Consider the following 57,538-nt stretch of genomic DNA (forward strand, 5'->3'; position numbering starts at 1 on the left):
CCTATCGAACACCTGAGCGAGAATCGAGAGTGGACTGACGGCAGGGTCACACGCCCGCGCGGGCGCCGGTGCCGTGGGGCAGACTCGGCACCGGCACTCAGCAGTCCTGCTCCGAGGAGGAGTTTTCATGGCAACAACCCGCACCGCGAACGCCCACTGGGAGGGCGCGTTGCTCGACGGGTCCGGCACCGTGTCGCTGGACTCGTCCGGCATCGGCACCTACGAGGTGTCGTGGCCGTCCAGGGCGAACGAGGCGAACGGCAAGACCAGCCCGGAGGAGCTCATCGCGGCGGCGCACTCGACGTGCTACTCGATGGCTCTTTCGCACGGGCTGGCCGGCGCGGGCACCCCGCCGCAGTCCGTCGACACCAAGGCGGAGGTGACGTTCCAGCCGGGTGAGGGCATCACGGGCATCCACCTGACCGTCCGGGCCAGCATCCCCGGCCTCTCGGCGGAGGACTTCGCCAAGGCCGCGGAGGACGCCAAGAAGAACTGCCCCGTGTCCGCGGCGCTGACCGGCACGACGATCACACTCGACGCCGAGCTGGTGTGACCGCTCCCCTCGGTCATGCCCGCGTACCGTTCGGGCATGACCGAGGGGACGCGCCTGCGTCCGGTGACCGAACCGGACCTCGACAGGCTCGACGAGATGTTCGCCGACCCGGCCCTGATCGGGGAGTTCAACTGGGGTGGCTTCTCCGACCCCGGCCTGTGGCGGCGCCGGTTCGCGGAGAACGGCCTGCTCACCGACGACAAGAGCGTGCTCATGGTCGAGGCCGAAGGGGCCACGGCCGGGTTCGTGTCGTGGGAGCGGGTGCGGACCGGGCACACCGCGTACGTGCACCAGATCGGGATCAGCCTCCTGCCCGCCGCGCGGGGGCGTGGGCTCGGGGCGGCCGCGCAACTTCTCCTCGCCCGCTACCTGTTCGCGCACTCGCCGGGCAACCGGATCCAGGCGGCCACCGAGGCGGGGAACATCGCCGAGCAGCGGTCCCTGGAGAAGGCCGGGTTCGTGCGGGAGGCGGTGCTGAAGGAGCACACGTTCCGGGACGGCGCATGGCGGGACGAGGTGCTCTACCGGATGCTGCGCAGCGAACTGCCCGCCTGATCACGCAAGGCGGCGCCGCCAGTTCAACGGGGTGATGACTCCTCCGCTCGGTCACGGTCTCCTCGAACACGAGCGGGAACATCCTGGGCGACTACGTCGCGTCGAAACCGAACATCCGAGTCGCCGGGGGATATCGTTGACTCAACTAACGCGCGCTTTCGGGAACCCGATCAGCTTCACCATCGCCCTCTTGCTCGCAGTGGCATTGCTCGGGGCCTGGGTGATCACATCGAGAACCGAACACAACAGGCTGACTCGAACACTGCAAGCCTGCGCGCTGAGCTTGTCCATCATCGCGATCATTTACATCACGCTGGGCACCCGGCTCGGATACAGTTCACGGGAGGCGAAGGTCTCCCTCGTTCCAGCGATCGACACTTTCCATGCGCTTACAGGTCAGACGACTGCGACCGTGACCATAGCCGGCATCATCGGCAACATCGTACTGTTTATCCCCCTTGGTTTCAGCCTATCGCTGATCGCAGCGCGAAAGAATCGAAAAACGACTACGAATCTCATCGGCGCCACCATGTTGTCGATCAGCGTGGAATTCGCCCAGTTCGTACTGGACCAGGGTGTCATGGCCGTCGATGACGTACTACTGAACGTCGCCGGTGCCGCCATGGGCTGGGTTGCCCATGGTTGGGCCGATCGTCTCCGGAACACCGGCCCAACCGTGCCGAAGCGCAACTACGGGTAGTCCCGCGACCGAGGACGGCTGGGCGATGCCGGTCCAGTTCCTGGTCATGGGCGGGATCCTCGTCGTGGTCGGGTTCTGTGTCGACGCGACCGTCGGGATCGCGTCGGGCACCCTGTCGGCGTTGCTGGTACGCGGGCCCGCCGCGCAGCGCTGGCTGAACCGGGTGTCCGCGGCCATCTTCGGTGCGCTGGCGGTGCGGCTGGTCGCCGACCGATAGGCTGCCCGGCCGGGGGTGAGCCGTGGCGCGTCGATCCGGAGTTCTGGCGGTCGCCGGTGCCTGCCTGGTCACGGCGGCCGTGCTGGCCCTGCTCGTCGACTTCCAGAACTTCATGGACCTGCGGGTCTACCGCGCCGGCGGGCAGGCGTGGCTGGACGGGTTCGGCCTGTACACCGACGAGTTCGGCAGCCGGTACGGCACCGGCCTGCCGTTCACCTACCCGCCGGTCGCGGCGATGCTGTTCACCACGCTCGCGGTGGTGCCGGTCGCGGTGGCGGTCGCGGCGCTCACCGCGGTGTCGCTGGCCGCGCTCGCCGCGGTGGCGGTCGTCGTGGTGCGGCGGCCGGTCACGCTCGTGGCCGCCGCGTTCGCGTTCGGGGTCGCGCTCGAACCGGTGCGGCTCACGCTCAGCTTCGGGCAGGTCAACCTGGTGCTGATGGTGCTCGTGGTCGCCGACTGCCTGCTGCCCCGCACCTGGTGGCCGCGCGGCACGCTGATCGGGCTCGCGGCCGCGGTGAAGCTGACCCCGTTCGCGTTCCTGCTGTTCTTCGCCGCGCACCGCCAGTGGCGGCCGGTGTTCACCTCGGTCGCCGCGTTCGCCGCCGTGTCGCTGCTGGTGTGGGCGCTGGCCCCCGCCGACACCGTGGCCTACCTGGGCACCGTGCTCGGCGACCCGACGCGGATCGGCGGGCTGACCTACACCGGCAACCAGTCCCTCAACGGGTTCTGGCACCGTCTCGGGCTCGGCGGCCCGCTCACCACCGCCCTGTGGTTGACCTCCGCGCTGGTGGTGGCCGCGCTGGGCTGGGTCGCCGTGCGCCGCGCCCGGGTGGCCGGGGACGACCTGGCCGCACTGCTCGCCGCCGCCACCGCCGGGCTGCTGGCCTCGCCGGTGTCCTGGTCGCACCACTGGGTGTGGGCGATGCTCGCCGGTGTCTGGCTCGTGCCCCGGCTGCGGGAGTGGCGCTGGCCTGCGCGGGTCGCGGCGGTGGCGGGACTGCTGGTGTTCGTCGCGCCGCCGCACTGGGTGCTGCCCAACCGGTACGACCGCGAGCTGGACTGGTCGTGGTGGCAGCACGTGATCGGCAACGAGTTCACCTGGTGCGGCCTCGCGTTGCTGGTCGTGCTCGCTACGCTGCCAGCAGCCCGGTGGTCTCCGCGTCGTACACCAGCAGCCGGCCCGGCGCCGGAGCCACGGTCATAGCCGTGCCCACCGCCGGCTCCTCGTGTTCGGGCACCGTCAGGCCGACGAGGACCTCGCCAGGGCACTCCAGTGTCACCAGCGAGGTCACGCCCAGGGTCTCGACGATCGACACCGTGCCGGTGATGCCCTCGGCCGCCGGCTGGAGGTACTCGGGCCGGATGCCGACCACCACCTTCGCACCGTCCGCCAGTGCCGGGCCAGGCGGCGGGGGGAGCCGGGCGCCCGCGACCTCCAGGAAGCCGTCGTGCACGGCACCGGTCAGCAGGTTCATCGGCGTGGACCCGATGAAGTTCGCGACGAAGGTGTCCGCGGGCCGCCCGAACACGTCCTTCGGCGTGCCGAGCTGACGGATGCGGCCCTCGGCCATGACCGCGATCCGGTCCGCGAGCGCCAGGGCCTCCGCCTGGTCGTGCGTCACGAACACCGTGGTCAGCCCCAGATCGCGTTGCAGCCGCTTGAGGAAGGTGCGTGCCTCCAGCCGCAGCCGCGCGTCCAGGTTCGACAGCGGTTCGTCCAGCAGCAGCACCTCGGCCGACATGGCCATGGCCCGCGCCAGCGCCACCCGCTGCTGCTGCCCACCGGACAGCTGCCCCGGCCGCCGCTCCAGCAGCCCGGCGAGCCCGAGGCCCGCCGACGTGGACTCCGCCGCGTCCCGCTGTGCCTGCTTGGACGCCCTGCGCACCCGCAGCGGGTACGCGATGTTCTGCGCCACCGTCATGTGCGGGAACAACGCGTAGTCCTGGAACACCATCGCGACGCCGCGCTTGCCGGCCTCGGTGCGGGTCACGTCCCGCTCGCCGAGCGCGACCGTGCCCGACGCCGCCTGCTCCAGCCCGGCGACGGTCCGCAGCAGCGTGGTCTTGCCGCACCCGGACGGGCCGAGCAGCGCGAAGAACTCGCCGTCGTGGATCGACAGGTCCAGCTCGTCCACCGCGCGCACCCCGTTCGGGTACACGGTGGACAGACCGGTCAGCTCGATTGCCGCCATCAGGCCTTGATCCCTCCGTGGAAGCGGAACCCGTACCGCTTGTTGACGAACAAGTACAGCGCCACCACCGGGACGGCGTAGAGCAGCGAGAACACCGGGATGACCGTCAGGTTCGCGCTGCCGCCCTCGTCCTTGAGCGTGCGCAGCAGCACGGCCGCCGGCTGCCCGGAGACGTCGCGCAGCAGCAGGAACGGCAGGAGGAAGTTGCCCCACGCCTGCACGAACGCCCACACCATGATCGTCGCGATGCCCGGCCGCGCCACCGGAAGCACGATGTGGCGCAGCACCTGCCACGGCGACGCGCCGAAGACCCGCGCGGACTCCTCGTAGCTGCGGGGCACCGAGTCGACGAAGTCCTTGAGGATGAAGATCGCCGCGGGCAGCATGCCGCCCGCGAGCACCAGGCCCGTCGCGTACTGCGAGTTGATCAGGCCCAGCTGGAACATCATCACGAAGATCGGCACCATCGCCGCGGTGCCGGTGACCACGCTGGACAGCAGCAACAGCAGGTACAGCAGCGCGTCGCGGCCCGGGATGCGCACCCGCGACAGCGCGTAGGCCGCGAGCGTGCCGAGCGCCGTGGTCACGACCGTCGCCACCGCGCACAGCACGATCGAGTTCAGCAGCGACCCCAGGGCGTAGGGGTGGTCGAAGGTGATGCGCCAGTTGTCGAGCGTCCAGTCCGGCCAGCGCAGGCCGACGCCGGGGTCGCTGTCGAACGGCGCGGACGCCAGCCACAGCATGGGGACCGCGAAGAACGCCAGTAGCGCCGCGATCAGCATCGTGTACAGCGAGCGGCGCAGGATCTGACGGAAGGTCACGCGCGCCTCCTGAGCAGGAGCAGGTACAGCAGCGCCACCACCAGGTTCACGATCAGCAGCAGGAACGAGATCGCCGCCGAGTAGCCGAGTTCGCCGTTCGCGATGGCCTGCTGGTAGATGAACACCGGCAGCGTCTCCGACTCGTGGTTCGGTCCGCCCGCGGTGAGCAGGAACGGTGTGAAGTCGTTGGCCGTCCACAGGGAGATCAGAAGCGTGTTGGTGAGCACGTGGCCGCGGATGTGCGGGAACACGACGTCCCGCACGGTCTGCCAGCCGCTCGCGCCGACCGTCTTCGCGGTCTCCAGCTGCGACGGCGGCACCGCGGCCAGCGCCGAGCTGTACAGCATCATCGAGAACGCGGTGCCGCGCCACGTGTTGAACACGATCAGCGACGCCATCGGGTACTCGACGAGCCACGCCGTCGACTCGTTGCCGAGCAGGGTGTTCAGCGTGCCGCCGTCCCGGTCGAGCACGGCCGTCCACAGATAGGCGACGACCACGCTCGGCAGGATCCACGCGAGCAGCACGCACGCCTCGACCACCCGCCGGACCACGGGTTTCGCCGACCGCAGTACCCACGCGAGCCCGAACCCGAGCAGGTTCTGGCCGAGCACCGCCGACCCGAGGACGAACACCAGCGTCAGCCACAGCGCGTTGCCGAACAGGGCGTCGTCGAGCGCGGCCGTGAAGTTCGACAGCCCCACGAACGACGGCGCGACCGACGCGGGCCCGGTCAGCGTGTAGTTCGTCAGTCCGATGTAGATGGTCCACAGCGCGGGGAAGACGAGGAACAGCCCGATGAGCAGCAGCGCGGGCGACACGAAGCCGATCGCCCGCGCCACGCCCAGACCGGAGGAATCCCGGCTACCCGCGGGCAACCTTGTCCTCCCCCACTGCCTCGACCAGTGCGTCCTCGTACGCCGACGCGGCCTCGTCCGCCGACCTGCCCGCGATGATGTCGGCCGTCGCCTGCTGCAGTGCGCTGGACACCTTCGGGTAGTCCGCGAGGCCGGGACGGAACCGGGTGATCGGCAGGACCTCCTCGGCGACGAAGCTCAGCATCGGGTCGTTCCCCAGCACCTCGTCGTTCACGTCCTCGCGCTGCGTGATCTGGGCCGTGTCGCCCAGCCGCGCCTTGGTGGCCGCCGCCGAGTTCATGAACCGCAGCAGCTCCCACGCCTGCTGCGGGTACTTCGTGTTCGGGTTGAGCACCCGGACCGACCCGCCGGACATGCTGACGAAGTCCTGCCCGTCGACGCCGGAACCGGGGTTCATCGCGGGGATCTTCGCCCAGCCGACGGCGCTGTCCCGGTCGGCCATCTTCGCCACCCCGACGGCCGGGTCGACGACCGAACGCCAGAAGTAGTCGCTCTCGAACAGCATGCCGACCTTGTTCCGCGCGAACAGCTCGAACGACTTGTCGCGGCCCTTGGCCTCCTGAGCGAGCAGCGGGTCACCGAGGTTGCCGCCGTAGACCTGCTGGTAGAAGTCCAGGACCGACTTGACCTCGCTGGTGGCGCCCTGCCACCTGCCGTCCTGGTTGATCTCCGCGCCGGTGCCCGCGAGCAGCGGCAGCACCCCCTGCATGGTGGTCGCCTCTGTCATCGCGGTACCCGCGTTGAGCTGCATCGGGATGACGCCGGGAAGCTGCTTGAGCGAGACGGCCGCTGCGGTGATCTCGTCCCAGCTGGTCGGCTGCCAGTCCGCGGGCAGCCCGACCTGCGCGAACAGCTTCTTGTTGAAGAAGATCACCCGCCCGTCGGTGCCGACGGGGATGCCGTAGCGCTTGTCCTCGAACGCACCGACCGCCTGGACCGCGTCGGGGATCTGCCCCCAGCCGTCCCATGCGTCGACCTCGTCCTTGCCGACCACGTCGTCCAGCGGCCGGACCTGCCCGCCCTGCGCGAACTCACCGAGCCAGATGCCGTCGATCTCGACGACGTCCCCACCGATGTCGGTGTTGAAGTCCAGCGCGATCTTCGCCTTGTAGTCCGCGTCGTCCACCCCGATCCCGTCGTACTCGACGGTCACGTTGACGCCCTTGTCCTTCTGCTGCTTGGTGAACTCGGGAATCACCCATTCGGTGACCCACTTCGCGGTGAGTTCGTTCTTGCCGCCCGCGACCGCGTTGGCGGTGACGGTGAGGGTCACGTCCTTGGCGTCCGCGTTGCGGCCGGTGTCCGACTCCTGCTGCTGCCCGAGACAACCGGTCAGAGCCATGGTGGTGACGGCGGCCGCGGCCAACGCCAGCGTGCGGCGAACTCGCATCTCGGCACCTCTCGTCATCGAGTCCCGTTGGTCTTTCACCAACAGTGGTCCGAACGGGACGGAGATTAGTGCCGAAGACGGGCAGAGCGCGAGCACAGCTTGGTGGCGGTACCTCCCCGGCCAGGCGCCATCAGGCGCGTGCACGGCATGCGGCGTGCCCTGAAAGGCGCTTTCGGGACACTCGACGTCCCGAAAGCGCCTTTCAGGGCATGGCCAGTGGCGCGAAGCGGTCCTGCCCTCTGGACAACCCTCAGAGCGGGGTCCCGGCCAACGCCAGCACCGACCCGTCGTGACCGCACAACACGTGGCCGTGCGGCCCAGGCGGATCGAACGTGTCGCGATCGAACCGCACCTTGTGCGTGACGTCGCGGCCGACCACCAGCGTGCCGGGGGCGTCCAGCGCGAGCACCTTGCCGTCGACCGGCAACAGAACCGGCCCGGTGCGGTCGGCCGACACCGCCGTGCGGCCGGCCCGCATGCCGTCGAGCACCGCGGTCACCAGTTCGTCGGCGTTGCGGGCGTGCGAGTCGACCGCCACCCACGTCGTGGGTGCGCCGAGCCGGACACCGCTGTCACGCACGTGGAAGTCGCTGCCGCCGATCGGGGTTGCCTCGCTGCCCCACGCCTGCCACCACGCGACCGGTCCGCCCCAGTTCGAGGCGTGCCAGCTCGAGTGCCACACCTCCGCGAGCGGTGGGTGTTCCGGCAGCGGGTGGCGCCACGCGCAGTCGCCGCCGAGGGGGTGGTTGACCGACAGGAGGCCGCCGCGTTCGCGGACCGTCTTCACCCAGTTCGCGGCCGGTTCGCGGAAGTCGACCCAGCCGATGTCGCCGTAGGCGTTGGCGTGCCCGAACTCGGTGGTGATCTCCTGCCCCGGGATCAGCGCGATGCCGTAGCGGCGGCCGATCTCGGACAGTTCCGCGTGGTGGCTGACCGTGTTGTGGTCGGTGACGGCCAGCGCGTCGAGCCCGGCCGCGACCGCCTCCGCCGCCAGTTCGGCGATCGTCAGGGAACCGTCAGAATGCAGTGTGTGCGCGTGCAGGTCGACCGCGACCCAGCGCAGGCCTGCCGCCGCCGGCAGGCCGCGTGGCCGCGGTTTCGCCGGTACCGGCGGGTTCGGGCGCGCTGGCGCGGGTTTCGCGTCGGTGTCCGTCTCGATCGTGACCGCCACCTCGACGCCCTTCGCGGGGATGCGGTGCAGGCCGAGCACGACGTGCCACTCCCCCGGTTCCAGCTCGCCGGGGACGTAGCCGGGCGTGGCGGCGTCGGGGGTGATCACGTAGCTCGTGCGTGCGCCGCCCGACCAGCCGCGCCAGCCGTTCGCGCCATCGCAGCCCAGGTCGATCACCGCGCCGGACGCCGGGTCGAACTCCAGCGTGACGGCGATGGACCGGCAGTCGGCGGGCACGTCGAACGGCAGCAGGGGCCAGTGTTTGTCAGCTCGTAGGTCGCGGGTCCAGAAGCCTCTGTGAGTCGTGGGGGCGCCCATGGCTAGATCCTGCCAGTAACGATCCGGACAGCGGAGAGGAGAATGGCCCGGCGTGGGCGCGGCTTCCGCCGCGATGATCGAGTGGACGGGGTAGCGTGCGAGCCGTGACGGATCCGGTTGACGCCCGGCTCCTCGGTGTGGTTGCCGAGATGGGCAGAGCAGCGGTGCACGAGGTCGCCGCCCGTGTGGGAATGGACCCCCGGGAGGTGGCCTCGCGGCTCGTCGCGCTCTCGGCGACCGGGTTGCCCCTGCTCGTGGGCGTCGAGTGCGACCAGGCGCGGCTGGCCCAAGCGGCCGCCGCCGCCGCGATGGCCGCCGCCTCACCCCCCTACGGCGTGCAGAACCCGTACTCGCAGCCGCAACCGCAGCAGCAGTACCCGCCGTCCGGGCCGATGCAGACGCCCTACCCGCAGCAACAACCACAGCAACAGCCCGGTCTGCTCGGGCCGCCGTCCGGGCCGCACTCGGTGCCGCAGCCGATGATGCCGCGCACCGGCCCGCCCAGCGCGCCGTTCCCCGCGCAGCCCCAGACCGGGCCGCCGAGCCAGCCGTTCCCCGCGCCGATGCAACAGCAGGTGCCGCAACTCCAGCCGCAGCAGCAGGCCCAGCCGATGCCGCAGGTCGAGGCGCCGATCAGCATGTGGGGTCCGCCGCAGACCTCGACGTGGGCACGTGGCGACGCGCCACCTCAGGACATGACGCAGCCCACGATCCGGCAGGAGCGGGCGGAACCCGACGTGCGGCAGGGCAAGGTCGGTTCCGCGTTGCAGACCGAAGGGCTCGAGGGCGAGCGGCTGTCGATCACGCTCGTCGAGGTGGTCGACCCGGCGGACTACCTGTTCACGGCGGCCGGTTACCGGCTGCAGGAGGGTGAGCGGTCCGTGGTCGTGCACACCGAGCTGACCAACCGGGGCAGCGTGGCGTTCCAGTCGCTGCCGGACCTGTACCTGGTGCTGGTGACGCCGGAAGGCAAGACGATCTCGAAGGCGCCGGTGTCGCTGTCGTCGCGGCCGCCGCACCGGATCGGCGTCCCGCCGGGCGAGACGCAGGGCGGGCACACGGTGTACGTCGTGCCGGAGCACACGGAGATCACGTCGGTCCGCTGGAGCCCCCGCCCCGACGAGGAGACCCGCACACTCACCTGGACAGTCGAGAACTGATCTACTTGCCGGGTAATCGGAGCATCCTCGCGACCCACGACCTGCGCTTCGGCTCCTCCTGCTCGCGCGGCACGTTGCGCACGACCGGGATCGGTGACGTCGGTGGTTCCTGCCGCTGCGCCCGGTAGCCCGGTTCGTGCTGCTGCCCGTGGCGGCCTTGCGGCTCGGGGTCCGGTTCGATGTCGAACGGCGACTCCGGGGGGCCGCCGCCGATCACCGGTGGCGCGACGCCGTCCTCGAGGAAGTGCTCCACCGGATCGCCATCGGCTCTGTCGCGCACTCGCACCACCCCACCCTCGCTGGTTGCCGACCAAAGTACGCGAAAACGGGCGCGACGTGGAGAACTTCAGCTCTCGGCCGCCAGCCGGTCCAACGCCTTCTGCAGGTCTTCCGGGTACTGGCTGGTGAACTCGACCCACTGCCCGTCCGCCGGGTGGTGGAACCCGAGCCGCCGCGCGTGCAGCCACTGGCGTGCCATGCCCAGCCGCTTGGCCAGCGTCGGATCCGCGCCGTAGGCGATGTCGCCGACGCACGGGTGGCGCAGCGCGGAGAAGTGCACGCGGATCTGGTGTGTGCGCCCGGTCTCCAGCTTGATGTCCACGAGCGACGCGGCGCGGAACGCCTCGATCGTCTCGTAGTGCGTGACGCTCGGCCTGCCACCGGCGACGACGGCGAACTTGTAGTCGTGCTTGGGGTGCCGGTCGATCGGCGCGTCGATGGTGCCCGACGACGGGTCCGGGTGCCCCTGCACGAGCGCGTGGTACCCCTTGTCGACCGTCCGTTCCTTGAACGCCCGCTTGAGCACCGTGTACGCGTGCTCGCTCTTGGCCACCACCATGATGCCGGTGGTGCCGACGTCGAGCCGGTGCACGACACCCTGCCGCTCGGCGGCGCCGGACGTCGACACCCGCACGCCCGCGGCGGCGAGCCCGCCGATCACGGTCGTCCCGGTCCAGCCGGGGCTCGGGTGCGCGGCGACGCCGACCGGCTTGTCCACGACCACGATCTCGTCGTCCTCGTGGATGACCGACATGCCGGGCACCTCGATCGCCGGTGCCGGGCCGCCGTCCTCGCGTTCCGGCTCCGGGATCGTGACCTCCAGCCACGCACCGGCGGTCAGCTTGTCCGACTTGCCGGCGGCGCGGCCGTCGAGCAGCACGTCACCCGACTCGGCGATGGCGGCGACCGCGGTGCGGGACAGGCCGAGGAGCTTCGCGAGCCCGGCGTCCACGCGCATGCCGTCGAGCCCGTCCGGGACGGGCAGAGTACGGGCGGTCATTTGTCGTCCTTGCTCTTGTCGGCGCTCTTGTCGGCGCTCTTCTTGTCGGCCGTGCTGCGGCCGTCGTAGTCGCGGCCCAGCAGCGCCATCAGCACGATCAGTGCGCCGCCGACGCAGATCGCCGCGTCGGCGATGTTGAACACGGGGAACGCCTCCCCGTTCGGCGCGAACGGCGACAGGAAGTCCACGACGTGGCCGTGCATCGCGCCCGGCGCGCGGAAGAACCGGTCGAGGAGGTTGCCGAGCGCACCGGCCAGCACCAGCGCGAGCCCGATGGCCCAGCCCGTGGACCGCAGCTTCGGCAGCACCCAGACGATGCCGATGACCACGGCGAGCGCGATGAGCGTCAGCACCCACGTCATGCCGGTGGCCATGCCCCACGCGGCACCCGGGTTGCGCACGATCTGCAGGTGGAACAGGCCGCCGAGGACCCGGACCGGTGGCTCGTGCTCGAGCCCGGCCAGCGCGAGCTGCTTGGTGACCTGGTCGATGACCAGCACGACCGGCGCGACGGCCGCGACGAGCCACACCTTCCTCGGTGGCAGCGGCGCCGTGGGCGGTTCCGCGGTGTCCGGCTCGGCGCCGGTCTCGTCGGGTTTCACGACTGGTCCTCGAAGGTTCCGACCAGCCGCGGGGTTGAATCGTTCACTCCGCTCACCGGGCCATTGTCCATGGCCTGTTCACAGGCCGGTCAGGAAGGCCGGTAGCGGACGGGTGTCCTCGACCGGCGCGTACCGGCCGTCGACCAGCTCGTACCGGCCGGCCGGGCCGTCGGTGACCAGCCGCCGCAGCGCGGTGAGCAGGCGATCGACGTGCTCGGCGGTGCTGCCCAGACCGAGGCTCGCCCGCAGCGCGCGGTCGCCGGTGAGCCTGCGCACCGCGATGTGCGCGCAGAACGCGCCATCGCGCACACCGATGCCGTACTCGGCCGACAGGTACGCGGCGACCAGGCCGGGGTCGTGGCCCTCGACGGTGAAGCTGACGACGCCGACCCGGGGCGCGTCGGCGCCGAGGATCGACAGCTGCCGCACGCCGGGGATGCTCGCGAGCCCGGTGCGCAGGCGGTCGAGCAGCTCCTCCTCGTGCGCGGTCACCGCGTCCCACGAGCGGCCGATCGTCTGGCAGGCGACCGCCAGCGCGTACGCGCCGACCACGTTCGGCGAACCGGCCTCGTGCCGCTCCGGGCCGTGGTGCCACGAGACGGCGCGCTCGGACACCAGCCTGCTCGCGCCGCCGCCCGCGAGGTACGGGTGGGCAGCACGCAGCCAGTCCGCGCGCCCGACCAGCGCACCGGCGCCGAACGGGGCGTACAGCTTGTGCCCGGACAGCACCACGTAGTCGACGTCGAGGGCCCGCACATCGACCGGGCGGTGCGGCGCGAGCTGGGCGGCGTCGAGCGCGACGCGGGCGCCGTGGCGGCGGGCGACGGCGGCGAGACGAGCGACCGGCCACAGCTCGCCGGTGACGTTCGCGGCGCCGGTGACCACGACGAGGCGGGGCCCGGCCGGGGTCGCGGCAAGGGCCTCGTCGAGGTCGCGCTCGACGTTGGCGGTCGGCGTCACGCGGTACACGTGCGGGCCGCGCCACGGCAGCAGCGCGGCGTGGTGGTCGGTGTCGAACACGACCACCGACGTGTTCGCGGGCAGCGCCCTCGCGAGCAGGTTCAGCGCGTCGGTGGTGTTGCGGGTGAACACGACCTCGTCGGTGCGGCAGGCGCCGACGAACCCGCGGACCACGTGCCGGGCTTTCTCGTAGACCTTCGTGGACACCTGCGAGGCGAACCCGGCGCCGCGGTGGACGCTGGCGTACCAGGGAAGCAGCTCGTTCACCGCGTCCCGCACGGCGTCGAGACACGGCGCGCTGGCGGCGTGGTCGAGGTTGGCGTACTGGACCCACGTGCCGTTCGCGAGGGGCACGGTGAGCCCGCTGCCCGCGACGGACGGCAGGTCCGTGCTCGGCGCTTCGACGGCGGCTCGGGCGTGGGGAATGGCAAGCGTCATGACGGGGTGCCTCCTGGGTCGGGGACCCCGCTCCCAGGGCCCGCGCTTGCCCGTCCGCACCTCGCGGAGGGCCTGGTCCTCACCCGGGGCACCCCACCGCGGTTGGAGGGTTGCCGGCCAGCAAGCCGGGGCTTCGCAGTGTCACCTGCAGCTGGCACTCATGACCTTCGTGAAGAAAAGGTAGCCGATCGACCGTTCGGCTGTCCAACGGATGTGACCCTGCCAGACTGGCCCGCATGGCTGACTACGACGTGCTCGTGCTGGGGTCCGGTCCTGGCGGGCAGAAGGCGGCGATCGCCGCGGCGAAGCTCGGCGCGTCGGTCGCGCTGATCGAACGACGCAACATGATCGGCGGCGTCTGCATCCAGACGGGCACGATCCCGTCGAAGACGTTGCGCGAGGCGGTGCTGTACCTGACGGGCATGTCGCAGCGGGAGCTGTACGGACAGAGCTACCGGGTCAAGGAGGACATCACGATCGGCGACCTGACCGCGCGGACGTCGCACGTGGTCGATCGCGAGGTGGACGTGATCCGCAGCCAGCTGGCCCGCAACGGCGTCGACGTGCTGCCCGGCCTCGGCCGGTTCCTCGACCGGCACACCGTGCAGGTGTCCGACGGCAGCGGGCACGAGCGCAAGGTCACCGCAGAGAAGATCGTGATCGCCACCGGCACCCGCCCGGCCCGGCCATCCACTGTGGACTTCGACGATCACACGATCGTGGACTCGGACGGCATCCTGGGCCTGGAGCGGATCCCCCGGTCCATGGTCGTGGTCGGCGCCGGGGTGATCGGCGTCGAGTACGCGTCGATGTTCGCCGCGCTCGGCACGAAGGTGACGGTGATCGAGCAGCGGACGCGGATGCTCGAGTTCTGCGACACCGAGGTCATCGAGGCGCTCAAGTACCAGCTGCGCGACCTCGCGGTGACGTTCCGGTTCGGCGAGACGGTCACCGCGGTCGAGCGGTACGAGAAGGGCACGGTCGCCGTCCTGGAGAGCGGCAAGAAGATCCCCGCCGACACGGTGATGTACTCGGCGGGACGGCAGGGCATGACCGAGGGGCTGGACCTGGCCGCCGCCGGGCTGACCGCGGACAAACGCGGCCGCATCACCGTCGACTCGGCCTTCCGCACCGAGGTGGACAACATCTACGCGGTCGGCGACGTGATCGGCTTCCCCGCGCTGGCCGCGACGTCGATGGAACAGGGCAGGCTCGCCGCGCACCACGCGTGCGGCGAACCGGCGCACGAGATGCACGCACTGCAGCCGATCGGCATCTACACCATCCCGGAGATCAGCTTCATCGGCCGCACCGAGGACGAGCTGACCGAACAGCGGGTGCCGTTCGAGGTCGGCGTGTCCCGGTACCGGGAGCTGGCCCGCGGCCAGATCATCGGCGACTCGTACGGGGTGCTGAAACTGCTGGTGTCGCCAGAGGACCGCTCCCTGCTCGGCGTGCACGTCTTCGGCACCAACGCGACCGAGCTGGTCCACATCGGACAGGCCGTGATGGGCTGCGGCGGCACCGTCGACTACCTCGTCGACACGGTGTTCAACTACCCGACCCTGGCCGAGTCGTACAAGGTCGCCGCCCTCGACGCGACGAACAAGATGCGCCAGATCAGCATGCTGACCGACTGACCGTAGAAGATTGACGGCATCGGCAATGCCCTGAAGGCCCATTGACGGCGCTGAGCGCCGTGAAGCAAGCCCCCCGAGGCGCGCCTTACGCCACCGTCGGGGTGCGTAGGCGCGGGATTGGTGCCGTGAAAGGCGCGTTCACGGCCTCCGCGATGCCGTCAATGGGCCGTTCACGGCGCTCAGCGCCGTGAACGGCGCGTTCACGGCACCGGTTGTGCCGTGAACGCGCCTTTCACGGCATCGGGGCGCCCACGCGGGCGCCCGCAGGGGTGTGGGGGTCGTGCCTGATGACGGGTTCGTACGCCAAAGCCACTTCACATGATCTTCACGGAAACAAACGGCTAGTCCTCGCCGGTTTCGCCGCGCCAGCGGGCGAAGCGGCCGGCGCGGTCGACGGCGCGGATGCGGCGTTCGGTCGCCGTGCGGACCCCTTCGGTGGCCACGACCAGGAGCTGGTCGAGTTCCTGCACACGCGTCGACAGGCCAGGGGTGTGCCCGACGCCGTCGCGGACGAGCAGGCTCACGGTCGCGCCCACCGGCAGGCGCAGCTCCGACAGGTACACGCCGTGCATCTTCGACCCGGCCGGCACGGTGAACGTGAGCAGGACCGCGCCCAGCTCGTCGAGTGGCGCGGCGTCCACGTCGACCTGTTTGGGCTCCCCCGTCTTCGCGAGCCCGAGCAGCCGCGCCACCAGCGGCAGGGTGCTGCCCTGCACGATCGTCAGCACGATGACCAGCACGAACACCGCGTCCACCAGCTTGTCCGCGCCCGGCCGGCCCTCGGTGATCGGGATCATCGCCAGCACGATCGGCACCGCGCCGCGCAGGCCGGCCCACGAAAGGAACGCCTGTTCGCGCCACGGCACCCGGAACGGGGTCAGCGACACCGCGACCGAGATCGGCCTCGCGAGGAACGTGAGCACGAGGCCGGCGACGAGGCCGGGCACGACCGCGTCCAGCAGCCTGCTCGGCGACATGAACAGCCCGAGCAGGACGAACAGGCCGATCTGCGACAGCCAGCCGAGCCCTTCGGCGAACGACAGTGTGTCGTTGCGGTGCGGCAGCTTCGAGTTGCCCAGCACGAGCGCCGCGAAGTACGCGGCCAGCAGACCGGACGCGTGCACGAACGACCCGGCCGAGAACGCCAGCACCGGCACCGCGACCGTCGCGAGTGGATAGAGACCGGTCGCGGGCAGTGCGGAGCGGCGCAGCGCCTGCCCACCGAGCCAGCCAAGCCCGACGCCGATCAGCCCGCCGACCACCAGCTGGTACCCGGCGATCAGCGGGTCGACCCAGGTCGCGGTGCTGCCGGAGGCCAGCAGCACCACCACGAGATAGGCGGCGGCGTCGTTCATGCCGGACTCGATCTCCAGCGCGCCGACGAGCCGCTTGCCGACGGAGATGTTGCGCAGCACGCTGAACACGGCGGCCGCGTCGGTGGACGCGAGTACCGCGCCCCACAGCAACGCGACCCGCCACTCGAAACCGAAGATCAGGTGCAGCGCGGTGCCGGTGACCGCGATGCTCACCACGACGGCCACGGTGGACAGCACGGCGCCCGGCCAGAACGACGCCCTGACCTCCGGCCACCGGGTGGTCAGGCCACCCTCGGTGAGGATGAGGACCAGTGCGGCCAGCCCGAGCGCCTCGGTGAGCGACGCGCTCTCGAACTCGACGCCGATGCCCGCCTCGCCGAGCAGCACGCCGATCGCGAGGTACAGCACGAGCGAAGGGAAGCCCAGCCGCACCGACACCCGCACCGCGAGCACGGCGAGCAACAGGACCGCGGCGACGGCCCCGAGCACCACCGCGAGCTCCTGGGCCACACCTTCCTCCTGACCGCCGCACCGGAAAGATCCCGACGAACGAACCTACCGGCTCGACCGGTCGGCTGACACGCTGAACAGGGCCTTCGACCCCTGGGAGTAGCCGTGATCACTCGCCGAGTCACCGCCGTCGTGGCACTGCTGTGCGCGACCGCCACCGCGTGTGCCACCGCGGGCGCCGCACCGGAGCGCCGCGCGCCGCTGGACGTCGTCGCGCAGCAGGCGGGTCCGGACATCCCGGTGGCGGACGTGCGGGCGCACCTCGCCGAGCTGTCGCGGATCGCGGACGAGAACGGCGGCAACCGGGCGCACGGGCAGCCCGGTTACCGCGCCGGGCTGGACTACGTCAGGGCGCGGCTCGACGCGGCCGGGTACACCACCGCGCTCCAGGAGTTCAGGGCCGACGGCGCGACCGGCTACAACCTGGTCGCGGACTGGCCGGGTGGCGACGAGAACGCGACGGTGATGTTCGGCGGCCACGCCGACAGCGTCAGCGCGGGCCCGGGCATCAACGACAACGGCTCCGGCTCGGCCGGGCTGCTCGAGGTGGCGCTGACCGTCGCCGAGCAGAACCTGCGGCCCGCGAAGCACCTGCGGTTCGCCTGGTGGGGCGCGGAGGAGCTGGGGCTCGTCGGATCGACCCACTACGTCGAGAGCCTGGCGAGCACCGAGCTCGCGAAGATCACCGGCTACGTCAACTTCGACATGATCGGCTCACCGAACCCCGGCTACTTCGTGTACGCGTCCGCCAGCCAGCCACCCGGTTCCGAGCAGATCGAGAAGGTGCTGGCGGACTACTTCGTCGCGGCAGGCGTGCAGACCGAGCCGGTCGAGGTGGGCGGGCGGTCCGACCACGCAGCGTTCGCACGGGCCGGCATCCCGACCGGCGGCACGTTCACCGGCGCCGAGAAGACGAAGTCCAGCGCCCAGGCGGCCAAGTGGGGCGGCACGGCCGGGGAGGCGTTCGACCCGTGCTACCACCGCGCCTGCGACACGCTCGACAACATCGACGAGACCGCGCTCGACCACAACACCGACGCGATCGCGAACGCCGTGTGGACACTCACCGCGTGACCGCGCTCCCCAGCAGCGGCACCACGCGGCCGGTGACGTCGCCGGGGCCGGTGCGCTCCACACAGGACTGAACGCCCGCGGCCGCGGGCTCAGTCTCTGAGAAGTTCTTCCAGGCGGGCCTGGTCGTCGGGCAGTTCGACGACCTTGTCCCTGCCTTTCTCTCCCGCGACGATCACCACGTCCTGCTTGCGGACACCGAAGGCTTTCGCCAGCGCCCTGCGGACCGCTTCGTTGGCCTTGCCCTCCACCGGCGGCGCCTGGACGGCCACGACCAGCGCTTCACCGTGCCGGCCACCCACGGCTTCCTTCCTGGCACCGGGCTTGACGCGGATGGTGAATCGCACCGTGGCTCCCCAGCCCTGAAGGTCCCTCCGGGACATCGACCGTCCAGAAGGGACCTTCAGGGCATCCGCTCTCAGGCCTTCGTGACCGTGACCGCTACTTCGATGCCCTCGCCCACCGTGCCCTCGAAGCCGGTTGCCGGGCCGTAGGTGACCTCGGTCGCCAGGGTCTCACCTGCCAGGAACTCCTCGTGGGCGCGGACCGCCGCCACCACCTCGTCCGGGGCCTGGATGGTCGCCGTGATGCGGTCTGCCACGTCCAGGTCCGCGTCCCTTCTCGCCTGTTGCACCACCCGGACCATGTCGCGGGCGATGCCTTCCGCTTCCAGGTCCGGGGTGGTTGCCGTGTCCAGCACGACCAGGCCCGACGAGTTCGGCAGCTCGCCCGTCGCGCCCTTGTCGGTCGCCACCAGCCTGCGCTGGAACTCGCCCGGCAGCAGGTCGATGCCCGCCGCCACGACCGTGTCACCCTGGGTGGTCCACTCGCCCGCCTTCACGGCGCGGATGACCTTCTGGGTGTCCGCGCCCAGCCTCGGGCCGCACGCGCGGGCGTTGACGACCAGCTCGAAGTGGCCGTGTGCCGCCACGTCCGTGGTCAGGTCGACGTGCTTGACGTTGACCTCGTCGGCGATCAGGTCGGTGAACGGCTCCAGCGACTCCGCGTCCTCCGCGGCCACCGTCAGGTTCGCCAGTGGCAGGCGGACGCGCAGCTTGTTCGACTTGCGCAGTGCCAGCGCGGCCGAGCACACCTGCCGCACGCGGTCCATCGCCGTCACCAGCGCCGGGTCCGCGGGCAGCAGCGAGTCCGACGGCCAGTCCGCCAGGTGCACCGAACGCTCACCTGTCAGCCCACGCCACACCGCTTCCGCCGTGAGTGGCAGCAGCGGGGCCACGACCCTGGACACGACCTCCAGCACCGTGTGCAGCGTGTCGACGGCGTCCTTGTCGCCAGCCCAGAAGCGGTCCCGCGAGCGGCGGACGTACCAGTTGGTCAGCGCCTCCAGGTACTCGCGCACGCCCGCGCAGGCGCCCGACAGGTCGTACACGTCGAGGGCGGCCCTCGTGTCGACGACCAGCTCCTGCGTCTTCGCCAGCACATAGCGGTCGAGCACGTGCTTCGAGTCCGTGCGGCACGTGCCTTCCACGCCTTCCGCGTTCGCGTACAACGCCAGGAAGTACCACGTGTTCCACAGCGGAAGCACCGCCTGGCGCACCGCGTCGCGGATGCCGCGCTCGGTGACCACCAGGTCACCGCCGCGCAGGATCGGGGAGGCCATCAGGAACCAGCGCATGGCGTCGCTGCCGTCGCGGGAGAAGACCTCGTTGACGTCCGGGTAGTTCTTCCGGCTCTTCGACATCTTCTGGCCGTCGTCGCCAAGGACGATGCCGTGTGCCACGCAGTTGCGGAACGCCGGGCGGTCGAACAGGGCCGTGGCCAGGACGTGCATGGTGTAGAACCAGCCGCGGGTCTGGCCGTTGTACTCGACGATGAAGTCGCCGGGGTAGTGGTGTTCGAACCACTCGCGGTTCTCGAACGGGTAGTGCACCTGGGCGTAGGGCATCGAGCCGGACTCGAACCAGCAGTCCAGGACCTCGGGGGTCCTGCGCATCGTCGACTCGCCCGTCGGGTCGTCCGGGTTCGGCCGGGTCAGCTCGTCGATGTACGGGCGGTGCAGGTCCGTCGGGCGCACGCCGAAGTCGCGCTCCAGCTCGTCCAGCGAGCCGTAGACGTCCACGCGCGGGTACTCGGGGTTGTCCGACACCCACACCGGGATCGGGCTGCCCCAGAACCGGTTGCGGGAGATCGACCAGTCGCGCGCGTTCTCCAGCCACTTGCCGAACTGGCCGTCCCGCACGTGGCCCGGCACCCAGTTGATCTGCTGGTTCAGCTCGACCATCCGGTCGCGGAACTTGGTCACGGCCACGAACCACGACGTCACGGCGCGCTGGATCAGCGGGTTGCCGCAGCGCCAGCAGTGCGGGTACGCGTGGTCGTAGGTCTCCTGCCGCAGCAGCTTCCCCGCCGCCTTCAGGTCCCTGATGATCTGGCCGTTTGCCTCGTTGAGGACGTGCATGCCCTCGTACGGCGGCACGGTGGTGTCGAAGCGGCCGTGCGCGTCGACCGGCGTGACCGGCGTGATGCCCGCCGCGTCGGTGACGACCTTGTCCTCCTCACCGTAGGCGGGGGCGATGTGCACGATGCCCGTGCCGTCCTCGGTGGTGACGTAGTCGGCGGCGAGGATCCGGTGCGCGTTCTCGGCCCCCGCGAAGAAGTCGAACGGCGGCGTGTACCTGCGGCCCAGCAGGTCGGCACCCTTGTGGCGGGCGACGACCGGCGGCTCCTCCCCCAGCTCGCGGGCGTACGCGGCCACGCGTGCCTCGGCAAGCACGTAGCGCTCGCCGTTCGCCTCGACGGTCACGTAGTCGACGTCGGGGTTGACCGCCATCGCCAGGTTCGACGGCAGCGTCCACGGCGTGGTCGTCCAGATGAGCGCCAGCTCGCCGGTCTCGAGCCGGAGACCGACGGTGACCGCCGGGTCCTGCCGGTCGCGGTAGACGTCGTCCATCTTCGTCTCGGTGTTGGACAGCGGCGTCTCGCAGCGCCAGCAGTACCAGAGGACGCGGTGGCCCTCGTACACCAGGCCCTTGTCCCACAGGGACTTGAAGGCCCACATGACGCTTTCCATGAAGTCCAGGTCGAGCGTCTTGTAGTCGTTGTCGAAGTCGACCCAGCGGGCCTGGCGGGTCACGTAGTCGCGCCACTGGTCGGTGTACCGCAGCACCGAGGTGCGGCACGCCTCGTTGAACTCGGCGACACCCATCTCCTCGATCTCGGCCTTGGTCTTGATGCCGAGCTGCTGCTCCGCCTCGAACTCGGCGGGCAGGCCGTGGGTGTCCCAGCCGAACCGGCGCTCGACGTGCTTGCCGCGCATCGTCTGGTAGCGCGGCACGACGTCCTTGACGTAGCCGGTGAGCAGGTGGCCGTAGTGCGGGAGGCCGTTGGCGAAGGGCGGGCCGTCGTAGAAGACGAACTCGTTCGCGCCGTTCTCACCGGTCGGCCGCGCGTCGACCGACGCGACGAACGTGCGGTCGGTCTCCCAGTAGCCGAGCACGGCCAGCTCGAGGTTCGGGAAGGAGGGCTGCGCGGCTACTCCGCGATCAGAGCCGAGCTGCGCCTTGGGGTATGCCATCGGGTCCTCGTGGTCCATCCGTCGTGTGATCGCGTGTGTGCTGCCACACGGGGACGACGTGACGCCGCGGTACCACCCCGCTTGCCGGCGCACGTGCGCGCCGACCTCTCGTTCATCGGCTGTGACGGGCCGGCCCGTCCGGTTCTAGTGAGGCCCAGCGGGCCCGTTCTTCCGGAGGCTCCCCGGTGATGGCCGGTTCGACGCCTGTACTTCAAGGATGCCAGAGCACGCAAGCCGGTTAACGCGCGGCCCGGTGCCGCGCGGCGAGGATCGCGTCCGGACCACAGCGGGCGCACGGGGTGAAGCCGAGCTGGCGGGCCTCGGACACGGCGATCGGGATGGTCGCGCGCGGGCCGAGCCAGGTGCAGGTCGCCAGGTGGTAGCGGGGGTGTTCGTCGACGACACGCACCTCGACGCTCAGGCCCGCGACGACCAGCAGATCGCTCGCGTCGGTCGGCTCCTCGTCCGGCTCCCCGGAGTCGTCCACCGGGTCCCGCACCACGACCGGCTCGAGGTGGCTGGTCGCCTCGGCGTCGGACTCCGGCGGCGCGGCCACCACCGGGGGCGGCGGTCCCTCGTCGAAGGGCGCCGGCTCGGCAGGCGGGCCGATGTGGTCGTCGTCATCGTTGACGACGACGTCGTCGGCAACGTCGTCGGAGTCGTCGACGTCAGTGGGCCGGTCGTCGCGACGGGTGCCACCCACGGTGACGACCGTCGGTTTCGCCGACTCGTTCGCACGCGCCTTGCGTCGGCCGCTCAGCCAGTCGGTGACCAGCAGAGCAGCCGCCACGACGCTCACCACGACGGAGATCCACGCCCACAGCGTGTTGGCCGTGGTCAGCGCGGCGATGAGCAGCCCGAAGGCGGCCACCACCAGCGCCAGGACTATGTACAGCACTGGTCAGTCAGGTCGTTCGGATCCGGTCGCGGGCTCAGCCGGCTTCGGCCCGCGGGCCGAACGCATAGCCCTGCTGCCCGGACGACCGGCTGTTCTCCGAGGACGACGAACCGGTGGTCGGCGCGGCGGAGCCGCGGTCGCCCAGCTCACGCAGGCTCGACTCCAGGAACGTCTTCAGCCTGGTGCGGTACTCGCGCTCGAAGGTGCGCAGTTCGTCGATCTTCTTCTCGAGCGCCGTGCGCTCCGCCTGCACCTGACCGAGCACCTCGGCGTGCTGCCGCTGTGCCTCGCGCTCCAGCGTCGTGGCCTTGTCACGGGCCGAACGCTCGAGGGTCTCGGCACGGGTGCGCGCGTCGTTGAGCATCGTCTCGGCACGGGTGCGTGCCTCGTTGATCATCGTGTCCGACTTGGCACGGGCCTCGGACAGCAACTGCTCGGACTTGGTCCGCGCCTCGGAGAGCATGCCGTCGGACTCCGCCTTGGCCTCACCGGTGAGCCGGTCCGCCATCTCCTGCGCGAGCCCGAGCACCTTCGCGGCCTGGACGTGATGATCGCCACCGGCCGAGCCGGGGGACGTCTGCTCCAGCGCGCTCGGCGGTGGCACGGGCGTGAGCCTGCGCGGCTCCTCGACACGCTGCGGCGCGGGTGTGACCGAGCGCGCGTCCTCGATGTCGGCACGGGCCGACTCGAGCTGTGCGTCGAGCTGCTCGACCTGCGCACGCAGGTCGTTGTTCTCCTCGATCAGGCGGGAGAGCTCAACCTCGACCAGGTCAAGGAAGGCGTCCACCTCGTCCTCGTTGTAGCCCCGCTTGCCAATGGGAGGCTTGCTGAACGCGACGTTATGCACGTCAGCGGGGGTCAACGACATCTGATCACCTCACGCACTCAGGGGCTGCCTTTCCACCCGGGATCCCCAACTACCCGGGATAGGCCAGTCGCATCAGTATGAACACGACCAACAGCAGCACCATAATCGATAGGTCCAGCCCTACGCCTCCGATCCTGACCATCGGTATCAACCGACGGACCAAGCGGACCGGAGGATCGGTCACTGTGTAGATGGTCTCCAGCGTTACCGCAACCCCGCCGGCCGGGCGCCACTCCCTCGAGAACGCTCGGACAAGCTCCACCACGACTCGCGCGGTCAGGAACAGCCAGAAGACGAACAGTACCCAATACAAGACAAGCCGCACGGGATCCACGTGTCAACTCTGCCATCTCTCACTGCCGGTTGAGCAACCCGCCCTCCGCTATGCGCCTTTTGTCCTCGGCAGTCGGGTCCTGATTGGGGGGTGAGATCAAGAACACCTTGTTGGTGACCTTGTCCATCGAGCCGCGCATGGCGAACACCAGACCCGCCGCGAAGTCGACGAGGCGGCGCGCGTCGGCGTCCTCCAGCTCGGTGAGGTTGATGATCACCGGGGTGCCGTCCCGGTAGTGCTCACCGATGGTGCGCGCGTCCGCGAAGCCCGTCGGGTGCACGGTCACGATCCGCCCCATGGGGTACCCCCCGGTACTCGACTTGGCGGCGGGCTCGGGACGCGGCAGCGGCCGAGGCGCCGGGCGTGGCTCCACGGCAAGCGCGCCCTGGGTCGGCGCGTCGGTCGACCAGGCGGGACGACCGCGGCCACCAGCGCGGGCCGGGAAGTCGGCGCGTGCGGAGAGCTCGGTCTCATACCCGTCCTCGTACCGCGCGTCGTCGGCGCGGCGGCCGAACCCACGCCTGCGTGGCGGCTCGGCGTAGGGGTCGTAGTCGTCATCGTCGTTGAGGTACTCGGGACGCCGGTAGCCGCGGCCGTGTGGACCGCGCTCGCCGTAGTCGTCACCGTATTCGTCCAGGTCATCGAGGTCATAGCCGTCGTACTCGTCGGCAGGGACCATGCCGAAGTAGGCCTTCAGCTTCTGCAGCGTGCCCATATCCCTGCCCTCGGATGCGTGCGATTACCGGAACGTGTTATGGCGAGGCTAGGCCACGGGTACCCAGGATCGCGGTTCCGACACGCACGCAGGTAGAACCGTGGGTAACGGCCGATTCAAGATCACCGGTCATCCCCGCGGACAGTTCCGTGGCCGCCGGATGATCTTCACGCAGGCGATCGGCGGCTCGCGCGAGGCGCTCGAATGCCTCGTCCGGCGTCATGGTGAGCGGGGCCACAGCCATCAGGCCACGCAACCGCAATTCACTCGAACGGGCGACGTGATCGGCGAGCGGCATCAGCGTGTCGAGCGGCGCTCCGCCGCGTGCCGGGTCGCTGTCGACGCTCACCTGGACCAGAACGTCGAGGGCCGTGGACCGGTCCCCCGCCTCCCGCGCGTTGCGGACCGCCTTGTCCAGCGCGTCGGCCAGCCGGTCCGAGTCGACGGACTGGATCTCGGCCGCCCAGCGGGCGACGGCACGGGCCTTGTTGCGCTGCAGCCTGCCGAGCATGTGCCACCGCACGGTCGCGTCCGGCCGGAGTTCTCGCAGGTCAGCGACCTTCGGACCGGCTTCCTGCTCGCGGTTCTCGCCGAGGTCGGTGACGCCGAGGTCGGTCAGCAGCACGGCGTCCGAAGCCGGGAACGTCTTCGTGACCGCGATGAGCCGAACGGTGTCGTCCGCGCGCCCGGCGGCCCGGCAGGCAGTCGCGATCCGTTCCCGGACAGCCAGGAGCGCCGACTCGATCTCGTTCCGCCGATCGCTCATGACGCGTCCGCCGGGTCGAGCCACGTGAGCGCGGCCAATCGCCCAGTGGTGCCTTCCCTGCGGTGACTGAACAGGGTTTTGTCCTCGATGGTGCACCGGGGATCGATCCCGATCTTGGCGACCCCCGCGTCGGCGAGCTGCTGCCAGAGCCCGGCGCGGATGTCGAGGCCCGGGGTGCCCTTGCGGGTCTTGGAAGCGCTGCCCGGCAGGTGTGCCTCGACGTCGGCCTGCATGGCGGCCGGGACCTCGTAGCACTCCCCGCACGCGGCCGGGCCGAGCAGCACCTCCACCCGGTCGATGCTCGCGCCCGCCTTCTCCATGGCGGTGAGCGCGGCCGGGATCACGCCGACGCGGGCACCGACCCGGCCCGCGTGGGCCGCGCCGACGACACCCGCCTCCGGGTCGGCGAGCAGGACCGGCACGCAGTCGGCGCACAGCGCGACGAGCGCGAGGTTCGGTTCCGCGGTGACGATCGCGTCGGTGGCCTCGACGGCCGCGGCACGCGGGCCGTCGACGACCTCGGCGTTGCGGCCGTGGACCTGTTCCATCCAGACGAGCCGGTCCCTGCCAAGCCCGAGTTCGTCGGCGAGACGTGCCCGGTTGGCGGCGACCGCCACCGGGTCGTCGCCGACGCCGCCACCGAGGTTGAACGACTCGTACGGCGGCTTCGACCGCCCGCCCGCCCGCGTCGTCACCACTCGCCTGATGTGCAATGTGTCTCCTCCGGGTGGAGTTCGTGACTGCTTGCCCCGCCATCCAACCGGATCGCCGTGACACACGAACCGGGGCCGCCACGCGCTCGGCGTGACGGCCCCGGTTCCGGGTCAACGGTCGGTGCGGCGGAGAACCTACCGCCGCATGAACGGCGGGACGTCCACCCCGTCGTCGTCGGGCTCGTCGGTCACCGGCACCGCACGCGGCGGCAGGCTGCCCGTGGTGCCCGTGGCACGGGGCCGGGGCGACGCCGTGGGCGGGACGCCCGCGCTGCCCATCGGGTTCGAGTAGCCGACCGCGGCCTGCCTGGGTGGCGGGGCCGTCTGCGGCGTGCTCGATGCCGGGTCGCCGGACGTGGCGCCTGCCTGCGGCGGGTTGTTCTGCTGCCCCGGGTACTGCTGCTGCGTGTGGTGCTGCTGCGGCTGCGGGGTCGGCGCCGGGGTGGGCTGCTGCCGCTGCTGCTGTTCCTGTGGCTCCTGGCGCTCCGGTGCCGGCCTGGTCACCTCGCCGGACTGGGCCGAGGCCGTGCCGGTGGTGCGGGAGCCGACCATGGTCGGGTCGAGCTTCTTGTGTGTCGGCGTGCCGCTGTCGAACCCGGCGGCGATGACCGTGACCCGGACCTCGTCGCCGAGGGAGTCGTCGATCACCGTCCCGAAGATGATGTTGGCCTCCGGGTGCGCGGCCTCCTGCACCAGCGAGGCGGACTCGTTGATCTCGAACAGGCCGAGGTCGGAGCCACCCGCGATGGCGAGCAGGACGCCGTGGGCCCCGTCCATGGACGCCTCCAGCAGGGGCGAGTTGATCGCCTTCTGCGCGGCCTGCACCGCGCGGCCCTCGCCGCGTGCCGAGCCGATGCCCATGAGGGCGCTGCCCGCGCCGGACATGACGCTCTTGACGTCGGCGAAGTCCAGGTTGATCAGCCCCGGCGTGGTGATCAGGTCGGTGATGCCCTGGACACCGGACAGCAGCACCTCGTCCGCGGAACGGAACGCGTCCATCAGCGAGACGCCGACGTCGCCGAGCTGCAGCAACCGGTCGTTGGGAATCACGATGAGGGTGTCGCACTCGTTGCGGAGTTCGGTGATCCCGTCCTCTGCCTGCTTCGCGCGCCGCTTGCCCTCGAAGGCGAACGGCCGCGTTACGACCCCTATGGTCAACGCGCCCAGCTTGCGGGCGATCGACGCCACGACCGGCGCGCCGCCGGTGCCGGTGCCACCACCCTCACCCGCGGTGACGAACACCATGTCGGCACCCTTGAGGACTTCCTCGATCTCCTCGCGGTGGTCCTCGGCGGCCTTGTGGCCGACCTCCGGGTTGGCACCCGCGCCGAGGCCACGGGTCAGTTCACGGCCGATGTCGAGTTTCACGTCGGCGTCGGACATCAGCAGTGCCTGTGCGTCGGTGTTGACCGCGATGAACTCGACACCCTTGAGGCCGACCTCGATCATGCGGTTGACAGCGTTGACCCCACCGCCGCCGATTCCGACGACCTTGATCACCGCCAGGTAGTTGTGCGGGGGCGTCATCGGACCGCCTTCCTGATCTGAAGCCTTGTGCTCTGTTCCCCGAGACAGACGCGAGACCTAAACCCTGAACCTCTACGAGAGACTTGGAGTTATGTCAAGCGCTGACGTCGAATCAGGACGGTAGGCATGGACCGTTCCCGTTTCCAGCCGCCACGCCGTGTAGTTGCGGTCTTGTCCGCACCTTTCACCCTTGACTACTCACCGGTGCTGCCGTCCAGCAGCTCGCGGAGCAGGTCCAGATGACCGGCGTGACGCCCGGTCTCCTCAATCATATGGATCAGGACCCAGCGGAGGTTGACGGGTTCGCCCTTGTGCGTCGCGGTCGCGTCGAGGTCGAGCTTCGCGGCGACCGCCCTGCTGCCGGCGCACTCCCGCTCGTAGTTCTCGATCAGCTCGGGCAGCGGGGTCACCATGCCGGCGCTGAACTCGGCGTCCGGGTCCAGCTCGAAGCGGTCGTTCCACTCGTCGGGTCGGCCGTCGAAGAGCACGCCGAACCAGTACTGCTCCACGTAGGTCAGGTGGGCCAGCAGGCCTGCGACCGTGGTCAGCTCGGACGGCACCAGCGCGCGGCGGGCCTGTTCGTCGGTGAGACCGGCGGCCTTCATGACGACGGTGCCGCGGAGGTAGTCGAGGAACCCGCCGAGCTGCTCGCGTTCCGGCGCGACCCTGGGCGGTTCCGTTCTGGTGTCGGTCGATGTCATGTCGCGCAGTGTGCCGCAGCCGGCCGGCGATCCCGACCGGATTACCCGGCCACCGTGGGGAAGTCCGGGGTGGCGACGTCGTAGGTCTTGCCGGGCCGGGTCAGCAGCGGGGCCAGGACGGCGGCCTTGCGTTCGTTGTCGCGGTCGCTGCCCCACCTGACGACCCGGCCGTCGGCGAGGGTGAGGCGCACGTCGCCGGGGGTCGCCGCGCTGACCGCGACGACGTGGGTCCGCAACTGCTTCGGCAGGGAACGCAGAACGGTGACCGCGGCCCTGGTGGCGGGGTTGCCCGGGCGGACGTCGTCCATGGCCAGGGTGGGCAGGCCGGGCGGCGGGGTCTTGACGATCGCGTAGTCGAGGCCGGTCACGTCGATCAGGTGCAGCTCCGCGCCCACCTTGCGGACGGCGACCGGCACCCGCTCGGTGACGATGATCTCGACCGTGCTCGGCCAGGAGCGTTCCACGACGACCTCGAACACCCTGGACAGCTTCGCCACCCGCGCGGCGGCCTCGTCGGCGTCCAGGCGGACCATGGGCGTGCCGTGCTCGATGGCGGCCGCCTCGAGCACGTCGTCCTTCGCGATCTCCCTGGTGCCGACGACCTCGACCGACCGCACACCGAGCAACGACGTGAACATCACCAGGTAGGCGACCGCGACCACGCTGAGCACGACCAGCACGGCCATCCACCGGCGGGCGAGGTAGCGGCTGCGGGTGGGTCCGCCCGCCTCGGTGCGCCTGGTGGTGCGCGGCCGCCGCCTGGTGAGCGTGCGGCTGGAGTCGCGGGTGGCGCGGGCGCCGGGCTCGGCCCGGCCGCGTGCCCGGCGCGCGGCGGCGGCACCGGCCCGTGTGCGGGCCGTGCGGGTGGCGCCCGTCCGTGCCGTGCCCTCGGCGCCACGCGTGCGGGCGGTGCCGGCACGTTCCGTGGCGTCGGTCTCGGCCCGGTCCTCGGCACCACGCCGCCCCCGGCTCCCCGACCCGCCGGTGCCCTCGCCGTCCGAGCGACGGCCACGGGTGTTCCTCGACGTGCCGCGACGGGCGCGGTCGCCACCCCTGGCCGTGCCCGGCATCAGGCCCGGACCCGGCGGTCCAGCTCGGCGATCAGCTCGCGGCCCAGCATGGTCACGTCACCCGCGCCCATCGTCAGCACCAGGTCGCCCTCGCCGGCCAGCGAAGCCACCAGCTCCGGCACCCGCTCGAACGACGACTCGAACCGGACCTGCCCGGCGGGCAGCGGCACGTTGTCCACGACGAGCTGCCCGTTCACCCCCGGCTCCGGCTGTTCGCGGGCGCCGTACACGTCCAGGACGACGACCTCGTCGGCAAGGCCGAGCGCCTCGCCGAACTCCTTCGCGAACAGCCTCGTCCGCGAGTACAGGTGCGGCTGGAAGATCACCACGAGCTTGCCGCCGTGCGCGGCCGGGCGGGCGGCCCTCAGCTGCGCGGCGACCTCGGTCGGGTGGTGGGCGTAGTCGTCGTACACCCGCACACCACCGGCGCGGCCCTTGAACTCGAACCGCCGCCGCACGCCGCCGAAGCTCGCGATGCCCTCCAGCAGGCCATCGAGCGGGGCACCGAGCTCCAGGCCCGCGATGATCGCGCCGAGTGCGTTGAGCGCCATGTGCTCACCCGGCACCGCGACCCGCACCTCGACCTCGGCCCCGTCGAGCAGCACCCTGGCCACCCCCGCGCCGTCGACGGGCTCGTAGGCGGTCATGGTCACGTCCGCGGCCGCGCGACCGTAGCGGCGCACCCGCACGCCCTTGTTCTCCGCCAGCAGGCCCAGCGCGGCGGAACCGGGGTCGTCGGCGCAGACGATCAGCACGCCCTCATCCGGATCGCTGCTGACGAGGCGGTCCACGAAGGCCTCGAACACCGCGTTGTAGGCGTCCACCGTGCCGTGGTGGTCGAGGTGGTCGGCCTCCACGTTGGTCACGACCGCGACCGACGGCGAGAACGCCAGGAACGACCCGTCGCTCTCGTCGGCCTCCGCGACGAAGACGCCACCGGCACCGTGGTGGGCGTTGGCGCCGGACTCGTTGAGGTCGCCGCCGATCGCGAACGAGGGGTCCAGCCTGCAGTGCTGCAACGCGACGGTGAGCATGGACGTGGTGGACGTCTTGCCGTGCGTGCCCGCGACGCAGGCGACGCGGTGCCCCACCATCAGCGCGGCCAGCGCGGCCGACCGGTGCAGCACGTCGAGCCCGCGCGCGTTCGCCTCGACCAGCTCGGGGTTCTCCGGCTTGATGGCGCTGGACACCACGACCGCCGTCGGGCCGCCGTCGAACAGGTCCAGGTTCGCCGCCGCCTGCCCGACCGCGACCCGTGCGCCCTGTGCCCGCAGCGTCATCAGCGTCGAGGACTCCTTGGCGTCGGAGCCCGACACCTGCGCGCCCCGGTCGAGCAGGATCCTGGCGATGCCGCTCATCCCGGCGCCCCCGATACCCACCAGGTGCACCCGCTCGAGATTGCTCACAACCGCTCCTCGCACGCTCCGAGCGACCGCTCGCGGTCGCCCTGCGCTTTCTGGTTCGCTCCGCAAGCTCCGCTCACTTGCCCACCACTTCCAGCACCATGCGCGCCAGCACGTCCGCGGCCTCGCGGTGGCCCGTGCCCTGCGCGGCGGCGCTCATCTTCTTGAGCCGCAACGGGTCGGTCAGCAGCGGCACCACCGTCTCGGCGGTGCGTTCCGGCGTCAGGTCCCCGTCCCTGATCATCAGCGCGGCGCCGGCGTCGACCGACGGCTGCGCGTTGAGCGCCTGCTCGCCGTTGCCGTGCGGCAGCGGCACGTACACCGCGGGCAGCCCGACGGCCGACACCTCGGCGACGGTCATCGCGCCGCACCGGCACAGCACCGCGTCAGCGGCGGCGTACGCGAGGTCCATGCGCTCCAGGTACGGCACCGGGACGTACCGGGGCGCACCGGGAACTTGCTGCACGGCAAGGGATTTCTTGGGTCCATGGGCGTGCAGCACGCCGATGCCGCGCTGGGCGAAGATCCCCGCGCACGCCGACACCGCGTTGTTGATCGACTGCGCGCCCTGCGACCCGCCGAAGGCCAGCAGCGTCGGCGCGGTCGGGTGCAGCCCGAAGAACTGGCGGGCCTGCGCACGCAGCCGGAACCGGTCGAGCCCGACGATCGAAGCACGCAGCGGGATGCCGATGACCTCGGCGTTGGGCAGGCCGGTGTCGGGCACGGCGACGGCGACGCGGGCGGCGTAGCGGGCGCCGACCTTGTTGGCGAGACCGACGCGGGCGTTGGAGTCGTGCACGACGATCGGGGTGCGGCCCCGCGCGGCGAGGTAGGCGGGCAGTGCGACGTAGCCGCCGAACCCGACGACGACGTCGGCGCCGACCCGGTCGAGCACCTCCCGGGTCTGCTTGATCGCGGACCGGACCTTGAGCGGCAGCTTCAGCAGGTCGACGTTCGGCTTGCGGGGCATCGGCACCGGCGGGATCATCTCGAGCTGGTAGCCGCGGGCCGGGATGATCTGTTTCTCCAGGCCACGCTCGGTGCCGAGCGCCACGATGCGGGCGTCCGGCCGGATCCGGCGCACCGCGTCGGCCAGGGCCAGCGCGGGCTCGATGTGCCCGGCGGTCCCTCCCCCGGCGACGACGACGCACAGTCCACGGTTGGCAGGGGTGGTCAAGAACGTCCTCCTAGTCTGCGGCGCGGGGCAGGCGGCCGGCCTCGGGCGGTGGTACGACCGACGGCACGACCGGCGGAGCCTCGCGGCGTGGCGGGTGGCCGGACCGGCTTGCGCCTGACCGGCGGCTGGTAGGGCTCCGGGGCGGGGAGCCGCATCAGCCTGCCGAATCGCCCCGGCCCCTGAGAGCGTAGTGCGGCCACTGCTTCGGGCTCATGCCGCGCACAGTTCGCGAGGACACCGAACACCAGCATGGTCGTCACCACAGAGGTGCCACCGGAGGAGATGAGGGGCAGCGTGATCCCCGTGACCGGCAGCAACCCGACCACGTAGCAGATGTTGATCGCGGCCTGGGCCACCAGCCAGACGGTCAGTGTGGCGGCCACCATCCGGATCCACGGGTCGATGTTGCGGGTGGCGACCCGCATGCCGGTGACCGCGAGCATGCCGAACAGACCGAGCACCAGCGCGCAGCCGAGGAAGCCGAGCTCCTCGCCGATGAGCGCGAAGATGAAGTCGTTGTGGACGTTGGGCAGGTAGTCCCATTTCGACTGCCCCTGCCCGATGCCCTTGCCGAACAGCCCGCCCTCCGCGAGCGCGTACAGGGCCTGGTTCGCCTGGTAGGCGGCACCGAGGTCGTCCTCGCCCCCGTTGAGGAACGACTCCACGCGTTCGAGCCGGTAGCCGCTGCCGATCGCGAGCAGGACCACGCCCGCGAGGGCGCCGAGCGCGAGCGCGCCGAACAGCCGCAGCTGGGCGCCCGCGAACCACAGCAGCGCGATGAGCACTACGCCGAGGGTGACGGTGCCGCCGAGGTCGGGCTGCAGCATGACCAGCGCGAACATGACCAGCGCGGCGGGCACGACCGGGACCAGCAGGTGCCGGTACTGGTGGAGCAGGCCGCGCTTGACCACGAGGATGTGCGCGCCCCACAGCGCGAGCGCGAGCTTGGCGAACTCGACCGGCTGCACGGACAGCGGCCCGAGCCGAAACCAGCTGCGGGTGCCGTTCAGGGTCGTGCCCAGCGGCGTGAGGACGAGCACCAGCAGCAGCACGCACGCCCACAGCGCGATCGGGCTGAACGCCCGGATCCGCCGCAGCGGCACCCGCACCCCCATCCAGAACAGGACCAGCCCGACCAGCACGAACACGACCTGCTTGCCGAACACCGTGTACGCGGAGCTGCCCTGGTTGATGGAGTTGACCGCGGACGCGGACAGCACCATCACCAGACCGATGACGATCAGCAGCACGCAGATGGCGAGCAGCAGGTGGAACGAGGCGAGCGGCCGGCCAAGCCATGCGGTGAGCGCGGTGCGGATGGCGGCGAGGCGGCCGGTGCGCTCCTTGCGCTCGGCCCTGCCCTCGGACTCGCTGGTGGTGTTCTTCGACTCCTCCAGTGCCGTCATCCGCGCTCCGCCAGCACGTCACGCACGGCGTCGGCGAAGGCCGTGCCGCGGTGCGCGTAGCTGGCGAAGAGGTCGTGCGACTTGGCGGCGGGCGCGAGCAGCACCACATCGCCCGGGCAGGCCATCGCGTTCGCCACGCGCACCGCAGTGAGCATGGGCTCATCGTCTCGTGAAGGCACGCGATGGACCGGCACATCCGGCGCGTGTCGCGCGAGTGCGGCCGCGAACACGTCCTTGTCGGCGCCGACCAGGACCACCCCGCGCAGCCGGTGCGCCGCCTCGGCCACCAGGTCGGCTACCTGCGCGCCGTGCAGGAGACCGCCCGCCACCCACACGACCGAGTCGAACGCGCCGAGCGAGCCGTGCGCGGCGTGGGTGTTGGTGGCCTTCGAGTCGTTGACGTACCGGACGCCGTCGCGCTCGGCGACCAGCTCGACCCGGTGCGCCGGCGGCCGGAACGAGTCGAGCCCGGCCCGCACGGCCTCGGCCGAGACCCCGTACGCCCTGGCCAGCGCGGCCGCGGCGAGCGCGTTGGCGACGTTGTGCGGTCCGACCGGCCGGACCTCGGCGACCGGCGCGAGCAGCAGGTCACCGTGCACGAGCCAGCCGTCGGCCACCCCGAACTGGCCGGCGGCGGGGGTGCCGGTCGTGAAGCTCACCCGTTGCGGCGCGGCCGCCGCGAGCCGTTCGGTCTCGACGTCGTCGGCGTTGTAGACCGCGAGCCCCGCGCCGTCGTAGACCTTGCCCTTGGCGCCGACGTAGGCGGCCATCGTGCCGTGCCATTCGAGGTGGTCCTCGGCGATGTTGAGCACGGCGGCGGCGTGCGCGCGCACGGACGACTGCCAGTGCAGCTGGTAGCTGGACAGCTCGACCGCGAGCACGTCGTAGCCGCCGAGGACCGCGTCGACCACCGGCAGTCCGATGTTGCCGCAGGCCACCGCCTTGGCGCCGGACGCGAGCAGCATCGACTCGAGCATGCCGACGGTGGTGGTCTTGCCGTCGGTGCCGGTGACCGCGAGCCAGGCAGGCGGGTGCGCGCGGGTCGCGCCCAACCGCCAGGCCAGCTCGACCTCGCCGATCACCTCGACGCCCGCCTCGGCGGCGGCCACGAGCAGCGGCGCGGTCGGCGGCCAGCCGGGGCTGGTGACGACCAGGCCGGTGCCATCGGGCGGGGCGGTGAGCCCGGCCGCGGTGGTGACCCCGGCCGGCAGGCCGGTCAGCCGGTCTGGCGCCGCGTCGGTGACGGTGACGTGCGCGCCGTCGGCGAGCAGCGCCGCGGCCACCGACTGCCCGGTGACACCGGCGCCCGCGACCAGAACCCGTTCACCGGCGAACATCAGTTGCCGCCGCCGCCCAGCCACTCCGAGTAGAAGAGGCCGAGCCCGAACATCGCGCAGATTCCGGCCAGCAGCCAGAACCTGATGATCACCGTGGTTTCCGCCCACCCGGCAAGCTCGAAGTGATGATGGAAGGGCGCCATGCGGAACAGTCGTCGTCTCGACGTGCGGAAGACCGCGATCTGCAGGACCACCGACAGCATCTCGACCACGAACAGGCCACCGACGATGACCATGAGCAGCTCGGTGCGGGTCGTGATGGACAGGCCGGCGACCAGGCCGCCGAGCGCCAGCGAGCCGGTGTCGCCCATGAAGATCTTCGCCGGTGCCGCGTTCCACCACAGGAAGCCGATGCAGGCACCCATGGCCGCGGCGGCCACGACGGCCAGGTCGAGCGGGTCGCGCACGTCGTAGCAGGCGACGGACGGCTCCGGGGACTCGCAGTTGTAGCGGAACTGCCAGAACGTGATGACCACGTAGGTGCCGAACACCATCGCGGACGCGCCGCCCGCGAGCCCGTCGAGACCGTCGGTGAAGTTCACCGCGTTGGACCAGCCCGACACCAGCAGGTAGCAGAAGACGACGAACCCGATGGTGCCGAACGAGATGATCGTGAGGTCGCGGACGAACGACAGCTGGATCGACGCCGGCGTGAACCCGGCCTCGTCGGCGAAGTTCACCGCGAGGATCGCGAACACCACGGCCACGACGAGCTGGCCGGTCATCTTCGCGGTCTTGTTCAGGCCGAGGTTGCGCTGCTTGCGGATCTTGATGAAGTCGTCGAGGAAGCCGACGAGGCCGAGGCCGACGGTGAGGAACAGCACCAGCAGCCCGGACGCGGTCGGGGCCTCGCTGTCCTCGGAGACGAGCGAGGTCAGCAGGTGGGCGGCGAAGTAGCCGACCACCATGGCGACCAGGATCGCGACACCGCCCATGGTCGGGGTGCCGCGCTTGGACTTGTGCCCCTGCGGTCCCTCCTCGCGGATCTCCTGCCCGAAGCCCTGCCGGGAGAACACCCGGATGAGGTAGGGCGTGAACATGATCGAGACGATGAGGGCGATCGCGGCGGCGATCAGGATGCCGATCACGCGCGGCTCCCCAGCAGCGCGTCGGCGATCCGCCACAGTCGCCGCGCGTTGGCGGCCTTGACCAGCACGACGTCGCCCGCACGCAGCTCGGCGCGCAGCAGGTCGACCGCGGCGTCAACATCGGACACCAGGACAGGCTCCTCTCCACACGAACCGGCAAGGCTCGCACCTCGGTGCATGGGCTGTGCTGCCGCGCCGACCACGACCAGCCGGTGAACGGCCAGGCTCGCGGCGAGGCGGCCGATCTCCTCGTGGACGCGGTCGTGTTCGGCGCCCAGCTCCGCGAGCGGGCCGAGCACGGCCCACGCGCGTCCGTTCCCGGACCTGCTGATGGTCACCAGCGTCTTCAGTGCCTCGCGGGTGGCCTCCGGGCTCGCGTTGTACGCGTCGTTGACGACCGTGACGCCGTCGTCGGTGGTCTCGACCGCCATCCGGCGCGCGGACACGGCCCGCGCCGTGCTCAGGCCGGTGGCCACGTCGGCGAGCGGCATCCCCGCGGCGAGCGCGACCGCGGCCGCGGCCAGCGCGTTCGCGACCTGGTGCGCGCCGTGCAGGCGCAGATCGACCCGCGCCGCGCCTGCCTCGGTGACGAGCGTGAACGACGGGCGGGCCCGCGCGTCCAGCTCGACCTCGGTCCCGCGCACGTCGGCGTGCTCGGCGAGACCGAACGTCAGCACCCGCGCCTTCGTGCGGCCCGCCATCGCGGAGACGTACGGGTCGTCGGCGTTGAGGACCGCGACCCCGTCCTCGGGCAGCGCCTCGACCAGCTCGCCCTTGGCCTGCGCGATGGCCTCCTGGGAGCCGAACTCGTCGACGTGCGAGGTGCCGACGTTCAGCACCGCGCCGATCCTCGGTGGCGCCACGTCGCACAGGGCGGCGATGTGGCCCGCCCCTCTGGCGGACAGTTCGAGCACGAGGTGCCTGGTGTGCTCGTCGGCACGCAGCACGGTCCACGGGTGGCCGATCTCGTTGTTGAACGAGCCGGGCGGGGCGACCGTGGCGCCCCGGGCCGCGAGCAGTGCCGCGATGAGGTCCTTGGTGGAGGTCTTGCCCGCGGACCCGGTGACACCGACGGTCAGCATGCCCGCCGCGGTGAGCCTGCGCGCGACCTCGCGGGCCAGGGCGGCGAGCCCGGCGAGCACGGCCGCGCCGCTGCCGTCGGTGTCCCCGGCCAGTGCGTACACCCGCGACGGCCCGTCGACCGCGACCGGCGGCACGACCACCGCGGGCGCGTCGACCTCGCGTGCGGCGAGCACCGCGACGGCGCCTGCTTCGACCGCCCGCGCGGCGAAGTCGTGGCCGTCGACCCGCGCGCCCGGCACCGCGACGAACAGGCCGCCGGGGCCGACCGCGCGCGAGTCGAACTCGACGGTGCCGGTGACGGTCTCGTCACCCGTTGCCCGGTGCAACCGGCCGCCGGTCACCTCGGCCACTTCCTTGAGCGTCAGAGCGATCACGTGTTCTTCTCCAGCCGCTCCCAGATGGCGGCCCGCAGCTCGTCGTGGTCGGAGAACGGGTGCACCACCCCATCGATCTCCTGTCCGGTCTCGTGGCCCTTGCCCGCGATGACGACGACGTCGCCCGGCTGCGCGCGGTTCACCGCTTCGCCGATCGCGGCACGCCGGTCACCGATGTCCAGCACCTCGCCACGCTCCCCGGGCGGCACCGCCTCGGCGCCCGCGAGGGTCGCGGCACGGATCGCGGCGGGGTCCTCGGTGCGCGGGTTGTCGTCGGTGACTATCAGCAGGTCACCTCGGCGGGCGGCGGCCTCACCCATCATGGGGCGCTTCTCCGCGTCACGGTCGCCGCCGCAGCCGAGCACCACGATCACGCGGCCGTCGGTGCGGGCCCGCATGGCGTCGAGGGCCTGCGCGACCGCGGCCGGCTTGTGCGCGTAGTCGACGACGGCGGTGAAGTCCTGGCCCAGCGCGACCCGCTCCATCCGGCCCGGCACCTCGACCGCGCCGAGCCCGGCCGCGATGTCCGTCGGCGCCACCCCGGTCGCATGCAGGCAGGCGGCGGCGACCAGCGCGTTCGCGACGTTGAACTTGCCGGGCATCGGCAGCGTGACCGGCAGCGTGAGCCCGTCGGGCCCGTGCACGGTGAACGTCTGCTCACCGGCGTAGGACGTGGTCAGGCCGGTCGCGGTCCAGTCACCGGCACCCTGCGTCGACACGGTCACCGTGTGCGGGGTGACGAGGCGCTTGCCCCACTCGCCGTCCACGCACACCACCTCCGTGGTGGACCGGCCGTCGAACAGCAGTGCCTTGGCCTGGAAGTAGTCCTCCATGTCGGAGTGGAAGTCCAGGTGGTCGCGGGACAGGTTGGTGAACGCGCCGACCGTGAACCGGGTGCCGCTGGCCCTGCCGAGCGCGAGCGCGTGGCTGGAGACCTCCATCGGCACGTGCGTGACGCCGCGCTCCACCATCACCGCGAACAACGCCTGCAGGTCGGGGGCCTCCGGCGTGGTGAACGCGCTGGCCAGCCGCTCCCCCGCGATGCGGGTCTCGACGGTGCCGACCAGGCCGGTCCTCATGCCCGCGGCCCGCAGCCCCGCGTCGATCATGTACGTGGTGGTGGTCTTGCCGGAGGTGCCGGTGACGCCGAGGACCGCGAGGTGCAGCGACGGTTCGCCGTAGATCCACGCGGCGACCGACCCGAGCACCTGGCGCGGGTCGTCGTGCACGATGACGGGGATGTCCTTGCGCGCGGCGCGCCGCGCGCCCTCCTCGTCGGTGAGCACGGCCACCGCACCGGCCCGCACGGCTTCCGCCGCGAAGTCGGCGCCGTGCACGCGGGCGCCGGGCAGCGCGGCGAACAGGTCGCCGGGCAGCACGTGCTGTGCACGGAGCGTGGCTCCGGTGACCTGCACGTCGGCGGCCTTGTCCGTGGGGAGGACGCGCGCGTCCGCCCGCGCCACCAACATGGTGAGCGGTACTGGTTCGATCCTGGCAGGGCGAGGCGGTGCCGTGACGGCCTTGCCAACGAGCTTGGCGGGCACGTCGCGGAAGGTTACCTGCGCACGGAGGGCGATCAAGGACACCCTGGTGCGGACGGCCGCGTCACGTTGGGCTAGACGGCTGGCGGCAACCCAGGAAGCGGGCCGCCGGGCGGGTCCGCAACCGGTTTCCTCCTCGGCAGGCGCAAGAACAACGCGGCGGCCATGCCACCCACCAGCCCGGCGACGTGTCCCTGCCACGACACGCCCTCGCGCCCGAAGCCCACCGAGTTCCACATCGCGTAGCCGTAGGCCAGCGCCACCCCGATCGAGATGACGACGTCGGCCGGCCTGCGGTCGACGAACCCGCGCAGCAGCAGGTAACCGAAGTAGCCGAACACCACCCCGCTCGCACCGACCGTGACACTGTCGGCGGGCGAGAACAGCCACACCCCGAACCCGCCGATGACGATCACGACCAACGTCATCATCAGGAACCGCTTCGGGTTCGGGATCGCCGCCATGATGCCGAGGCTGAACAGCGGCAGCGCGTTGCCCGCGAGGTGGTCGAGGTTGCCGTGCAGGAACGGCGAGGTGACGATGTCGAGCAGGCTGCTCACCTGCCGGGGCAGGATCCCGCCGGACTGGGCGAGCGAGTAGCCGGTGCTCGCGTTGATCAGCTGCACGACCCAGAGCAGCGCGAGGAACGCCACCATGAGCGACGCGGCCCGCCCGATCGGGCTGCCGAGCGCTCCTTCCTCGTCCGGTGTCGGTGTCGGCGTACTCGGCAGAGTGCTCACGATCCGAGTATTCGGCACACCGCCGTCCACCGAAACCCCGGAGCGATCACAGTTCGTCTCCCGGCCACGCCGGGGCGTTACCCGGCGGTCCTTTCTCCATGCCGTCCAGCAGTGTGGTCAGGCCGGTCCGGAAGGTTTCGGTCGCTGCCTGTTCCTGGTACGGCACGGTCTCGTCGGTGAGGGCGAACCCGCCCGCTCGTGCGAGCTTCGCGACCGACGGGAAGCGCTGGTCGAAGTCCGGGGCCATCTCGGTGAGCAGCGCGGACCGGGCGTACCACCAGTCCTCGTCGGACGTGCCCGTCGCGGCCGAGGCCGCCCTTGCCTCGGCGACGACCTGCGCCACGGCGCGGACGAACTGGAACAGCGCACCGGTGACCTGCCGCAGCCGCGCCGGGTCCAGACCGGACTCGAACAGGATCCGCACGACCTCGTCCAGCACCACGTACTCGTTGGGTCCCAGCACCGGCCGTGCCTGTGACACCCGCAGCACCCACGGGTGGCGCAGGTAGAACGCCCACATGTCCTCGGCCCACGCGGTGAGCGCCGGGCGCCAGCCATCGTCGAGCGGGTAGGTGCGGTGGGCCTCGGCGAGCACCGTGTCGTACATCAGGTCGACCAGTTCGGCCTTGCTGGGCACATAGGTGTACAGGGCCATGCCGGTGCGGCCGAGGCGCTCACCGACCGCACGCATCGACAGCGCCGCCATGCCGTGCTCGTCGGCGAGCTCGATGGCCGCGGCGACGATCGCCTCGACGGTCAGCCCCTGTTTCGGACCCGGCCTCGGTTCGTCCTTCCGCCGGGCGCGCCACAGGAGCGCCATCGAGCGGCGCGCGTCGCCCTGGCCGGCGAACACCACCACGTTGCAACTCCTTACATCATAAAGTACCGTTGCCGGACATCACTTTACACCATAAAGAAAGGGGTTGCGGTGCGCGACCCGGCCGACAGCCACGACCTGATCGAGGTGCGGGGCGCCAGGGAGAACAACCTGGCGGACATCTCGCTGGACATCCCCAAGCGCAGGCTGACCGTGTTCACCGGGGTGTCCGGCTCCGGCAAGTCGTCGCTGGTGTTCGGCACCATCGCGGCCGAGTCGCAGCGGCTGATCAACGAGACGTACTCGGCGTTCCTGCAGTCGTTCATGCCCGCGCTCGGCAGGCCGGATGTGGACCAGCTGCGCAACCTGTCCGCGGCGATCGTGGTCGACCAGGAGCGGATGGGCGCCAACTCCCGGTCCACCGTCGGCACCGCGACGGACGCGCACACGATGCTGCGGATCGTGTTCTCGCGGCTCGGCGAGCCCTACGTCGGCCCGTCCACGGCGTTCAGCTTCAACCTGCCGGACGGCATGTGCCAGCGCTGCGAGGGCATCGGCAAGGTCAACTCCATCGACGTCGACCAGCTCGTCGACCGGGAGCTGTCGCTGAAGGAGGGCGCCATCACGGTGCCGAACTTCGCGGTCGACTCGTGGTACTGGCAGTCCCTCGCGCACTCCGGGTTCGTCGACCCGGACAAGAAGCTGAAGGACTACACGGAGCAGGAATGGGCGGACTTCCTGCACAAGCCGGCCACGAAGATGAAGTACGGCACCATGAACACGAACTACGAGGGCCTGGTCGTGAAGGTGCAGCGGCTCTACCTGTCCAAGGACAAGGAGGCCGTGCAACCGCACATCCGCGCGTTCATCGACCGGGCGGTGACCTTCAGCCAGTGCCCGTCGTGCGCCGGTGCCCGGCTGAACGAGGCGGCACTGTCGGCACGGATCGCGGGCAGGAACATCGCCGACTGCTGTGCCATGCAGATCTCGGACCTGGCGGAGTTCGTCCGCGGCCTCGACGCCCCGTCCGCCGCCCCACTGCTGCGGACCCTGAGCGAGACGCTCGACTCGCTCGTCGAGATCGGGCTGGGCTACCTGTCGCTGAACCGCGAGTCGGGCACGCTGTCCGGCGGCGAGGCGCAGCGCGTGAAGATGGTGCGGCACCTGGGTTCCAGCCTCACCGACGTCACCTACGTGTTCGACGAGCCGACCGTAGGCCTGCACCCGCACGACATCCAGCGCATGAACGACCTGCTGCTCCGGTTGCGGGACAAGGGGAACACGGTGCTCGTGGTGGAGCACAAGCCGGAGACGATCGAGATCGCCGACCACGTCGTCGACCTCGGGCCCGGCGCGGGCCCGGCGGGCGGCGAGGTCTGCTACACCGGCGACGTGGCCGGCCTGCGCGCGTCGGGCACCCTCACGGGCCGCCACCTGGACCACCGGGTGACGCTGCGCACGCGGGTGCGGCAGCCGGCCGGCCACCTGCCGATCCGCGGCGCGTCACTGCACAACCTGCGCGACGTGAGCGTGGACGTCCCGCTCGGGGTGCTGACGGTGGTGACCGGGGTGGCCGGTTCCGGGAAGTCGTCACTGATCCACGGTTCACTGTCCACACGCGACGACGTGTCGGTGGTGGACCAGTCGGCCATCCGCGGCTCCCGCCGGTCGAACCCGGCGACGTACACCGGCCTGCTCGACCCGATCCGCGCGGCGTTCGCCAAGGCCAACGGCGTGAAGGCGGCACTGTTCAGTGCCAACTCGCAAGGCGCGTGCCCGAACTGCAAGGGCATCGGGCTGGTCTACACGGACCTGGCGATGATGGCGGGCGTCGCGTCGGTGTGCGAGCAGTGCGATGGCAGGCGCTACACCGCGGAGGTGCTCCGGTACACGTTGCGGGGCAGGAACATCAGCGAGGTGCTGGCGATGTCGGTCGCACAGGCACGGGAGTTCTTCCCGACCGGCAACGCGGGCGCGATCCTGAACCGGCTGAACGACGTCGGCCTCGGCTACCTCGGCCTCGGGCAGCCACTCACCACGCTGTCCGGCGGCGAACGCCAGCGGGTGAAGCTGGCGATCCGCATGTCGGAAGGCGCCGGGACCTACGTGCTCGACGAACCGACGACCGGCCTGCACCTCGCCGACGTGGACAACCTGCTGGCGCTGCTCGACCGGTTGGTGGACAAGGGGAACACGGTCATCGTGATCGAACACCACCAGGCGGTGATGGCCCACGCGGACTGGATCGTCGACCTCGGCCCCGGCGCGGGCCACGACGGCGGCTGGGTGGTCTTCGAGGGCACCCCGGCGGCACTGGTCCGTGCTGGGACCTCGCTGACGGCACAGCACCTGAAGCGGTACCTGGAGCGGCCATGAACGGCGTTCGACGCGACGGGTGGGTCGTGAGTGCGGCGGAGCGGGTGGCGGGCGACCGCTTCGTGGCCGACGAGAGCTCAGAACCCGGCCCGGCGTAACTCGTCCAGCAACGCGGGCCGCCGGACGTGCGCCGTCCTCAGCGACGCGACGAACCCGGAAACCGACTCCCCGCACCGTTGTGCACACGCGGCCAGTTCCTTCAACAGGACACCGGCCTCGCGGTAGCACTCCCGCCCGCCCCGCGAAAGGCACTCCGTGACCAGCGCCCGGTACGCGGCCAGCACCTCGGCCGGATGTGTCTCCGCTCGCAGCCGCACGACCTCCACCCCGGCGCAGTCGTGCTTCACCGCGGCGAGCCACGCCTCCTCGACGTCCCCGTCGTCCAGCAACGCCCCCACCAGCTCGTCCGGCGGCAACACGTCCAGCGCCCACGGCCGCAGCCCCGACCACACCTTCGCCGCCACCGCCGTCTCCCGCAGGCGGCCGTAGCAGACCCGGGTCCGCGCCGAACGCAGCTCGGCCTTCCGCAGCTCGACCGCGTCGTCGCCGCGCTGCCCATCCAGGTAGGACTCGACGAGCAGCTCGGTCAGCGACAGGTCCCTGGTCTCCGCGACCCCGCGCTCCGCCCACCGGATCGCCTCCCCGAGACGGCCGGCGTGGCGCAGCACCGACACGATCTCCCGGTACGCCCGCACCGAGGGCAGCCCGTCGGCGAGCACGTCCACCATGGTGTCGACGTCGCCGGACGTCCTCGCCAGCTGCTCACGCATCGCACGCAGCACCGTGTGGTCCTCGTCGTCGTCCAGCGCGTGCCACGCCTCGTCCACCAGCGCGCGGTACGCGGCCATGCCCGCCTCGCCTAGCGGCTCCGCGAAGTCGCCGATGTCGATCGTGGGCCACGTCGGCCAGTCCCTGCGCAGCTGGAACAGCCACCCCGCGAGCTTCGCCGGGTTGGGCCGGGCCACCGCACACGCCCGCGCGTACAGCTTCACCGCGCGCCTGCACACCCCGGCGACCGCGTCGGCCGGGTCGTCGACCGCGCCCATCGCCTCGACCAGCAACTCGACGGCGTGCCGGGCGAGCGGCCGGGCCTCGGCGGCGTGGCCCGCGTCGACCAGGGCGCGAACCGTGTCGATCACGTCCTTCGCCCGGGTGGCGTAGTCGCCGTCCGAGAAGCCGCGCACCCGCAGCGCGGTGTCGAGCTGTCTGCGCAGTACCGCCACCTGCGGCGCGCCCGTGCTGCCCGCACGCAGCGCGAGCTGCCGGTACAACCCCGGGTCCCGCTGCGCCTGCGCCAGCACCAGCTCCACCAGCTCGCGCTGGTCCAGCGACCGCAGGTAGGCCCCGAGGTCGGCGTCCGGGCCCGGTGCGCCGTCGGCCAGCAGGACCAGCCCGACCGCCACGCAGTGCTTGCAGAAGTTGCCCTCGATCCCGAACGGGCAGCCGCACTCACCGGCGAGCGCGTCGTGCTCCCTGCCGAGCCACACCTCGTAGACGTCCTTGCCCCGCACCGCGGCCCGCACGCCGAGCGCGGTGGGCTGCAACTCCCCCACCGCGTCGACGTACTCCCGCCCGCGGCGGAAGGACCCGTCCCCCGCGGCGGCACGCAGATCGTCCTCGGTGAACCACAGCATTCCGCAATCCAAGCGCACACCACCGACAATTCCGGGACTGGGTCGGCCCACCATCCGTTGTGGGTTCGTCCTCGCCGGACGCGCAGGCCGCCGGGCCGGGCGCGTAGCGCCCGGGCTTCGGTGCTGTGAAAGGCGCGTTGACGGCGTGGCAATGCCCTGAAAGGCGCGTTCAGGGCGCTGAGCGCCCTGAATGGCCCATTGACGGCACCGGTTATGTCGTAAACGCACCTTTCACGGCATCGGCCCAGCCCCCGTCTCGGGCGACCGCGCGGGGGTGTGGGTGCCGTGCCTGATGACGGGGCCGTACGCCAAGCCACTTCACAAGATCTTCACGGAATCAATCGTCTAGTCCGTCATGAAGCGGGCGATCTCCTCCCCGAGTCGCTCACCGGCGTCCTCCTGCAGGAAGTGGCCCGCGCCCTCGATGACCGGGTGCTCGCGGCCGGCCGCGCCGGGGATCAGCTTCCGCAGGATCGGCGCCATCGCCCCGGTGATCGGGTCGCTGTCGCTGAACGCGCACAGGAACGGCTTCTCCCACTTCCGCAGCACCCGCCACGCCGCCAGGTTCGCCGGCGCCGCCGGGTCCTCCAGCGACACCGGCACCAGGCCCGGCATCAGCCGGGGCGCGACCTTGTACGACTCGTCCGGGAACGGCGCGTCGTAGGCGGCGCGGACCGCGTCGGACAGCGTCGTCCTGCAGCCGGACTGCACGAACCGGCCGATGTCGAGCGTCTCCGCCTTCTCCACCGCGCGCCGGAACTGCCACCACTGGTCCGGCATGCCGTGCTCGCCGGTGGGCAGGCCGGTGTTCGCGGCGACGATCCGCGCCACCCGGTCCGGGTGCTCCGCGGCGAGCCGCAACCCGATCAGCCCACCCCAGTCCTGGCCGACGACCGTGACGTCCCGCAGGTCCAGCACGTCGAACGCGAGCGAACGCACCCACTCGACGTGCGCGGCGTAGCTGTGCGTGGCCGCGGGCGGCTTGTCCGAGCGGCCGAACCCCACCAGGTCCGGGGCCACGGCACGGATCCCCGCGTCGGCGAGCACCGGCAGCACCGTGCGGTACAGGAACGACCAGCTCGGCTCGCCGTGCAGCAGCAGCGCGACCGGGCCGTCCTGCGGGCCCGCCGTCACGTACGCCATGCGCAACGTGTCGACCATCCCGTACGACGGCTCGTACGGGAAGTCCGGCAGGTCGGCGAACCGTGCATCGTCCGTGCGCAGAGTCATGTCAGCAGACTACGGCTCCACGAGCCGGACGAACGGCGCCTGTTCCTTCGAGAGCGGGATGTTGTACGTCTGTGCGAGGTGCGACGCGATGTCGTGGAACAGCGGCGCCGCGCTCTTGCCCTCCGGCGGGCCGCCGACGTACTCCGGCTGGTCGAGCATGATGCCGACGACGAACCTCGGGTCGTCGGCCGGCAGGATGCCCGCGAACGTGATCCAGTGCTTCACCTTGCTGTACCGGCCGAGCTCCTCGTCGAACTGCTGCGCCGTGCCGGTCTTGCCGGAGATCTGGTAGCCGGTCAGCGCGGCGGGCACGCCGGTGCCGTTGTCGGGGGTGTCCGCGTCCTGCACGGTCGCGCGGAACATGTCGCGCACGGTCTTCGCGGTCTTCGCGTCGACCACCCGCACCGGCTCGGGTCTCGGCTCGGGGATCCGCTCGCCCTCCGGCGTGACCATCGCGGACACCACCCTCGGCGGCACGCGCACCCCGTCGTTGGCGACCGCCTGGTACATCCCGGCCATCTGCAGCACGGTCATCATGAGGCCCTGCCCGATCGGCAGGTTGCCGAACGTCGAGCCCGACCACTGGCCGCGCGGCGGCACCCTGCCAGGGCTCTCCCCGGACAGGCCGACACCCGTTCGGGTACCGATGCCGAGTTTCTTCAGCAGTTCCGAGAACCGCTCCGGGCCGCACTCCTGCGCGAGCATCAGCGTGCCGACGTTCGACGACTTCGCGAAGATGCCGGTCGTGGTGAGCGGCAGCGGCCCGTGGTTCCACGCGTCGTGGACGACGCGGTCGGCGACCGGGATGCTGCCGTTCACCTGGTGCACGTCCAGCGGCGAGGTGATGTTCTGGTCGATCGCGCACAACGCGGTCACGATCTTGTTCACCGAGCCCGGCTCGTACGCGTTGCTGACCGCCGGGTTGCCCATGGCCTCCGGGTCCCAGCCCGCGGTGCTCGGGTCGAAGGTCTTGTCGTTGGCGAGCGCGTACACCTCGCCGTTCCTCGCGTCCATGATCACCGCGCTGCCGCCGCGCGCCCGTGCCCTGCCGACGTAGTCCGCGAGGGCCTGCTGCAGGAAGTACTGCAGGTCCGCGTCGATCGTCAGCTCCAGGTCGTAGCCGTCCACGGCGGGCCGCACGTCCCGTTCGGTGCCCGGGATGACGACACCGTCGTTGCCCTCCTCGGTGGCCACCTCCTGGTGGCCCCGGGTGCCGGCGAGCTCGTTGTCCCGCAACAGTTCCAGGCCCGCGAGCCCGTGCAGGTCGTGCTTGCTGGTGTCGCGGTCGTCCGTGCGCCAGTTGGCGACGCCGATGATGTTGGCCGCGGTCGACTTGCCAGGGTACTCACGCTCGGCGCGGTACTCGGAGATGATCGACGGGTACTCCTCCTGGATCTCCCGTGCCACCGCCGGCTGGACGTTGTCCACCAGGTAGACGAAGTTGGCGTCCTTGCGGAGCAGGCCGAGCAGTTCGCCCTCCGACACCACGCCGTCGAGCTTCCCTGCCATGAACCGCGCCATGTTCTCGGTCTCGGTGTCGAAGTTCAGCGGCTCGCCCTTGACCTTGCCGTCCTTGAGGTTCTTGTTGTAGGTGTCGATCTCCTTGCGCTGGGCCCTCGGCTGGAACGCGAGCGAGCGCGACTCGACGCTGAACGCGAGCGCCATCCCGTTGCGGTCGAGAATCGAGCCGCGGTGCGCGGGCAGGTCGATCCCCGTCATGCGCTGCCGCTCCGCCTTCGCGGCGAGCGCCTCGGCCTCGAAACCCTGGACCTGGATGAGCTTCAGCCCGGCCGCGACCAGCGCCGCGATGAGGAGGAAGCGCACGGCGACCACACGGATGTGGTGGTTCGGGGGCTTGCGCTTCTTGCGCACGAGCCGCCGGGGACCGACCGGCACCTTGCGCGGCGGCGCCACCCGGCGCCCCGCTCCGTGCCCGGCACCCCCGCGCGGCGCACCGCGACCCGGTGTGCCACCCCGCGCGGGCACACCGGACGCGGCGATGCGCTGCACCGGCCGTCGCGCAGGAGTGCCGGGCCGCCGTGCTCGTGGCCTGCCCGGCATCAGCCGGCACCCTCATGGCAGGTGGTGAGGTCGCTCATCAACCGGCTCCCCCACCGTTCGCCGGTGGCGGCTGCTGTCCCTCCGACTGGTTCTGGCCGTTCTCCGGCGGGTTCTCCGATTCGGGCGGGGCCACCGGGGTCGGCTCGCCGACGACCACGACCGTGCCGTCCGGTTGCACGACCAGCCGGGCCGGGTCGCCTGCCGGGACCATGCCCATGGCCTTCGCGCGCTCGGCCAGCGACGCCGCCGACTCCTTCTGCGTCACCTCGCGCTGCAGCACCGCCGCGCGCTCGGCGAGCCGCTCGGACTCCTGCTTCACCTCGTCGAGGCGGTAGGAGTCGGCGATCGCCTGCGTGGACAGCCACAGAGTGGCCGCGACGCCGACCACGAGCAGCACGATGATCAGCACCGCGAACGAGACCCGGCCCGCGCCGCGGTCGAGGTCGTCCTCCACCGCCCGCTGGATCGGCCTGCCCTCGCGCTGGGCCCGCCGCGCGTAGGCGCGCTGCGCCGCCGCGTTCCGTGCCCGGCCCGGCACCGGGGACTTGGCGGGTGCGGGTGCGGTGTCGACCTTGTCCTTCACCCTGGCACGAGTCGGTTCTGCCTGGATCGTCATGCCGCCTCCAGAATCCGCTCGGCCGCACGCAACCGGACCGAGGCCGCCCGCGGGTTGTGTTCGATCTCCTGCTCGTTCGCCTGCTCCGCGCCCCTGGTCAGCAGCTTCAGCTGCGGGCCGTGGCCGGGCAGTTCCACCGGCACGCCCTCGGGCGTGCGCGACTTCGCCAGCCGCGCCAGCGCCTGCTTGACGATGCGGTCCTCCAGCGACTGGTAGGACTCCACGACGATCCGGCCGCCGACCCGCAGCGCGCGCAGCGCGGCGGGCACGGCGGAACGCAACGCGTCCAGCTCGCCGTTGACCTCGATGCGCAGTGCCTGGAACGTGCGCTTCGCCGGGTGGCCGCCCGTGCGCCGCGACGCCGCGGGCACCGCCTCGTACAGCAGCTCCACGAGGCGGCCGCTGGCGGTGAACGGCTCGACGGCCCGCGCGCGCACGACCCGTTCGACGATCCGCTTCGCGAACCGCTCCTCGCCGTACTCGCGCAGGATCCGCACCAGGTCACCCGGCGGGTAGGTGTTCAGCACCCGCGCCGCGGTCAGTTCGGCGGTCGGGTCCATCCGCATGTCCAGCGGGGCGTCCCGCGAGTACGCGAACCCGCGCTCGGCGACGTCCAGCTGCATCGACGAGACCCCGAGGTCCATGAGCACGCCCGCGACGCCGCCGCGGGGCGCGATGCCGAGCCGGGACAGCACGTCCGGCAGCTCGTCGTAGACCGCGTGCACGAGGTGGACCCGGTCGCCGTGGCGCGCGAGGCGCTCGCGGGACCGGTCCAGCGCGTTCGGGTCCCGGTCGAGGCCGACCAGGGTGAGCGCGGGGTGTGCGGACAGAAGCGCGTCGGCGTGGCCGCCGAGGCCGAGGGTGGTGTCCACGAGGACGGCGCCGGGTTGGGTGAGAGCGGGTTCGAACAGCGCGAGCACCCGCTCCAGCAACACCGGGACGTGTGCCGTCGAGTTTTCGCCCATGCCGAATACACCCCCTCTCCCGTAGAAATCAACGGGTGCCGCGAGGTCCCCGCCCGCTCGTCGAACCTGGCGCCGGGGAAGGTGTGCCAGGGTCGAAGGCGAGCGGAACGGAGGCCTCGCGGCACCCGCGCGCGAGTGCTCCTGCCCGATGTCCCGTCTCCCGTCAGAACACGCCGGGCAGAACCTCCTCCCGTGCCTGGGAGTAGTCGTCCTCGTGCTCGTCCAGGTAGGTCTGCCACGCTTGCGCGTCCCAGATCTCCAGGCGGGTGATCGCACCGATGACCACGCACTCCTTGGTCAGCCCCGCGTAGCGGCGGAGCTCCGGTGCGATCGCGATCCGCCCCTGGCCATCGGGTCGCTGCTCGTCGGTGCCGGCGAACAGGTACCGCTGGTAGGCGCGAACCGCCTCGTTCGTCAAGGGAGCGGCGGCCACCTTGCGTGCCATCTCCTCGAACTCCGCTCGCGGGAAGACGTAGAGACAGTGGTCCTGACCCTTTGTCACCATCAGCCCGCCCGCGAGAGCGTCCCGGAACTTGGCAGGCAGCGTGAGCCGCCCCTTGTCGTCCAGCTTCGGGGTGTGCGTACCGAGAAACATCAGGGTCCGCACCTCCCCACCGGTCCATGTGGACCAGCCATGGGGCCCCCTTCCGCCCCACTTGCCGCCACCGTACCCCACTTTTCACCACAGTCAACGGCGAATGACGGGAATATGTGCCGCAGCTCTCGACATTTGCCCAGGTCAAGGCAGGGGGTGCACGGTGGGGCCTGGTGGTGGGACTCCCCCATCCGGGTGCCGGGGAGCGCCGCCGCAGGTGCCCTTCCCGGCGGCCGAACGGACCGATTTCGACCCGGCGGGGTTCGCCGTGGAGCGTCGTGGGGAACCCCGGTGGGGAGAAGTGGGTGACCCTGCTCGCCGGGCATTTGGCCCGACCGGAACACACCCGACCCGAAAGGCGTACAAGATAGAAGGACACCCGCACTCCTCCGGCATGCGGAGGGGTGGGGTACTTCTCGCAGGTTTGACACACTTCGGTGCAGGCTCTGTCGGGCCGACGAAGTTCTCAGGAGGTCGCGTGACGTCGAGTACCCCGCCACCGGCGCTGCCCGGTAATCCCTACGCGGCACCCGGCGGCGACCCCTACGCGCAGCACGCGGGCGGCGTGAACGGCGACCAGTCCTCCCAACAGCACACCAACTACCGGCAGGTCTCGCCACTCGACGAGCTCGGCGCCGCGGCGCAGCGGATCGCGGCCAACGTCGAGCGGGTGCTGGTCGGCAAGCCGGAGGTCGTGCGCATCGCGCTCGTGACGCTGCTCGCCGAGGGCCACCTCCTCGTCGAGGACGTGCCCGGCGTCGGCAAGACCTCGCTCGCCAAGGCCCTCGCCAGGTCCATCGACTGCACGGTGAGCCGCATCCAGTTCACCCCGGACCTGCTGCCCTCCGACGTGACCGGCGTGTCGATCTTCAACCGGCAGAACAACGAGTTCGAGTTCCGGCCGGGCCCGGTGTTCGCGAACATCGTGGTCGGCGACGAGATCAACCGCGCCTCCCCCAAGACACAGTCGGCGCTGCTCGAGTGCATGGAGGAGGAGCAGGTCACCGTCGACGGGCACACCTACCACCTCGAGGCGCCGTTCATGGTCATCGCGACCCAGAACCCGATCGAGATGGAAGGCACCTACGCGCTGCCGGAGGCGCAGCGCGACCGGTTCACCGCGCGCGTGTCGATCGGCTACCCCGACCCGGCCGCCGAGCTGGCGATGGTCGACGAGCACTCCGGCCACAACCCGCTCGCCGAGCTGCAGCCGGTGTCGCACGCCGAACAGGTCAAGCACCTGGTCGAGACGGTGCGCGCGGTCAAGCTCTCCCCCGACATCCGCCGCTACGCCGTCGAGCTGGTGTCCGCGACGCGGCGGCTGCCGGAGATCCGGATCGGTGCCTCGCCGCGCTCGACGCTGCACCTGGTGCGCGCGGCCCGCGCACAGGCCGCGCTGTCCGGCCGTGACTTCGTGGTCCCCGACGACGTGCACGCCGTCGCCGTGCCGGTGCTCGCGCACCGGCTCGTGCTCACCCCGGAGGCCCAGGCCGGCCGCCGCTCCCCCGCCGAGCTGATCCGCGCACTCGTGCAGCGGGTGCCGGTGCCCCAGGCGTTGTCACAGTCGGGGCCGCCTGCCGGTGCCGAGTGGGCCGCGCGCGGGAACAGGTAGCCGGCCGGTGGCACGGCCCCTCCGAGGCGCGCTTTCCGGCCTGACCACGCGTGGGCGGTGCCTGCTCGCGGCCGGGCTCGCGGCGGCGCTGTGTTCGTTCGTGCTGAACGAACGGGACCTGTTGCGCGTCTCCGTCTTCGTGGTGGCCCTGCCGATCCTCGTGTGCCTGCTGACCGCGGTGGCGCGGGTCGGCCTGCACGCGCAGCGGCAGATCAACCCGATCCGCACCCCGGTCGGCGGGCGCGCGGAGGTGACGCTGCACATCACGTCGACGGGCAGGCTGCCGACCGGCGGGCTGCTCGTGTCCGACGGCGTGCCGTACTCGCTCGGCGGCAAGCCGAGGTTCGTGATCGAGCACCTGCCCCGGCACACCGGGACCCGGCTGCGTTACCACGTGCAGCCGATGCTGCGCGGCATCCAGCAGCTCGGCCCGCTGAAGGCGACGATCACCGACCCGTTCGGGCTGGCCGAGTTCGAGCGGGAGCTCGCGCACTCGTCACGGCTGATCGTGGTGCCGCGCGTCGTGAAGCTCGCGGGCGTGCCAGGCGGGTCCGGGCTGGGCTCCGGCGACGACGGCTCGGTGCGGCTCAACGCGGGCCAGGGTGAGGACGACGCGATCGTGCGCCCGTACCGGCAGGGCGACGACCTGCGGAAGGTGCACTGGCGGTCGACCGCCAAGCGCGACGAGATGATGGTGCGCGTCGAGGAACGGCCGTGGCGTGGCGGTACAACCGTGTTGCTCGACCGCCGGGCCGCCGCGCACCGCGGCACCGGCGCGAACTCGAGCCTCGAGTGGGCCGTGTCGTTCGCCGCGAGCGTCTGCCTGCACCTGCACCGCTACGGGCAGCGGATCAAGCTCGTCACCGAGTCCGGCGGCCTGATCGTCCGGGACACCGGCGACGGCTCCCACAACGACACCGCCGTGCTCGACGCGCTGGCCGCGCTGGCCGCCACCCCGACGACGAACATGGACAGCACGAGCGACCCCGGCGGCGGGCAGGAGCTGATCGCGATCCTCGGCGCCACCACCCCGGAGGCGGTGTCGAAGCTGATCGGCCACCGGTCGCGGAGCACCCGCAGCCTCGCCGTGCTGCTGGACACCGCCGCGTGGGCGGCACCGGAGGAAAGCGGTGCCGGCACGGACATCGACGGCACGACCGCGTTGCTGCGCGGCGCGGGCTGGGGTGTCACCGTCGCGCGGCCGAACACCCCGATGGCCGCGACGTGGGCGACGCTCTGCCGGACCCACGGCAGCCACGCCGACGCGGTGATCACGGGATAGGAGTGGCACGACCGTGACGACAGCTTCCCCGACCCGCCCGCCCGCCGGCGGGCCGAGCCGTGGCACGCCCCCACCGCCGCCGCCCGGCGGCGAGCTGACCTCCGCGCAGTGGTCGATGACCGTCACCCCGGTGGTCGCGGCCGTCACGACGCTCTGCGCCGCGCTCGCGCTGTCCGGGGTCATCGAGGGCCTGCGGTGGTGGGGCTACGCGGGGGTCGCCGTCACCGTCGTCACCGCCGTCGGCCTCGGACTGCGGGCCGTGCGGGCCCCGATCCTGCTGGTCGGGCTCGCGCAGATGTTCGCGCTGATGTGCCTGCTCGTCACGCTGTTCACCGACGAGGCGGTACTCGGCGTCCTGCCCGGCCCGGACTCGGTCGCGGAGCTGGGCAGCGTGCTCCAGACGTCGGTCGAGGTGGTGCGGACCGGGGTGCCGCCCGTGCCCGCGACCCAGGCCGTGCTGTGCCTCGTGGTGATCGCGATCGGGCTCGTGGCCGTGCTCGTCGACACGCTCGCCGTGTCCGCGGGCACACCGGCCGCGTGCGGGCTGGTGCTGCTGTGCGTGTACGCGGTGCCCGCGTCGCTCGCCGACGAGATGCTGCCGTGGTGGGCGTTCGTGCTGGGTGCGCTGTCGTTCGCGGCGCTGCTGGCGGTCGACGGCGCGCACCGCCACCAGCTGTGGCGCAACCGGCCGACGGTCCAGGGCACGAACGGCGGACTCGGCGGGCCCGCCGCACTCGTCGCGGGTGCGGTCGCGGTCGCGTTGTTCGCGGGCGCCACGTTCACCTGGGTCGGCACGGTCGGCCAGCTGCCCGGCGGTCAGAACGGCGGCGGCGAGGGCGGTCTTGGCCTCAACCCGTTCACGTCGCTGCGCGGCATGCTCGACCGCGAGGGCAACGTCGAGCTGTTCCGGGTGTCCGGCATGGACGACGACGGCGTCCGCTACCTGCGTGCCATGACGTTGCCCGTGTACGACGAGAACGGCGGCTGGCGGCGGGACAACGAACGCGAGCTGCCCGGCGGTGTCGAGGCGGCCGGGAACCTGCCGCTGCCCGACGGTGTGGTGCGGGCGGATCCGGACAACATCACCGAGATCCAGATCGAGCCGGTCAACTCCAAGGACTACTGGGCGCCGGTGGCCGGTGTGCCGGTCGGGCTGACCGGTCTGCCGAACGACATGCGCTACGACCCCGACAGCGGCATGGTCTACGGCGAGTCGCGCCGCTCACTGCCGGTCTACGTCGAGGAAGCGGACATGTCCGAGCCGTCGGGGGAGCAGCTGGCGGCCGACGGCCTGTTCACCGCCGCCGACCAGGTCCCGTCGATCTACCTGCGTGCCGACGGGCTGCCGCAGTCGGTCGTCGAACTCGCGCGGCGGCTGACCGGCGGCAAGCCAACGACCTTGCAGAAGGTCAAGGCGATCAAGGACTACTTCGACACCTCGAACGGTTTCCAGTACGACACCGAGACCGGGACCGGCGCCGACGAGAGCGCGCTCGAGGACTTCCTGTTCCGCAGCAAGATCGGGTTCTGCGAGCAGTACGCGTCGGCGATGGCGATCCTGTTGCGGGCCGCGGAGATCCCCTCGCGGGTCGCCATGGGCTACACCGGCGGCTACGCGAACGGCAACTACCGGACGATCACCACGCAGAACGCGCACGCGTGGGTCGAGGTGTTCTTCCCATCGGCCGGCTGGGTGACGTTCGACCCGACACCGCTGTCCGACGGCACGAGCTACAACCCGCCGTACGCCTCGGAGACCGGCCCGTCCGGTCCGGAGGACGACCCGGACAACCCGAGCCAGACGTCCGTGGCGCCGACCGCGCCCAGCGCGCCGACCGGCACGCCGGAGGACGAGGAGACCACCGAGGCCGGCGCGGCCGGGAACGACCGGCAGGAGCAGTCGACTGCGCTGTGGGTGTGGGCGGTGATCGGTACGCTCGTGCTGGCCGCGGTCGTGCTGACGGTGCTGGTGGCGGCGGCCCGCGGCATGCCGAGGCGCCGTGGCACGTTGTTGCCGCTGGCACTTCTGGCGTGGACGCTGGCACTGGTGTTCGGCGCTGCGATGGTGACGTGGTGGCTGGCGGTGCTCGTGGTGGTGCTGCTGCTCGCGACGGCCCCCGGCCTGGTCCGGGAACGCAGGCGGCTTTCGCACCGGCACGACGTCCACACCAGCGGTCCCGGTGCGGCGACGTCGGCGTGGCGCGAGTTGCTCGCCGAGTCCCGGGACCGGGGCATCGAGGTCAACAGCACGGAGACGGTGCGCACCGCGGCCCGCCGCATCGCCCGCGAGCACTCCCTCGACGACGGCGGCAGGCGTGCGCTGCGCACCGTGGTCGGCGAGGTGGAACGCTCCTGGTACGGCGGCCAGGACCACCCCGACCCGAACCTGGCCCCCGCCTACGACCACCTGATGGACGGCATCCGCCGCGGCTCCCCCCTCGGCTGGCGCGCCAAACTCCTCCCCCGCTCAGTCCTCCACCGCTAACCCAGCCAACCCCGCGAGTCCCCCATTCAGAACCCGCGAGTCCCCCATTCAGAACCCGCGAGTCCCCCATTCAGAACCCGCGAGTCCCCCATTCAGAACCCGCGAGTCCCCCATTCAGAACCCGCGAGTCCCCTGTTCAGAACCCGCGAGTCCCCTGTTCGGGACGCGCGAGTTCCCTGTTCACGACCCGCAAGCTGACGACTCGCCTCCACCGGCATTGGCACGAAAGGCAGACTCAGCGGTTCTGAACGGGGAACTCGCGGGTTCTGAACGCGGGACTCGCGGGTCTTGAACGGGGGACTCGCGGGGGTTGTCGGTGTTGGGTGGGGTTAGACCGTTGGGTAGCGGTTGTAGCCGGGGAAGTTGCCGTACAGCAGTTCGTCCTCCGGGCCCTGTGTGACCGCGTGCACCAGGTGCTCGCCGCCGACGAAGGCGCCCTTCCACGAACCGCCCCGGCCGCCGAACGGCTCCTCGCGGTCACCACGGGAACGGGGCTTGTTGATGCCGACCTTGAACGCCTGCACGTGCTCGGCCAGCTCGGTCGCCAGCTCCTGGTCGTCGCACGCGATGCTCGCGACGAGCGCGCCGTTGGACGCGTTCATCTGCGCGAGCAGCTCGGCCTTGGTGTCCACCACGACGATCGTGTCCACCGGGCCGAACGGCTCCTCGTGCATGAGCCGGGCGGCGCCGGGCGGGGCGAGCAGCGTGGTCGGCGCGACGTACGCGGACGTGTCCTGCCCCGGCAGGAACCGGCCCTGGTCCAGCGACCCGCGGTAGAGCGGCACGGCGCCGTGGTGCAGTGCCTCGTCGACCCGCTTGGCCAGGTCCCGCGCCTTCGCCGAGGAGATCATCGGCCCGAAGTCCAGCACCGGCAGGTCACCGGTCTCGTCGACGGCGAGCGGGTGCCCGAACCTGATCGACCGCACCACCGGCAGGTACGTCGCGAGGAACGAGTCGACGAGGTCGCGCTGCACCACGAACCTCGGGTAGGCGGTGCATCGCTGCTTCGCGTACTCGAAGCCCTTCTTCAGGTGCGCGGCCAGGCCGTCCCAGTCGGAGAACTCCCAGATGCCCCAGCAGTTCAGGCCTTCCTGCTCGAGCATGTGCCGTTTGCCGGTGTCGACGAGCTGCGCGGCGACCTTGCCGCCGTTGTCGCGGCCGCCGACGAACGCGAGCGCGCCGATCTCCATCGACCGCACCAGCGCGCCCGACAGCTTCGAGCCGTCGCCGGACAGCAGCGTGACCGGCAGGCCCGCGTCGTTCATGAGCGCGTGGGCGACGGTGAGGCACACCGCGCCGCCCTGCGTCGGGGTCTTCGCCACCACCGCGTTGCCCGCCAGCAGCTGCACCAGCTCCGCGTGTACCAGCACCGACATCGGGTAGTTCCAGCTCGCGATGTTGGACACCGGGCCGGGCAGCGGAGCCCGCTCGAACGGACGGCCGTGCGCGTCGGTCGCGAGCATCGCGTCGACGTTCTCGAGGTACCAGCGGACGCCGTCCAGCGCGCGGTCCACGTCGGCGCACGCGAGCTTCCACGGCTTGCCGATCTCCCACGCGAGCAGCAGGGCAAGGTCGTCACGCGCGTCGGTCATCGCGTCGACGGCGGCCGTGACCCTGGCCTTGCGTTCGGCGAGCGGCACACCGGCCCACTCGCGGTGCTGCTGGTGCGCCGCCGCGACCGCCTTGAGCGCGGTGGGCTCATCGACCTTGGACAGCTGACCGATCGTGGACTGGTCGACAGGGGACACCATCGGCGACCGCTCGCCGCCGTCCTGCCACCGTCCCTCGTACAGGTTTCTCAGCCGGTCGCCGGCGAAACCGTCCGGGGCCAACTGGGCGACCCGCTCCACCAGACGTGCCCACTGTGCGTGCTCCGGGATGCGCAAAGCCATGGCCAACCTCCATCGCTGTGACGAGAGCCATGCCGATACTGACCGGTAACCGGCAATAAGTCATCGAAGTTGCGTCGGAGGTCACGCACAGAAGAGCGTCGGGTGCCGCGAGGGCACCCGACGTTCCGTCATGCTCTGGTTACGGTCCGTCTTCGAACCGCTTGCGGAAGCGGTCCTCCATGCGTTGCGAGAACGAGCTTCGGCGCGCCTTCGGCGAGCCTCCGCCGCCATCGCCCTCAGCGCTCTCCTCGCCTTCCGCGCTTCCGTTTCGCATCGCGGAGAGCGTGAGCAGCGCGCCCAAGAACATGACCAGGAAGCCGAGCAAGCTGACTACCGGGACACCGCCAGGCTTCAGCGGCAGGATGACTCCCAGGACCAGAAGCGCGACACCCAGCACAAACAGCGCGATGCCCTGCAGGCGTCGACGCCGCGAGGGGCGGCGAAGACGTGCACCCCGCACGCTGGATGCGAACTTGGGATCCTCGGCGTAAAGCGCACGCTCAATCTGGTCGAGCAGTCGCTGCTCGTGCTCGGAGAGTGGCATTCGTTCCTCCTCCGGCACAGCGGTCGCGAGCGCCGGGCGATCACGGGTCTTGGCCGCCGGACCCGGCGGGCGCCCCGCGGTGGGGGCGTCACGTCCAGGATACGAGCCGCGAGGCTCCGCGACTACCCGATCCGGAATCATGGTCGTATGCATCAGCAAAACCCGGCCTTCCGCGAGTGTGTCACGCGCCCCCGCCGACCCCTTCAGGTGGGTTGAGTGGAACCGGCGACCGCGCTGCGGCAGATCGCGTTCCTGTTGGAGCGGGCGGCCGAGCCGACCCACAAGGTGCAGGCGTTCCGCAAGGCCGCGCTCGTGGTCACCGGGCTGCCGGACGGCGAGCTCGCCTCGCGTCTACGTGCGGGGACGCTGACCGCGCTGCCGG

At 71.2% G+C, this 57,538-nt stretch carries 51 protein-coding genes and 1 riboswitch (1 of these 52 cut by a window edge); of the genes, 13 read left to right on the forward strand and 38 right to left on the reverse strand.

What is annotated here, in order from left to right; translation table 11 throughout:
• The first annotated feature begins 127 nt into the window (after nt 1-127).
• From ACFPCV_RS22195 to ACFPCV_RS22215, 5 genes are all read left to right on the forward strand, one after another.
• The gene (locus tag ACFPCV_RS22195; RefSeq protein ID WP_378058206.1) at nt 128-553 is read left to right on the forward strand and encodes an OsmC family protein; all 426 of its coding nucleotides are present in this window, start codon (nt 128-130) and stop codon (nt 551-553) included.
• A 36-nt stretch (nt 554-589) separates the two neighbouring features.
• Entirely contained in the window at nt 590-1,108 is a 519-nt protein-coding gene (locus ACFPCV_RS22200) for a GNAT family N-acetyltransferase (protein ID WP_378058207.1), read from the forward strand.
• 199 nt (nt 1,109-1,307) lie between these two features.
• Nucleotides 1,308-1,808, forward strand: coding sequence for a VanZ family protein (locus ACFPCV_RS22205; RefSeq protein WP_378058726.1), 501 nt, complete (start codon nt 1,308-1,310; stop codon nt 1,806-1,808).
• A gap of 25 nt (nt 1,809-1,833) precedes the next feature.
• Nucleotides 1,834-2,025 carry a hypothetical protein gene (locus tag ACFPCV_RS22210; RefSeq protein ID WP_378058208.1) on the forward strand — a complete coding sequence of 64 codons (192 nt, stop codon included), beginning with the start codon at nt 1,834-1,836 and terminating at the stop codon, nt 2,023-2,025.
• A gap of 22 nt (nt 2,026-2,047) precedes the next feature.
• Nucleotides 2,048-3,229 carry a glycosyltransferase 87 family protein gene (locus ACFPCV_RS22215; protein ID WP_378058209.1) on the forward strand — a complete coding sequence of 394 codons (1,182 nt, stop codon included), beginning with the start codon at nt 2,048-2,050 and terminating at the stop codon, nt 3,227-3,229.
• On the opposite strand, the gene ACFPCV_RS22220 is transcribed toward ACFPCV_RS22215, so the two are convergent.
• From ACFPCV_RS22220 to ACFPCV_RS22240, 5 genes are all read right to left on the reverse strand, one after another.
• Nucleotides 3,156-4,217, reverse strand: coding sequence for an ABC transporter ATP-binding protein (locus ACFPCV_RS22220; RefSeq protein WP_378058210.1), 1,062 nt, complete (start codon nt 4,215-4,217; stop codon nt 3,156-3,158). The genes ACFPCV_RS22215 and ACFPCV_RS22220 overlap by 74 nt on opposite strands.
• A complete protein-coding gene (locus tag ACFPCV_RS22225) occupies nt 4,217-5,038 on the reverse strand; it encodes an ABC transporter permease subunit (protein WP_378058211.1) in 822 nt (273 codons plus the stop codon). The genes ACFPCV_RS22220 and ACFPCV_RS22225 overlap by 1 nt, the downstream gene beginning before the upstream one ends.
• Nucleotides 5,035-5,880 (reverse strand): carbohydrate ABC transporter permease, encoded by an 846-nt coding sequence (locus ACFPCV_RS22230; RefSeq protein WP_378058212.1) that lies wholly within the window; start codon nt 5,878-5,880, stop codon nt 5,035-5,037. Before ACFPCV_RS22230 ends, ACFPCV_RS22225 begins: the two co-directional genes overlap by 4 nt.
• 22 nt (nt 5,881-5,902) lie before the next feature.
• The gene (locus tag ACFPCV_RS22235; protein ID WP_378058213.1) at nt 5,903-7,306 is read right to left on the reverse strand and encodes an extracellular solute-binding protein; all 1,404 of its coding nucleotides are present in this window, start codon (nt 7,304-7,306) and stop codon (nt 5,903-5,905) included.
• A gap of 250 nt (nt 7,307-7,556) precedes the next feature.
• Complete coding sequence (locus ACFPCV_RS22240) at nt 7,557-8,795, reverse strand: CehA/McbA family metallohydrolase (RefSeq protein WP_378058214.1); 1,239 nt, start codon at nt 8,793-8,795, stop codon at nt 7,557-7,559.
• Between the two features lie 104 nt (nt 8,796-8,899).
• On the opposite strand from ACFPCV_RS22240, the gene ACFPCV_RS22245 reads away from it, so the two are divergent.
• Nucleotides 8,900-9,955: an AsnC family protein gene (locus tag ACFPCV_RS22245; RefSeq protein WP_378058215.1), complete on the forward strand. Its 1,056-nt coding sequence runs from the start codon at nt 8,900-8,902 to the stop codon at nt 9,953-9,955.
• A gap of 1 nt (nt 9,956) precedes the next feature.
• On the opposite strand, the gene ACFPCV_RS22250 is transcribed toward ACFPCV_RS22245, so the two are convergent.
• The 4 genes from ACFPCV_RS22250 to ACFPCV_RS22265 form a co-directional block, all read right to left on the reverse strand.
• Complete coding sequence (locus ACFPCV_RS22250; protein WP_378058216.1) at nt 9,957-10,235, reverse strand: hypothetical protein; 279 nt, start codon at nt 10,233-10,235, stop codon at nt 9,957-9,959.
• A 66-nt stretch (nt 10,236-10,301) separates the two neighbouring features.
• The gene (locus ACFPCV_RS22255) at nt 10,302-11,234 is read right to left on the reverse strand and encodes an RluA family pseudouridine synthase (RefSeq protein ID WP_378058217.1); all 933 of its coding nucleotides are present in this window, start codon (nt 11,232-11,234) and stop codon (nt 10,302-10,304) included.
• Nucleotides 11,231-11,836, reverse strand: a complete 606-nt coding sequence (lspA, locus tag ACFPCV_RS22260) for a signal peptidase II (protein WP_378058218.1) — start codon at nt 11,834-11,836, stop codon at nt 11,231-11,233. The genes ACFPCV_RS22255 and lspA overlap by 4 nt, the downstream gene beginning before the upstream one ends.
• A gap of 78 nt (nt 11,837-11,914) precedes the next feature.
• Complete coding sequence (locus ACFPCV_RS22265; protein ID WP_378058219.1) at nt 11,915-13,234, reverse strand: aminotransferase class V-fold PLP-dependent enzyme; 1,320 nt, start codon at nt 13,232-13,234, stop codon at nt 11,915-11,917.
• Nucleotides 13,235-13,271: 37 nt separating this feature from the next.
• Nucleotides 13,272-13,400: riboswitch (SAM riboswitch) on the reverse strand.
• A 70-nt stretch (nt 13,401-13,470) separates the two neighbouring features.
• Between ACFPCV_RS22265 and sthA the strand changes: the two genes are divergently transcribed.
• Entirely contained in the window at nt 13,471-14,874 is a 1,404-nt protein-coding gene (gene sthA / locus ACFPCV_RS22270; protein ID WP_378058220.1) for a Si-specific NAD(P)(+) transhydrogenase, read from the forward strand.
• A gap of 341 nt (nt 14,875-15,215) precedes the next feature.
• Here the strand turns inward: sthA and ACFPCV_RS22275 are convergent, their stop codons facing one another.
• Nucleotides 15,216-16,700, reverse strand: a complete 1,485-nt coding sequence (locus ACFPCV_RS22275) for a potassium/proton antiporter (RefSeq protein ID WP_378058221.1) — start codon at nt 16,698-16,700, stop codon at nt 15,216-15,218.
• A gap of 105 nt (nt 16,701-16,805) precedes the next feature.
• Between ACFPCV_RS22275 and ACFPCV_RS22280 the strand changes: the two genes are divergently transcribed.
• A complete protein-coding gene (locus tag ACFPCV_RS22280) occupies nt 16,806-17,774 on the forward strand; it encodes a M28 family metallopeptidase (RefSeq protein WP_378058222.1) in 969 nt (322 codons plus the stop codon).
• An 89-nt stretch (nt 17,775-17,863) separates the two neighbouring features.
• Here ACFPCV_RS22280 and ACFPCV_RS22285 read toward each other — a convergent pair whose 3' ends face one another.
• From ACFPCV_RS22285 to ACFPCV_RS22380, 20 genes are all read right to left on the reverse strand, one after another.
• Nucleotides 17,864-18,118, reverse strand: coding sequence for a DUF167 domain-containing protein (locus ACFPCV_RS22285; RefSeq protein WP_378058223.1), 255 nt, complete (start codon nt 18,116-18,118; stop codon nt 17,864-17,866).
• 71 nt (nt 18,119-18,189) lie between these two features.
• Nucleotides 18,190-21,306: an isoleucine--tRNA ligase gene (gene ileS / locus ACFPCV_RS22290; protein ID WP_378058224.1), complete on the reverse strand. Its 3,117-nt coding sequence runs from the start codon at nt 21,304-21,306 to the stop codon at nt 18,190-18,192.
• A 238-nt stretch (nt 21,307-21,544) separates the two neighbouring features.
• Nucleotides 21,545-22,204 carry a hypothetical protein gene (locus tag ACFPCV_RS22295; RefSeq protein ID WP_378058225.1) on the reverse strand — a complete coding sequence of 220 codons (660 nt, stop codon included), beginning with the start codon at nt 22,202-22,204 and terminating at the stop codon, nt 21,545-21,547.
• A 34-nt stretch (nt 22,205-22,238) separates the two neighbouring features.
• Nucleotides 22,239-23,072 (reverse strand): DivIVA-like cell division protein Wag31, encoded by an 834-nt coding sequence (wag31, locus tag ACFPCV_RS22300; protein WP_378058226.1) that lies wholly within the window; start codon nt 23,070-23,072, stop codon nt 22,239-22,241.
• A gap of 49 nt (nt 23,073-23,121) precedes the next feature.
• A complete protein-coding gene (locus ACFPCV_RS22305) occupies nt 23,122-23,406 on the reverse strand; it encodes a YggT family protein (protein WP_184814390.1) in 285 nt (94 codons plus the stop codon).
• Nucleotides 23,407-23,425: 19 nt separating this feature from the next.
• Nucleotides 23,426-24,121 (reverse strand): cell division protein SepF, encoded by a 696-nt coding sequence (locus tag ACFPCV_RS22310; protein WP_378058227.1) that lies wholly within the window; start codon nt 24,119-24,121, stop codon nt 23,426-23,428.
• A 37-nt stretch (nt 24,122-24,158) separates the two neighbouring features.
• Nucleotides 24,159-24,887, reverse strand: coding sequence for a YggS family pyridoxal phosphate-dependent enzyme (locus tag ACFPCV_RS22315; RefSeq protein WP_378058228.1), 729 nt, complete (start codon nt 24,885-24,887; stop codon nt 24,159-24,161).
• A complete protein-coding gene (pgeF, locus tag ACFPCV_RS22320; RefSeq protein WP_378058229.1) occupies nt 24,884-25,600 on the reverse strand; it encodes a peptidoglycan editing factor PgeF in 717 nt (238 codons plus the stop codon). Before pgeF ends, ACFPCV_RS22315 begins: the two co-directional genes overlap by 4 nt.
• Nucleotides 25,601-25,735: 135 nt before the next feature.
• A complete protein-coding gene (gene ftsZ / locus ACFPCV_RS22325; RefSeq protein WP_378058231.1) occupies nt 25,736-27,127 on the reverse strand; it encodes a cell division protein FtsZ in 1,392 nt (463 codons plus the stop codon).
• 194 nt (nt 27,128-27,321) lie between these two features.
• Nucleotides 27,322-27,828 (reverse strand): DinB family protein, encoded by a 507-nt coding sequence (locus ACFPCV_RS22330; protein WP_378058233.1) that lies wholly within the window; start codon nt 27,826-27,828, stop codon nt 27,322-27,324.
• A gap of 41 nt (nt 27,829-27,869) precedes the next feature.
• Nucleotides 27,870-28,898 (reverse strand): cell division protein FtsQ/DivIB, encoded by a 1,029-nt coding sequence (locus ACFPCV_RS22335; protein WP_378058234.1) that lies wholly within the window; start codon nt 28,896-28,898, stop codon nt 27,870-27,872.
• Nucleotides 28,898-30,319, reverse strand: coding sequence for a UDP-N-acetylmuramate--L-alanine ligase (murC, locus tag ACFPCV_RS22340; RefSeq protein ID WP_378058235.1), 1,422 nt, complete (start codon nt 30,317-30,319; stop codon nt 28,898-28,900). The genes ACFPCV_RS22335 and murC overlap by 1 nt, the downstream gene beginning before the upstream one ends.
• Nucleotides 30,320-30,377: 58 nt before the next feature.
• On the reverse strand, nt 30,378-31,478 hold the full coding sequence (gene murG / locus ACFPCV_RS22345) for an undecaprenyldiphospho-muramoylpentapeptide beta-N-acetylglucosaminyltransferase (RefSeq protein WP_378058236.1): 1,101 nt from the start codon (nt 31,476-31,478) through the stop codon (nt 30,378-30,380).
• Entirely contained in the window at nt 31,475-32,884 is a 1,410-nt protein-coding gene (gene ftsW, locus ACFPCV_RS22350; RefSeq protein ID WP_378058237.1) for a putative lipid II flippase FtsW, read from the reverse strand. The genes murG and ftsW overlap by 4 nt, the downstream gene beginning before the upstream one ends.
• The gene (gene murD / locus ACFPCV_RS22355) at nt 32,881-34,221 is read right to left on the reverse strand and encodes a UDP-N-acetylmuramoyl-L-alanine--D-glutamate ligase (RefSeq protein WP_378058727.1); all 1,341 of its coding nucleotides are present in this window, start codon (nt 34,219-34,221) and stop codon (nt 32,881-32,883) included. The genes ftsW and murD overlap by 4 nt, the downstream gene beginning before the upstream one ends.
• Nucleotides 34,221-35,309: a phospho-N-acetylmuramoyl-pentapeptide-transferase gene (gene mraY / locus ACFPCV_RS22360; RefSeq protein ID WP_378058238.1), complete on the reverse strand. Its 1,089-nt coding sequence runs from the start codon at nt 35,307-35,309 to the stop codon at nt 34,221-34,223. The genes murD and mraY overlap by 1 nt, the downstream gene beginning before the upstream one ends.
• The gene (locus tag ACFPCV_RS22365; RefSeq protein WP_378058239.1) at nt 35,306-36,766 is read right to left on the reverse strand and encodes a UDP-N-acetylmuramoyl-tripeptide--D-alanyl-D-alanine ligase; all 1,461 of its coding nucleotides are present in this window, start codon (nt 36,764-36,766) and stop codon (nt 35,306-35,308) included. The genes mraY and ACFPCV_RS22365 overlap by 4 nt, the downstream gene beginning before the upstream one ends.
• Nucleotides 36,763-38,235, reverse strand: a complete 1,473-nt coding sequence (locus ACFPCV_RS22370) for a UDP-N-acetylmuramoyl-L-alanyl-D-glutamate--2,6-diaminopimelate ligase (RefSeq protein ID WP_378058728.1) — start codon at nt 38,233-38,235, stop codon at nt 36,763-36,765. Before ACFPCV_RS22370 ends, ACFPCV_RS22365 begins: the two co-directional genes overlap by 4 nt.
• Nucleotides 38,236-38,381: 146 nt before the next feature.
• Complete coding sequence (locus tag ACFPCV_RS22375; protein ID WP_378058240.1) at nt 38,382-39,047, reverse strand: rhomboid family intramembrane serine protease; 666 nt, start codon at nt 39,045-39,047, stop codon at nt 38,382-38,384.
• Between the two features lie 46 nt (nt 39,048-39,093).
• The gene (locus ACFPCV_RS22380; RefSeq protein WP_378058241.1) at nt 39,094-39,906 is read right to left on the reverse strand and encodes a TetR/AcrR family transcriptional regulator; all 813 of its coding nucleotides are present in this window, start codon (nt 39,904-39,906) and stop codon (nt 39,094-39,096) included.
• A gap of 69 nt (nt 39,907-39,975) precedes the next feature.
• Here ACFPCV_RS22380 and ACFPCV_RS22385 point away from each other — a divergent pair, with 69 nt between their 5' ends.
• A complete protein-coding gene (locus ACFPCV_RS22385; RefSeq protein WP_378058242.1) occupies nt 39,976-42,240 on the forward strand; it encodes an ATP-binding cassette domain-containing protein in 2,265 nt (754 codons plus the stop codon).
• A gap of 77 nt (nt 42,241-42,317) precedes the next feature.
• Here the strand turns inward: ACFPCV_RS22385 and ACFPCV_RS22390 are convergent, their stop codons facing one another.
• The 6 genes from ACFPCV_RS22390 to mraZ form a co-directional block, all read right to left on the reverse strand.
• The gene (locus ACFPCV_RS22390; protein WP_378058243.1) at nt 42,318-43,874 is read right to left on the reverse strand and encodes an SWIM zinc finger family protein; all 1,557 of its coding nucleotides are present in this window, start codon (nt 43,872-43,874) and stop codon (nt 42,318-42,320) included.
• Nucleotides 43,875-44,219: 345 nt separating this feature from the next.
• Nucleotides 44,220-45,104 (reverse strand): haloalkane dehalogenase, encoded by an 885-nt coding sequence (locus tag ACFPCV_RS22395; protein WP_378058244.1) that lies wholly within the window; start codon nt 45,102-45,104, stop codon nt 44,220-44,222.
• Nucleotides 45,105-45,113: 9 nt separating this feature from the next.
• Nucleotides 45,114-47,018, reverse strand: coding sequence for a peptidoglycan D,D-transpeptidase FtsI family protein (locus ACFPCV_RS22400; RefSeq protein WP_378058245.1), 1,905 nt, complete (start codon nt 47,016-47,018; stop codon nt 45,114-45,116).
• A gap of 184 nt (nt 47,019-47,202) precedes the next feature.
• Entirely contained in the window at nt 47,203-47,781 is a 579-nt protein-coding gene (gene ftsL / locus ACFPCV_RS22405) for a cell division protein FtsL (RefSeq protein WP_378058246.1), read from the reverse strand.
• Nucleotides 47,778-48,746 (reverse strand): 16S rRNA (cytosine(1402)-N(4))-methyltransferase RsmH, encoded by a 969-nt coding sequence (gene rsmH, locus ACFPCV_RS22410; protein WP_378058247.1) that lies wholly within the window; start codon nt 48,744-48,746, stop codon nt 47,778-47,780. The genes ftsL and rsmH overlap by 4 nt, the downstream gene beginning before the upstream one ends.
• Before the next feature lie 163 nt (nt 48,747-48,909).
• Entirely contained in the window at nt 48,910-49,341 is a 432-nt protein-coding gene (gene mraZ / locus ACFPCV_RS22415) for a division/cell wall cluster transcriptional repressor MraZ (protein ID WP_184814412.1), read from the reverse strand.
• A 478-nt stretch (nt 49,342-49,819) separates the two neighbouring features.
• Between mraZ and ACFPCV_RS22420 the strand changes: the two genes are divergently transcribed.
• From ACFPCV_RS22420 to ACFPCV_RS22430, 3 genes are read left to right on the forward strand one after another with little or no spacing between them, the layout of a single operon-like run.
• Nucleotides 49,820-50,953, forward strand: coding sequence for an AAA family ATPase (locus ACFPCV_RS22420; RefSeq protein WP_378058248.1), 1,134 nt, complete (start codon nt 49,820-49,822; stop codon nt 50,951-50,953).
• A 7-nt stretch (nt 50,954-50,960) separates the two neighbouring features.
• The gene (locus ACFPCV_RS22425; RefSeq protein WP_378058249.1) at nt 50,961-52,235 is read left to right on the forward strand and encodes a DUF58 domain-containing protein; all 1,275 of its coding nucleotides are present in this window, start codon (nt 50,961-50,963) and stop codon (nt 52,233-52,235) included.
• Nucleotides 52,236-52,248: 13 nt separating this feature from the next.
• Entirely contained in the window at nt 52,249-54,720 is a 2,472-nt protein-coding gene (locus ACFPCV_RS22430) for a transglutaminase TgpA family protein (RefSeq protein WP_378058250.1), read from the forward strand.
• 329 nt (nt 54,721-55,049) lie between these two features.
• Here ACFPCV_RS22430 and ACFPCV_RS22435 read toward each other — a convergent pair whose 3' ends face one another.
• Together ACFPCV_RS22435 and ACFPCV_RS22440 are read right to left on the reverse strand one after the other, a co-directional pair.
• Nucleotides 55,050-56,612, reverse strand: a complete 1,563-nt coding sequence (locus ACFPCV_RS22435; RefSeq protein WP_378058251.1) for an aldehyde dehydrogenase family protein — start codon at nt 56,610-56,612, stop codon at nt 55,050-55,052.
• A 139-nt stretch (nt 56,613-56,751) separates the two neighbouring features.
• Complete coding sequence (locus tag ACFPCV_RS22440) at nt 56,752-57,156, reverse strand: DUF3040 domain-containing protein (RefSeq protein ID WP_378058252.1); 405 nt, start codon at nt 57,154-57,156, stop codon at nt 56,752-56,754.
• A gap of 216 nt (nt 57,157-57,372) precedes the next feature.
• Between ACFPCV_RS22440 and ACFPCV_RS22445 the strand changes: the two genes are divergently transcribed.
• On the forward strand, nt 57,373-57,538 hold the 5' portion of the coding sequence (locus ACFPCV_RS22445; protein ID WP_378058253.1) for a PHP domain-containing protein. Its footprint extends 842 nt past the window's final position; 166 of the gene's 1,008 nt are visible here — the first part of the coding sequence; it begins with the start codon at nt 57,373-57,375; its stop codon lies off the right edge, out of view.

Source organism: Actinophytocola glycyrrhizae, assembly GCF_042653545.1.
Taxonomy (GTDB): Bacteria; Actinomycetota; Actinomycetes; order Mycobacteriales; family Pseudonocardiaceae; genus Actinophytocola; species Actinophytocola glycyrrhizae.

Bases quoted from the DNA above. Each gene is read 5' to 3' on its own strand.
- ileS (WP_378058224.1), bottom strand. From the start codon at position 21,306: ATGGCATACCCCAAGGCGCAGCTCGGCTCTGATCGCGGAGTAGCCGCG.
- ftsL (WP_378058246.1), bottom strand. From the start codon at position 47,781: ATGACGATCCAGGCAGAACCGACTCGTGCCAGGGTGAAGGACAAGGTC.
- wag31 (WP_378058226.1), bottom strand. From the start codon at position 23,072: ATGTCGTTGACCCCCGCTGACGTGCATAACGTCGCGTTCAGCAAGCCT.
- ACFPCV_RS22440 (WP_378058252.1), bottom strand. From the start codon at position 57,156: ATGCCACTCTCCGAGCACGAGCAGCGACTGCTCGACCAGATTGAGCGT.
- ACFPCV_RS22390 (WP_378058243.1), bottom strand. From the start codon at position 43,874: ATGCTGTGGTTCACCGAGGACGATCTGCGTGCCGCCGCGGGGGACGGG.
- ACFPCV_RS22315 (WP_378058228.1), bottom strand. From the start codon at position 24,887: ATGAGCGATCGGCGGAACGAGATCGAGTCGGCGCTCCTGGCTGTCCGG.
- ACFPCV_RS22330 (WP_378058233.1), bottom strand. From the start codon at position 27,828: ATGACATCGACCGACACCAGAACGGAACCGCCCAGGGTCGCGCCGGAA.
- ACFPCV_RS22255 (WP_378058217.1), bottom strand. From the start codon at position 11,234: ATGACCGCCCGTACTCTGCCCGTCCCGGACGGGCTCGACGGCATGCGC.
- murD (WP_378058727.1), bottom strand. From the start codon at position 34,221: ATGTTCGCCGGTGAACGGGTTCTGGTCGCGGGCGCCGGTGTCACCGGG.
- ACFPCV_RS22395 (WP_378058244.1), bottom strand. From the start codon at position 45,104: ATGACTCTGCGCACGGACGATGCACGGTTCGCCGACCTGCCGGACTTC.
- ACFPCV_RS22235 (WP_378058213.1), bottom strand. From the start codon at position 7,306: ATGCGAGTTCGCCGCACGCTGGCGTTGGCCGCGGCCGCCGTCACCACC.
- ACFPCV_RS22240 (WP_378058214.1), bottom strand. From the start codon at position 8,795: ATGGGCGCCCCCACGACTCACAGAGGCTTCTGGACCCGCGACCTACGA.
- ACFPCV_RS22310 (WP_378058227.1), bottom strand. From the start codon at position 24,121: ATGGGCACGCTGCAGAAGCTGAAGGCCTACTTCGGCATGGTCCCTGCC.
- ACFPCV_RS22265 (WP_378058219.1), bottom strand. From the start codon at position 13,234: ATGACGCTTGCCATTCCCCACGCCCGAGCCGCCGTCGAAGCGCCGAGC.
- ACFPCV_RS22220 (WP_378058210.1), bottom strand. From the start codon at position 4,217: ATGGCGGCAATCGAGCTGACCGGTCTGTCCACCGTGTACCCGAACGGG.
- ACFPCV_RS22435 (WP_378058251.1), bottom strand. From the start codon at position 56,612: ATGGCTTTGCGCATCCCGGAGCACGCACAGTGGGCACGTCTGGTGGAG.
- ACFPCV_RS22370 (WP_378058728.1), bottom strand. From the start codon at position 38,235: ATGTTGGTGGCGCGGGCGGACGCGCGCGTCCTCCCCACGGACAAGGCC.
- mraZ (WP_184814412.1), bottom strand. From the start codon at position 49,341: ATGTTTCTCGGTACGCACACCCCGAAGCTGGACGACAAGGGGCGGCTC.
- sthA (WP_378058220.1), top strand. From the start codon at position 13,471: ATGGCTGACTACGACGTGCTCGTGCTGGGGTCCGGTCCTGGCGGGCAG.
- ACFPCV_RS22210 (WP_378058208.1), top strand. From the start codon at position 1,834: ATGCCGGTCCAGTTCCTGGTCATGGGCGGGATCCTCGTCGTGGTCGGG.
- ftsW (WP_378058237.1), bottom strand. From the start codon at position 32,884: ATGACGGCACTGGAGGAGTCGAAGAACACCACCAGCGAGTCCGAGGGC.
- rsmH (WP_378058247.1), bottom strand. From the start codon at position 48,746: ATGGGCGAAAACTCGACGGCACACGTCCCGGTGTTGCTGGAGCGGGTG.
- ACFPCV_RS22335 (WP_378058234.1), bottom strand. From the start codon at position 28,898: ATGCCGGGCACGGCCAGGGGTGGCGACCGCGCCCGTCGCGGCACGTCG.
- ftsZ (WP_378058231.1), bottom strand. From the start codon at position 27,127: ATGACGCCCCCGCACAACTACCTGGCGGTGATCAAGGTCGTCGGAATC.
- ACFPCV_RS22200 (WP_378058207.1), top strand. From the start codon at position 590: ATGACCGAGGGGACGCGCCTGCGTCCGGTGACCGAACCGGACCTCGAC.
- ACFPCV_RS22195 (WP_378058206.1), top strand. From the start codon at position 128: ATGGCAACAACCCGCACCGCGAACGCCCACTGGGAGGGCGCGTTGCTC.